The sequence below is a fragment of the Rheinheimera pacifica genome, assembly GCF_024809855.1.
Classification (GTDB): Bacteria; Pseudomonadota; Gammaproteobacteria; order Enterobacterales; family Alteromonadaceae; genus Alishewanella; species Alishewanella pacifica_A.
Genome location: NZ_JANUEM010000015.1, coordinates 1 through 57,671, shown reverse-complemented (window position 1 = coordinate 57,671; position 57,671 = coordinate 1). Strand labels below are relative to the sequence as shown.

58 protein-coding genes (1 of these 58 running past the window's edge) are annotated in these 57,671 nt (G+C 46.7%); 29 read left to right on the top strand and 29 right to left on the bottom strand.

Features of this window, described 5'->3' with window-relative positions:
* Nucleotides 1-694, bottom strand: partial view of a class 1a ribonucleoside-diphosphate reductase subunit alpha gene (gene nrdA, locus M2404_RS16775; protein ID WP_259240911.1) — the beginning only. 1,592 nt of this gene lie to the left of the window's left edge; only the first 694 of its 2,286 coding nucleotides appear in the window; the start codon lies at nt 692-694; its stop codon lies beyond the left edge, outside the window.
* Between the two features lie 340 nt (nt 695-1,034).
* Entirely contained in the window at nt 1,035-1,745 is a 711-nt protein-coding gene (gene ubiG, locus M2404_RS16770) for a bifunctional 2-polyprenyl-6-hydroxyphenol methylase/3-demethylubiquinol 3-O-methyltransferase UbiG (RefSeq protein ID WP_259240910.1), read from the bottom strand.
* A 187-nt stretch (nt 1,746-1,932) separates the two neighbouring features.
* Here ubiG and gyrA point away from each other — a divergent pair, with 187 nt between their 5' ends.
* The 10 genes from gyrA (at nt 1,933) to M2404_RS16720 (ending at nt 13,912) form a co-directional block, all read left to right on the top strand.
* Nucleotides 1,933-4,551, top strand: a complete 2,619-nt coding sequence (gene gyrA, locus M2404_RS16765; RefSeq protein WP_259240909.1) for a DNA topoisomerase (ATP-hydrolyzing) subunit A — start codon at nt 1,933-1,935, stop codon at nt 4,549-4,551.
* A 144-nt stretch (nt 4,552-4,695) separates the two neighbouring features.
* Complete coding sequence (gene serC, locus M2404_RS16760) at nt 4,696-5,778, top strand: 3-phosphoserine/phosphohydroxythreonine transaminase (protein WP_259240908.1); 1,083 nt, start codon at nt 4,696-4,698, stop codon at nt 5,776-5,778.
* Complete coding sequence (gene aroA / locus M2404_RS16755; protein WP_259240907.1) at nt 5,775-7,055, top strand: 3-phosphoshikimate 1-carboxyvinyltransferase; 1,281 nt, start codon at nt 5,775-5,777, stop codon at nt 7,053-7,055. Before serC ends, aroA begins: the two co-directional genes overlap by 4 nt.
* A gap of 145 nt (nt 7,056-7,200) precedes the next feature.
* Nucleotides 7,201-7,890: a (d)CMP kinase gene (gene cmk / locus M2404_RS16750; RefSeq protein WP_092793686.1), complete on the top strand. Its 690-nt coding sequence runs from the start codon at nt 7,201-7,203 to the stop codon at nt 7,888-7,890.
* Nucleotides 7,891-8,001: 111 nt separating this feature from the next.
* Nucleotides 8,002-9,678, top strand: coding sequence for a 30S ribosomal protein S1 (gene rpsA / locus M2404_RS16745; protein ID WP_092793925.1), 1,677 nt, complete (start codon nt 8,002-8,004; stop codon nt 9,676-9,678).
* Between the two features lie 64 nt (nt 9,679-9,742).
* Nucleotides 9,743-10,027, top strand: a complete 285-nt coding sequence (gene ihfB / locus M2404_RS16740) for an integration host factor subunit beta (RefSeq protein WP_068237962.1) — start codon at nt 9,743-9,745, stop codon at nt 10,025-10,027.
* A gap of 41 nt (nt 10,028-10,068) precedes the next feature.
* Nucleotides 10,069-10,311, top strand: coding sequence for a DUF1049 domain-containing protein (locus tag M2404_RS16735; protein ID WP_259240906.1), 243 nt, complete (start codon nt 10,069-10,071; stop codon nt 10,309-10,311).
* A gap of 3 nt (nt 10,312-10,314) precedes the next feature.
* The gene (locus tag M2404_RS16730) at nt 10,315-11,451 is read left to right on the top strand and encodes an N-acetylglucosaminyl transferase (RefSeq protein WP_259240905.1); all 1,137 of its coding nucleotides are present in this window, start codon (nt 10,315-10,317) and stop codon (nt 11,449-11,451) included.
* Between the two features lie 14 nt (nt 11,452-11,465).
* The gene (gene pyrF, locus M2404_RS16725) at nt 11,466-12,170 is read left to right on the top strand and encodes an orotidine-5'-phosphate decarboxylase (RefSeq protein ID WP_259240904.1); all 705 of its coding nucleotides are present in this window, start codon (nt 11,466-11,468) and stop codon (nt 12,168-12,170) included.
* Between the two features lie 17 nt (nt 12,171-12,187).
* On the top strand, nt 12,188-13,912 hold the full coding sequence (locus tag M2404_RS16720) for a potassium/proton antiporter (RefSeq protein ID WP_259240903.1): 1,725 nt from the start codon (nt 12,188-12,190) through the stop codon (nt 13,910-13,912).
* Between the two features lie 5 nt (nt 13,913-13,917).
* Here the strand turns inward: M2404_RS16720 and M2404_RS16715 are convergent, their stop codons facing one another.
* Entirely contained in the window at nt 13,918-14,184 is a 267-nt protein-coding gene (locus tag M2404_RS16715; protein ID WP_259240902.1) for a hypothetical protein, read from the bottom strand.
* A gap of 176 nt (nt 14,185-14,360) precedes the next feature.
* Complete coding sequence (locus M2404_RS16710; protein ID WP_259240901.1) at nt 14,361-14,669, bottom strand: hypothetical protein; 309 nt, start codon at nt 14,667-14,669, stop codon at nt 14,361-14,363.
* A 170-nt stretch (nt 14,670-14,839) separates the two neighbouring features.
* Here M2404_RS16710 and M2404_RS16705 point away from each other — a divergent pair, with 170 nt between their 5' ends.
* The 10 genes from M2404_RS16705 to M2404_RS16660 all read left to right on the top strand — a co-directional run bounded on the left by M2404_RS16705 (nt 14,840) and on the right by M2404_RS16660 (nt 21,795).
* On the top strand, nt 14,840-15,286 hold the full coding sequence (locus tag M2404_RS16705; RefSeq protein WP_259240900.1) for a hypothetical protein: 447 nt from the start codon (nt 14,840-14,842) through the stop codon (nt 15,284-15,286).
* Nucleotides 15,283-15,471, top strand: a complete 189-nt coding sequence (locus tag M2404_RS16700) for a hypothetical protein (RefSeq protein ID WP_259240899.1) — start codon at nt 15,283-15,285, stop codon at nt 15,469-15,471. Before M2404_RS16705 ends, M2404_RS16700 begins: the two co-directional genes overlap by 4 nt.
* Nucleotides 15,471-16,664: a phage/plasmid replication domain-containing protein gene (locus tag M2404_RS16695; protein ID WP_259240898.1), complete on the top strand. Its 1,194-nt coding sequence runs from the start codon at nt 15,471-15,473 to the stop codon at nt 16,662-16,664. The genes M2404_RS16700 and M2404_RS16695 overlap by 1 nt, the downstream gene beginning before the upstream one ends.
* A gap of 9 nt (nt 16,665-16,673) precedes the next feature.
* Nucleotides 16,674-17,015, top strand: a complete 342-nt coding sequence (locus M2404_RS16690) for a hypothetical protein (protein ID WP_259240897.1) — start codon at nt 16,674-16,676, stop codon at nt 17,013-17,015.
* Nucleotides 17,016-17,266: 251 nt separating this feature from the next.
* Nucleotides 17,267-17,413 (top strand): major coat protein, encoded by a 147-nt coding sequence (locus M2404_RS16685; RefSeq protein ID WP_259240896.1) that lies wholly within the window; start codon nt 17,267-17,269, stop codon nt 17,411-17,413.
* 539 nt (nt 17,414-17,952) lie between these two features.
* A complete protein-coding gene (locus tag M2404_RS16680; protein WP_259240895.1) occupies nt 17,953-18,801 on the top strand; it encodes a hypothetical protein in 849 nt (282 codons plus the stop codon).
* Between the two features lies 1 nt (nt 18,802).
* A complete protein-coding gene (locus M2404_RS16675; RefSeq protein WP_259240894.1) occupies nt 18,803-19,171 on the top strand; it encodes a hypothetical protein in 369 nt (122 codons plus the stop codon).
* A 2-nt stretch (nt 19,172-19,173) separates the two neighbouring features.
* The gene (locus M2404_RS16670; protein WP_259240893.1) at nt 19,174-20,415 is read left to right on the top strand and encodes a zonular occludens toxin domain-containing protein; all 1,242 of its coding nucleotides are present in this window, start codon (nt 19,174-19,176) and stop codon (nt 20,413-20,415) included.
* 616 nt (nt 20,416-21,031) lie between these two features.
* Nucleotides 21,032-21,442 (top strand): hypothetical protein, encoded by a 411-nt coding sequence (locus M2404_RS16665; protein WP_259240892.1) that lies wholly within the window; start codon nt 21,032-21,034, stop codon nt 21,440-21,442.
* Between the two features lie 5 nt (nt 21,443-21,447).
* Nucleotides 21,448-21,795 carry a cell envelope integrity TolA family protein gene (locus M2404_RS16660; protein ID WP_259240891.1) on the top strand — a complete coding sequence of 116 codons (348 nt, stop codon included), beginning with the start codon at nt 21,448-21,450 and terminating at the stop codon, nt 21,793-21,795.
* Between the two features lie 688 nt (nt 21,796-22,483).
* Here the strand turns inward: M2404_RS16660 and M2404_RS16655 are convergent.
* On the bottom strand, nt 22,484-23,155 hold the full coding sequence (locus tag M2404_RS16655) for a hypothetical protein (RefSeq protein ID WP_259240890.1): 672 nt from the start codon (nt 23,153-23,155) through the stop codon (nt 22,484-22,486).
* 384 nt (nt 23,156-23,539) lie between these two features.
* Between M2404_RS16655 and M2404_RS16650 the strand changes: the two genes are divergently transcribed.
* Nucleotides 23,540-23,992: a hypothetical protein gene (locus M2404_RS16650; RefSeq protein ID WP_259240889.1), complete on the top strand. Its 453-nt coding sequence runs from the start codon at nt 23,540-23,542 to the stop codon at nt 23,990-23,992.
* Between the two features lie 607 nt (nt 23,993-24,599).
* Here the strand turns inward: M2404_RS16650 and M2404_RS16645 are convergent.
* Entirely contained in the window at nt 24,600-25,247 is a 648-nt protein-coding gene (locus M2404_RS16645; RefSeq protein ID WP_259240888.1) for a hypothetical protein, read from the bottom strand.
* A 145-nt stretch (nt 25,248-25,392) separates the two neighbouring features.
* On the opposite strand from M2404_RS16645, the gene M2404_RS16640 reads away from it, so the two are divergent.
* Both M2404_RS16640 and M2404_RS16635 read left to right on the top strand, forming a co-directional pair.
* A complete protein-coding gene (locus M2404_RS16640) occupies nt 25,393-26,034 on the top strand; it encodes a porin family protein (RefSeq protein WP_259240887.1) in 642 nt (213 codons plus the stop codon).
* A 15-nt stretch (nt 26,035-26,049) separates the two neighbouring features.
* Nucleotides 26,050-26,655 carry a class I SAM-dependent methyltransferase gene (locus tag M2404_RS16635; RefSeq protein WP_259240886.1) on the top strand — a complete coding sequence of 202 codons (606 nt, stop codon included), beginning with the start codon at nt 26,050-26,052 and terminating at the stop codon, nt 26,653-26,655.
* Here M2404_RS16635 and M2404_RS16630 read toward each other — a convergent pair.
* Entirely contained in the window at nt 26,652-27,824 is a 1,173-nt protein-coding gene (locus M2404_RS16630) for a GNAT family N-acetyltransferase (RefSeq protein WP_259240885.1), read from the bottom strand. The two genes, M2404_RS16635 and M2404_RS16630, sit on opposite strands and share 4 nt — an antisense overlap.
* Before the next feature lie 144 nt (nt 27,825-27,968).
* On the opposite strand from M2404_RS16630, the gene yghU reads away from it, so the two are divergent.
* On the top strand, nt 27,969-28,811 hold the full coding sequence (gene yghU / locus M2404_RS16625) for a glutathione-dependent disulfide-bond oxidoreductase (RefSeq protein WP_259240884.1): 843 nt from the start codon (nt 27,969-27,971) through the stop codon (nt 28,809-28,811).
* A gap of 45 nt (nt 28,812-28,856) precedes the next feature.
* Here yghU and M2404_RS16620 read toward each other — a convergent pair whose 3' ends face one another.
* The 14 genes from M2404_RS16620 to zwf form a co-directional block, all read right to left on the bottom strand.
* Nucleotides 28,857-29,678, bottom strand: a complete 822-nt coding sequence (locus tag M2404_RS16620) for a MipA/OmpV family protein (RefSeq protein WP_259240883.1) — start codon at nt 29,676-29,678, stop codon at nt 28,857-28,859.
* A gap of 65 nt (nt 29,679-29,743) precedes the next feature.
* On the bottom strand, nt 29,744-31,042 hold the full coding sequence (locus M2404_RS16615) for a ribonuclease J (RefSeq protein WP_259240882.1): 1,299 nt from the start codon (nt 31,040-31,042) through the stop codon (nt 29,744-29,746).
* A 204-nt stretch (nt 31,043-31,246) separates the two neighbouring features.
* Nucleotides 31,247-31,813, bottom strand: a complete 567-nt coding sequence (locus M2404_RS16610; RefSeq protein WP_259240881.1) for a type 1 glutamine amidotransferase domain-containing protein — start codon at nt 31,811-31,813, stop codon at nt 31,247-31,249.
* A 79-nt stretch (nt 31,814-31,892) separates the two neighbouring features.
* Nucleotides 31,893-32,240: a hypothetical protein gene (locus M2404_RS16605; RefSeq protein ID WP_259240880.1), complete on the bottom strand. Its 348-nt coding sequence runs from the start codon at nt 32,238-32,240 to the stop codon at nt 31,893-31,895.
* A 203-nt stretch (nt 32,241-32,443) separates the two neighbouring features.
* Nucleotides 32,444-34,303: a DUF885 domain-containing protein gene (locus M2404_RS16600; protein ID WP_259240879.1), complete on the bottom strand. Its 1,860-nt coding sequence runs from the start codon at nt 34,301-34,303 to the stop codon at nt 32,444-32,446.
* 95 nt (nt 34,304-34,398) lie between these two features.
* Nucleotides 34,399-36,093 carry an NAD-dependent malic enzyme gene (locus M2404_RS16595; RefSeq protein ID WP_259240878.1) on the bottom strand — a complete coding sequence of 565 codons (1,695 nt, stop codon included), beginning with the start codon at nt 36,091-36,093 and terminating at the stop codon, nt 34,399-34,401.
* 56 nt (nt 36,094-36,149) lie between these two features.
* The gene (locus M2404_RS16590; RefSeq protein ID WP_259240877.1) at nt 36,150-36,995 is read right to left on the bottom strand and encodes an HDOD domain-containing protein; all 846 of its coding nucleotides are present in this window, start codon (nt 36,993-36,995) and stop codon (nt 36,150-36,152) included.
* A 191-nt stretch (nt 36,996-37,186) separates the two neighbouring features.
* Nucleotides 37,187-37,654: a Dps family protein gene (locus tag M2404_RS16585; protein ID WP_259240876.1), complete on the bottom strand. Its 468-nt coding sequence runs from the start codon at nt 37,652-37,654 to the stop codon at nt 37,187-37,189.
* Between the two features lie 197 nt (nt 37,655-37,851).
* Nucleotides 37,852-39,441 carry an ABC-F family ATPase gene (locus tag M2404_RS16580; RefSeq protein ID WP_259240875.1) on the bottom strand — a complete coding sequence of 530 codons (1,590 nt, stop codon included), beginning with the start codon at nt 39,439-39,441 and terminating at the stop codon, nt 37,852-37,854.
* A gap of 157 nt (nt 39,442-39,598) precedes the next feature.
* Nucleotides 39,599-40,246, bottom strand: coding sequence for a bifunctional 4-hydroxy-2-oxoglutarate aldolase/2-dehydro-3-deoxy-phosphogluconate aldolase (locus M2404_RS16575; RefSeq protein ID WP_259240874.1), 648 nt, complete (start codon nt 40,244-40,246; stop codon nt 39,599-39,601).
* Between the two features lies 1 nt (nt 40,247).
* Nucleotides 40,248-41,222, bottom strand: a complete 975-nt coding sequence (locus tag M2404_RS16570) for a glucokinase (RefSeq protein ID WP_259240873.1) — start codon at nt 41,220-41,222, stop codon at nt 40,248-40,250.
* Entirely contained in the window at nt 41,215-43,047 is a 1,833-nt protein-coding gene (edd, locus tag M2404_RS16565; protein WP_259240872.1) for a phosphogluconate dehydratase, read from the bottom strand. Before edd ends, M2404_RS16570 begins: the two co-directional genes overlap by 8 nt.
* 9 nt (nt 43,048-43,056) lie before the next feature.
* Nucleotides 43,057-43,749, bottom strand: coding sequence for a 6-phosphogluconolactonase (pgl, locus tag M2404_RS16560; RefSeq protein ID WP_259240871.1), 693 nt, complete (start codon nt 43,747-43,749; stop codon nt 43,057-43,059).
* Between the two features lie 3 nt (nt 43,750-43,752).
* On the bottom strand, nt 43,753-45,222 hold the full coding sequence (gene zwf, locus M2404_RS16555; protein ID WP_259240870.1) for a glucose-6-phosphate dehydrogenase: 1,470 nt from the start codon (nt 45,220-45,222) through the stop codon (nt 43,753-43,755).
* Nucleotides 45,223-45,476: 254 nt separating this feature from the next.
* Between zwf and M2404_RS16550 the strand changes: the two genes are divergently transcribed.
* Both M2404_RS16550 and pyk read left to right on the top strand, forming a co-directional pair.
* A complete protein-coding gene (locus M2404_RS16550) occupies nt 45,477-46,334 on the top strand; it encodes a MurR/RpiR family transcriptional regulator (protein ID WP_068238042.1) in 858 nt (285 codons plus the stop codon).
* A 134-nt stretch (nt 46,335-46,468) separates the two neighbouring features.
* Nucleotides 46,469-47,905, top strand: coding sequence for a pyruvate kinase (pyk, locus tag M2404_RS16545; protein ID WP_259240869.1), 1,437 nt, complete (start codon nt 46,469-46,471; stop codon nt 47,903-47,905).
* Between the two features lie 63 nt (nt 47,906-47,968).
* Here the strand turns inward: pyk and M2404_RS16540 are convergent, their stop codons facing one another.
* Nucleotides 47,969-48,940 carry a DMT family transporter gene (locus tag M2404_RS16540; RefSeq protein ID WP_259240868.1) on the bottom strand — a complete coding sequence of 324 codons (972 nt, stop codon included), beginning with the start codon at nt 48,938-48,940 and terminating at the stop codon, nt 47,969-47,971.
* Nucleotides 48,941-49,148: 208 nt separating this feature from the next.
* Here M2404_RS16540 and M2404_RS16535 point away from each other — a divergent pair, with 208 nt between their 5' ends.
* The gene (locus tag M2404_RS16535; RefSeq protein WP_259240867.1) at nt 49,149-50,135 is read left to right on the top strand and encodes a 6-phosphofructokinase; all 987 of its coding nucleotides are present in this window, start codon (nt 49,149-49,151) and stop codon (nt 50,133-50,135) included.
* A gap of 9 nt (nt 50,136-50,144) precedes the next feature.
* Here the strand turns inward: M2404_RS16535 and M2404_RS16530 are convergent, their stop codons facing one another.
* The 4 genes from M2404_RS16530 to M2404_RS16515 form a co-directional block, all read right to left on the bottom strand.
* Nucleotides 50,145-50,963, bottom strand: coding sequence for a LytR/AlgR family response regulator transcription factor (locus tag M2404_RS16530; RefSeq protein ID WP_259240866.1), 819 nt, complete (start codon nt 50,961-50,963; stop codon nt 50,145-50,147).
* Nucleotides 50,956-52,038, bottom strand: a complete 1,083-nt coding sequence (locus M2404_RS16525) for a sensor histidine kinase (RefSeq protein ID WP_259240865.1) — start codon at nt 52,036-52,038, stop codon at nt 50,956-50,958. Before M2404_RS16525 ends, M2404_RS16530 begins: the two co-directional genes overlap by 8 nt.
* A gap of 112 nt (nt 52,039-52,150) precedes the next feature.
* Nucleotides 52,151-52,549 carry an acyl-CoA thioesterase gene (locus M2404_RS16520; RefSeq protein WP_215397629.1) on the bottom strand — a complete coding sequence of 133 codons (399 nt, stop codon included), beginning with the start codon at nt 52,547-52,549 and terminating at the stop codon, nt 52,151-52,153.
* A 107-nt stretch (nt 52,550-52,656) separates the two neighbouring features.
* Nucleotides 52,657-53,007, bottom strand: coding sequence for an HIT domain-containing protein (locus M2404_RS16515; protein WP_259240864.1), 351 nt, complete (start codon nt 53,005-53,007; stop codon nt 52,657-52,659).
* Between the two features lie 101 nt (nt 53,008-53,108).
* Between M2404_RS16515 and M2404_RS16510 the strand changes: the two genes are divergently transcribed.
* Nucleotides 53,109-54,887 (top strand): M61 family metallopeptidase, encoded by a 1,779-nt coding sequence (locus tag M2404_RS16510; protein WP_259240863.1) that lies wholly within the window; start codon nt 53,109-53,111, stop codon nt 54,885-54,887.
* On the opposite strand, the gene M2404_RS16505 is transcribed toward M2404_RS16510, so the two are convergent.
* From M2404_RS16505 to M2404_RS16495, 3 genes are all read right to left on the bottom strand, one after another.
* Nucleotides 54,884-55,696: a M23 family metallopeptidase gene (locus tag M2404_RS16505; RefSeq protein WP_259240862.1), complete on the bottom strand. Its 813-nt coding sequence runs from the start codon at nt 55,694-55,696 to the stop codon at nt 54,884-54,886. The two genes, M2404_RS16510 and M2404_RS16505, sit on opposite strands and share 4 nt — an antisense overlap.
* On the bottom strand, nt 55,659-56,516 hold the full coding sequence (locus M2404_RS16500; protein WP_259240860.1) for a 6-carboxytetrahydropterin synthase: 858 nt from the start codon (nt 56,514-56,516) through the stop codon (nt 55,659-55,661). The genes M2404_RS16505 and M2404_RS16500 overlap by 38 nt, the downstream gene beginning before the upstream one ends.
* A gap of 83 nt (nt 56,517-56,599) precedes the next feature.
* Nucleotides 56,600-56,857: a hypothetical protein gene (locus M2404_RS16495; protein WP_068238070.1), complete on the bottom strand. Its 258-nt coding sequence runs from the start codon at nt 56,855-56,857 to the stop codon at nt 56,600-56,602.
* A gap of 145 nt (nt 56,858-57,002) precedes the next feature.
* Here M2404_RS16495 and fabA point away from each other — a divergent pair, with 145 nt between their 5' ends.
* Nucleotides 57,003-57,515 (top strand): bifunctional 3-hydroxydecanoyl-ACP dehydratase/trans-2-decenoyl-ACP isomerase, encoded by a 513-nt coding sequence (gene fabA / locus M2404_RS16490; RefSeq protein WP_215397624.1) that lies wholly within the window; start codon nt 57,003-57,005, stop codon nt 57,513-57,515.
* Nucleotides 57,516-57,671 lie beyond the last annotated feature (156 nt).

The window sequence follows — 57,671 nt, the reverse complement described above, 5'->3', positions numbered from 1 at the left end:
CACCGCACTCGATCAGTACACAAGAGCTAAACTGACGGGTAGGGGTACGCACACCAGACATAATCGGGGTTGGCAGTGATAATTTGAACAAAGAGCAAGCGTCATAGAAACGGCGCACATAGCTTAAACGGGTCGATTTAGGGTACGTTGCAAACAGGCAGGCAGCAACCAGCATATAAAGGAACTGCGCGCTCTCGTATATTTCACCGCTTACCCGGTTTTGCACCAGGTACTTACCTTCCAGTTGCTTGACCGCAGCATAGCTGAAGTTTAAGTCACGGCTGTGGTCGATAAAGCTGTTCATTTGCTCCAGCTCATCACGGCTGTAATCTGCCAGAATATGCTGATCATACCGTTTGGCTTCCACCATTTTGACGACCTGATCGTACAGGTGTGGCGGCTCAAACTGGCCGTAAGCCTTTTTCCGTAAATGAAACACTGCCAGGCGTGCAGCAAGATACTGGTAATCAGGGCTGTCTTTTGAGATCAGATCTGCTGCGGCCTTAATAATAGTTTCGTGGATGTCTTCAGATTTAATACCATCGTAAAACTGAATATGAGACTTTAGCTCAACCTGAGATACCGAGACATTCGACAAACCTTCGGCGGCCCAGGTAATAACGCGGTGAATTTTATCCAGATCTAAGGCTTCACGGCGGCCATCACGTTTAGTGACGAAAAGAGATTGAGTCATTGCTGCAGCTTTCCATTTCAGTTGTAATTAATGGTTATAGTCAGCCATGTAGCGCACGGCTATTTTACCAGCAGCCATTGTTGCTTAATTACACAACATATAGGTGCTTTTTTGAAAGTGATCACAAGATAGTGTGTATTTTGACTTTTTGCAAGGCTTGACACTGAGGAAAAATAGCGCCGTTAAGTTTGGGGTTAGTAGCTGCTAACCGCCTTAGCAGTGTGCAAAGATATACCGGAACAACGCAAGCTTTTTCTCTGGTTAAATTTATTTATTCTATCAATATTTTTTTTATAGCCAGCAGCTATTTAGACGCCGGAAAAATAACCAGCCTGAGGTTTCAGGCTGGCTTACGGGCAACGACGATATAGTTTACGTCTACGCCGGGGCCGGTTTTAAAGCTTTCATTAATCGGGTTAAAGTGCAGTCCGGTTGCATCTGTTACTTCAAGCCCGGCTTGTTCGATAAAGCGCATCAGCTCTGAAGGGCGGATAAATTTACTAAACTCATGCGTACCTTTGGGTACCAGTTTTAACAGCTGCTCTGCGCCAATAATAGCCAGCAAATAGGCTTTCCAGGTTTTGTTCAGCGTAGAGAAAAACAGTGTCGCACCCGGTTTGGCCAGATCAGCACAGGCCTGAATAACCGACATTGGCTGTGGCACATGCTCCAGCATCTCCATGCATGTCACCACATCAAACTGCGCTGCATGGTTTTTAGCATACTGCTCGGCAGTATCTTGCTGGTAGTTTACTTCAACACCGGCTTCCAGCGCATGCAGCCGTGCTACGTTAAGGGAGTCATTGGCCATATCCAGCCCGGTTACTACGGCACCGCAACGCGCCATGCTTTCAGCCAGGATACCGCCGCCACAACCGATATCAATAACCGTTTTACCAAACAAGCCCTGAAGCTCGTCGCTGATATAGCTTAACCGTACCGGGTTAAGTAAATGCAAAGGTTTGAATTCACCCGATGGATCCCACCAGCGCGAGGCAATATCGTTAAATTTGGCGATTTCGCCCGGATCAACATTCATATTTGCAGTCATACCTGATGCTCGTTAGTTTTTGCGCATTATAAAGCCTTGATCCATTTGAGCAATGCCAAAGCTTGCTTTGCCTTGCATTTGGGGCATGGCAAGCGGGATTTTCTGTGTTAGAATCCTGCGTTGTCTCGCGCTTTATAACATCGAAAAAAGCGAGTTATCTATCTGATTTAAGGGAAATTAGCGTTTTATGACAGATCTGGCCAGAGAAATAGTTCCTATAAATATCGAAGACGAATTAAAGAATTCGTACCTCGATTACGCAATGAGCGTCATTGTTGGCCGCGCCTTACCGGACGTAAGGGATGGTTTAAAGCCGGTACACCGCCGCGTGCTGTTCGCGATGAAGGAACTGGGCAATGACTGGAACAAAGCCTATAAAAAATCTGCCCGTGTGGTAGGTGACGTTATCGGTAAATACCACCCGCACGGCGATAGTGCTGTATATGACACTATAGTACGGATGGCGCAGCCATTTTCACTACGCTACATGCTGGTAGACGGCCAGGGTAACTTCGGCTCTATCGATGGCGACTCGGCGGCAGCAATGCGTTATACCGAAGTGCGTATGGCGCGTATTGCACACGAGCTGCTGGCCGATTTAGACAAAGAAACCGTCGATTTTGTCCCTAACTACGACGGCACTGAGCAAATTCCGGCGGTAATGCCGACCAAATTACCGAACTTACTGATTAACGGCTCCAGCGGTATCGCTGTGGGCATGGCTACTAATATTCCGCCGCATAACTTAACCGAAGTTATCGACGGCTGCTTAGCCTTAATTGCTAACCCGGATATCGAACTGCACGAATTAATGCAATATATCCCGGGACCGGATTTCCCGACTGCAGCTATTATTAACGGCCGCAAAGGTATTGAAGAAGCCTACCGCACCGGCCGCGGCAAGGTGTATATCCGCGCTAAAACCGTGGTAGAAACAGACGAGAAAACCGGCCGTGAAGCCATTATCGTCAACGAAATTCCATACCAGGTGAACAAAGCCCGTTTAATTGAAAAAATAGCTGAGCTGGTAAAAGAAAAGCGTATTGAGGGTATTTCAGCGCTACGCGATGAGTCTGACAAAGACGGTATGCGTATCGTTATTGAGCTTAAACGCGGTGAGTCTACCGACGTAATGTTAAACCAGCTGTACACCAACACCCAAATGCAAACTGTGTTTGGTATTAATATGGTTGCTTTGGATCAGGGCCAGCCTAAGCTGCTGAGCTTAATTGAAATGCTCAAGTGCTTCGTGCTGCACCGCCGTGAAGTGGTTACCCGTCGTACCGTGTACGATCTGCGTAAAGCCCGTGACCGTGCGCATATTCTTGAAGGTTTAGCCATAGCACTGGCTAATATCGACGATATTATAGAGCTGATTAAAACCTCGCCCAGCCCATCTGAAGCCAAGTTACGTTTAGTTGACCGTGGCTGGCAGTTAGGCGGTGTTAGTGCCATGTTAGAGCGTGCCGGTCAAGATGCGGCGCGTCCGGAGTGGTTAGAAGAGCACTTCGGTATTCGTGATGGCTTGTACTTCCTGACCGAGCAACAGGCGCAGGCTATTTTGGATCTGCGTTTACACAAACTGACCGGGCTTGAGCACGAAAAAATCCTCGATGAGTACAAGCAACTATTAGAGCTGATTGCCGAGTTGCTGCATATCCTGGCCAGCCCTGAGCGCTTAATGGAAGTGATCTGCGAAGAGCTCGAAGCGGTTAAAGCACAATATGCTGATAAACGCCGCACTGATATCCAGGACAATATGCTGGACATCAATATGGAAGACTTGATCACCGAGGAAGACGTTGTTGTGACCTTGTCGCATCTTGGCTATGCCAAGTATCAGCCATTGTCTGATTACGAAGCGCAGCGCCGCGGTGGTAAAGGTAAAGCTGCCACTACCGTAAAAGATGAAGACTTCGTTGATAAGCTCTTAGTTGCCAGCACCCACGACACTATTTTGTGTTTCTCTAACCGTGGCCGTTTGTACTGGATGAAGGTGTATCAATTACCACTGGCCAGCAGAACTGCCCGTGGTAAGCCAATTGTAAACTTACTGCCGCTGGAAGAAGGCGAGCGTATTAACGCTATTCTGCCGGTACGTGAGTACGAAGCCGACAAGTATGTGTTTATGGCTACTGCCAATGGTACTGTGAAGAAAACCTCGTTGGTGGAATACTCGCGGCCGCGTTCTAACGGTATTATTGCCGTTAACCTGAATGACGGTGACCGCTTAATTGGCGTAGGCATTACCGATGGCAACAGCGAAATTATGCTGTTTTCTGATGATGGTAAAGTCGTGCGCTTTGCCGAAGATCAGGTGCGGGGCATGGGCCGTACGGCTACCGGTGTACGCGGTATTAAACTGCGTGAAGGTGGATCTGTCGTATCGTTAATTATTCCAAATGGTGAAGGCCCGATTCTTACGGTTACAGAAAACGGCTACGGTAAACGTACTGCGTTAACTGAATATCCGGCGAAGAGCCGTGCCACTCAGGGTGTGGTATCCATTAAGGTATCTGAGCGTAATGGCTTGGTGGTAGGAGCGGTACAGGTGAACGAGTTGGATGAAATTATGATGATTTCCAACAAGGGCACTCTGGTACGTACCCGTGTTAATGAAGTATCTGAAGTCGGTCGTAATACGCAGGGCGTGATCCTGATCCGCACCGCCGAAAATGAAAAAGTAGTTGGTGTAGCCAAAGTAGACGAAATTCAGGATGCGGAAGAGTTAGCCGCTGCCGAGGCAGAAAAAGCTGCCAATACTGTGTTGACGGATACCCAGTTAGCGCAGGATGGAGAAGAGTAACCCCCAGATAAAACGGGCGCTTATGCGCTCGTTTTGCTTTTAGCTGGAGCAAAATTAAAACAACAAGATCGGTATTAAGCCGGCAGCAGTAAATACGACCAGGCCAGTTGAATAGACGCGCTAAATCAGGAGTAAGCAGTAAAAATGACAACCTTTAATTTTTGTGCCGGCCCGGCAATGTTGCCGGTAGAAGTAATGCAGCAGGCACAACAGGAATTTATTAACTGGCAACAACATGGCTGTTCCGTAATGGAAATGAGCCACCGCAGCAAACCTTTTATCCGCCTGGCCGCAGAAGCGGAACAGGATTTACGCGATTTGCTCAGTATTCCGCCAAATTATAAAGTGTTGTTTATGCACGGCGGCGGCCGCGGCCAGTTTTCCGCTGTGCCTTTAAATCTGTTAAAGCCGGGTTTATGTGCAGATTATATTGTCTCCGGTGCCTGGTCCAAATCAGCGGTAGAAGAAGCGGTAAAATACGGTGGTATTAATGTACAGGATATCCGGCAAAAAACGGCTAATGGTATTCGTACTGTTACGGCACCGGATAACTGGCAGTTAACCAAAGGTGCTGCCTATGTGCATTGTTGCCCGAATGAAACCGTAGATGGTGTCGAATTTACCGCATTACCGCAAACCGACAGCCCCATCGTTGCTGATTTATCTTCTACTATTTTATCCAGACCAATTGACGTTAGCCGTTACGGCGTAATTTATGCCGGTGCGCAGAAAAATATCGGCCCGTCAGGTTTAACGCTGGCCATAGTACGTGACGACTTGTTACCCGCTAAAGACGCTGTTATTCCATCGGTACTGGATTACCGTTTAGCGGCAGAGAACGACAGTATGTTTAACACTCCGCCTACCTTTGCCTGGTATCTGGCAGCGTTAGTGTTTAAATGGTTAAAACAGCAAGGTGGCGTTACCGCAATGGCTACGCGTAACCAGGTTAAGGCCAGCTTATTATATGATTATATTGATAAAAGTGATTTTTACAGCAATGACGTCGATCCGGCATACCGGTCGTGGATGAACGTACCGTTTTTCTTAAGCGATGAGCGTTTAAACGATATGTTTGTCGATCAGGCAGAAACTCATGGCCTGTTGGCGTTAAAAGGCCACCGTATGGTTGGCGGTATGCGCGCCAGTATCTATAACGCAATGCCACTGGAAGGTGTGCAAACGTTAGTGAGCTTTATGCAGGAATTTGAGCGGGTGCACGGATGAAAACATTAACCTTAAACCCTATCAGCAAAATGAATGGCGAAGTGCATTTGCCCGGTTCAAAAAGTATTTCGAACCGGGTATTACTACTGGCGGCACTGGCAGAAGGCACGACACAGATCACTAATTTACTCGATAGTGATGACATCAGGCATATGCTTAATGCCTTAACAGCCTTGGGTATCAACTATACGCTGTCTTCTTGTCGCACCGAATGCACGGTAGAGGGGATTGGCGGTTTATTCAAGCACCCGCATGCACTAACGATGTTCCTTGGCAACGCGGGTACAGCAATGCGGCCGCTAACTGCAGCTCTGGCAGCATCGGATGTAGATGTCACGCTTACCGGCGAGCCACGTATGTACGAACGGCCAATAGGTCATTTAGTGGAGGCGCTTAATCAGTGGCAGGCCGATATCCGCTATCTTGGCAATGCAGACTTTCCACCGCTGCAGATCAAAGGTAAAGCTTTATCTGGCGGTAAAATGCAGATTGACGGCAGTATCTCCAGTCAGTTTTTAACCGCAGTGCTGATGGTAGCACCGCTGTTAAATGGTGACAGTGAAATAGACATCATCGGCGAGCTGGTATCCAAACCTTACATTGATATTACCCTGGCATTGATGCAGCGTTTTGGCGTTAGCGTACAAAACCATGACTACAAGCGTTTTAGTATCAGTGGTAAGCAGGTGTACCGCTCTCCCGGCCAGTGGCTGATAGAGGGCGATGCGTCATCAGCATCATACTTTTTGGCAGCAGCGGCCATTAAAGGCGGCAGCATAAAAGTGACCGGCATTGGTAAACACGCCGTGCAGGGTGATATTCACTTTGCCGACGCACTGGAAGCAATGGGAGCCAATGTTGAGTGGGGTGATGATTATATCAAGGTAACGCGTAACACATTAAACGGTATAGATCGCGATTATAACGCCATACCCGATGCTGCTATGACCATTGCTACAACAGCATTATTTGCCAAGGGCCCAACTGTGATCCGTAATGTGTATAACTGGCGGGTAAAAGAAACAGATCGCCTGGCCGCGATGGCAACTGAACTTAGAAAAGTGGGTGCAGAGGTAGAAGAAGGCCACGATTATATTAAGGTTACACCACCAGCCACACTTAAGCATGCCAGCATTGCCACCTACAATGATCACCGTATGGCGATGTGTTTTTCGCTGGTTGCTCTGAGCGATACACCGGTAACTATAGAAGATCCGGATTGCACCGCTAAAACCTTCCCGAATTATTTCAATTTATTTGCTCAATTGGCTGGTTAGATAACTAAAAACATCCAGACGCGTAGCCTTCTAACTGCGCGTCTTTCCTCCGCTTTAGCGCAATTAAACACAGATTTTGTCGCAAAAAGCTGTATAATACCGCCGTTTTCAAATCCGATTAACCAGTAGTTTGTAAGGGGGTAGGATGCCACATTCTGCAGCAGTAATTACCATCGATGGCCCCGGCGGTTCCGGCAAAGGCACTATTTGCCGTTTACTGGCTCAGCGTTTAGGCTGGCAATTACTCGACAGTGGCGCTATTTACCGCGTGCTGGCTTTGGCAGCTATGCATCATCAGATTGTGTGTGACGATGAAGAAGCCTTACAGCCGCTGGCTGCGCATCTGGATGTGCAGTTTAGCAGTGATGAGCACGGTAATATCCGTATAACCCTCGAAGGCGAAAATGTGTCGCATACTATACGTACACAAGAAGTCGCTGATCTAGCCTCAAAAATTGCTTCATTGCCACGGGTAAGGGAAGCATTGCTACGCCGGCAGCGTGCCTTTGCTGAGGAACCTGGTTTAGTGGCGGACGGCCGCGATATGGGTACAGTAGTATTTCCACAGGCTGCAGTTAAAATATATTTAACAGCTACCCCGGAAGAGCGCGCCAGACGGCGCTATTTAGAGTTGAAAGAAAAGGGCTTTGATGTTAACATCGGCGACCTTTTGAGCGAAATCCAGGCAAGAGACGAGCGCGATATGAACCGCGCTACAGCGCCGCTAAAACCGGCTGCCGATGCCTATATGCTGGATTCGACCAATAAAACTATTGAACAAGTGTTGGAAGAGGTACTGAACTACGCGGGTATGAAAATACCAGGCTTAGTATGAACCAGGCCAAAGCCACATTTTGGACAGCCTGTTAAATGGATTTAAACAGGTAAATTTAGCAACCCCACAACGCAAGACGCGGCGTGGAGCACTTAACTGAAAAAAGTGACTATGACTGAAAATTTTGCACAACTACTTGAAGAAAGCTTCAAATCTGAAACACGCCTTGGCTCTATCATCAAAGGAACAGTTGTTGCTGTTCTGAAAGATGTTGTTATGGTTGACGCAGGTCTGAAATCAGAAGCCGCAATCCCTGTTGAGCAGTTCAAATCTCTGAACGGCGAAATCGAAGTAAGCGTTGGCGACATCATCGATGTAGCGTTAGACGCTATCGAAGATGGTTTCGGTGAAACTCAGCTGTCTCGTGAAAAAGCTAAACGCCACGAAGCCTGGGTACGTCTGGAAAAAGCCTGTGAAGACAAAGAAACTGTTATCGGTGTGATCACTGGTAAAGTTAAAGGTGGTTTCACAGTTGAAGTTGATAGCATTCGTGCATTCCTGCCTGGTTCATTAGTAGACGTACGTCCGGTGCGTGACACTCTGCACCTGGAAAACAAAGAACTTGAGTTCAAAGTTATCAAACTGGATCAGAAGCGTAACAACGTGGTGGTATCACGTCGTGCCGTTATTGAATCAGAAAGCAGCCATGAACGTGACCAGCTGTTAGAAACGCTGGAAGAAGGCATGGAAGTTAAAGGTATCGTTAAGAACCTGACTGACTACGGTGCATTCGTAGACTTAGGTGGCGTAGACGGCTTACTGCATATCACTGATATGGCATGGAAGCGCGTTAAGCACCCAAGCGAAATCGTTAATGTTGGCGACGAAATTCCGGTAAAAGTACTGAAATTCGACCGTGAGAAGCAACGTGTATCTTTAGGCTTGAAGCAAATGGGTGAAGATCCATGGGCCGCTATCGCATCACGTTACCCAGAAGGTGCCCGCATCACTGGCCGCGTAACTAACCTGACTGATTACGGCTGCTTCGTAGAAATCGAAGAAGGCGTAGAAGGCTTAGTACACGTTTCAGAAATGGACTGGACTAACAAAAACATCCACCCATCTAAAGTGGTTAACTTAGGTGATTCAGTGGAAGTTATGGTTCTGGAAATTGACGAAGAACGTCGTCGTATTTCTTTAGGCCTGAAACAGTGTAAAGCTAACCCATGGGAAGAGTTCGCTAAGGGCTTCAACAAGGGTGATCGCGTAAGCGGTAAGATCAAGTCAATCACTGACTTCGGTATCTTCATCGGTTTAGATGGCGGCATCGACGGTCTGGTTCACTTATCAGACATCAGCTGGAACGCTACTGGCGAAGAAGCGGTACGTGACTTTAAGAAAGGCGACGAAGTACACGCAGTTGTGTTACAAGTTGACCCAGAGCGCGAGCGTATCTCTTTAGGTATCAAGCAACTGGACGAAGACCCGTTCAATGGCTACCTTGCTGACAACAAAAAAGGTGCTATCGTTAAAGGTGAAGTAACTGCCGTTGACGCTAAAGGCGCGACTGTAATGTTAGAAGGTGCAGTAGAAGGTTATGTTCGTGTATCTGATATCGCGCGTGAGCGTATTGAAGATGCCACTACAGTACTGAAAGTTGGCGAAGAAATTGAAGCTCGTTTAATGGGTGTTGACCGCAAGAACCGCGTAATCAGCCTGTCAATCAAAGCGAAATTTGAAGCTGAAGAAAAAGAAGCTATGGATACTGTCAACAGCAAGCAACAAGAAGCTGACTTTGGTGGTAACGCTATGGCCGAAGCATTTAAAGCTGCTCAGAAGCAGGATTAATTGCTAACGAAGCAGGGGGCTTAAGCCTCCTGCTTTATCCAAAATCAGGTTTGCCGGAGGGGCTATGACCAAGTCTGAATTAATTGAAAAATTAGCTACTGATTTCCCGCATATTCAGGTCAAGGATGTTGAAGCTTCAGTTAAAGAAATCCTCGAGCAGATGGCGCAATCATTAGCCGCTAACGAACGCATTGAAATTCGTGGTTTTGGTAGTTTTTCACTGCATTACCGTGCACCGCGTGTAGGGCGTAACCCTAAAACCGGTGACAAGGTTGAACTGGACGGTAAACATGTACCGCACTTCAAACCTGGTAAAGAATTACGTGACCGGGTAAAAGACAACACCTGAGCCTCAATTTATTGAGTTTGCAGGCGTAAACGGAGTTTCCCTTGCGCAGACTACTTTATATCGCAGTAATAGTAGCCCTGATTGTAGTAGGGGTGCTGTTTGGTTCTATTAATCAGCAAATTGCTGATTTAAATCTTCTTATTGTCAGCGCACGCTTAAGAGTTGTTGATATTGCGCTGATTTTCCTGCTGCTGGGCATCTTGCTTGGCCTGATGATAGCCCTGCTGTATTCACTGCAACGTAAAGCAAAGAGTTGGCTGCGTAAATCAACGGAAAACAGCTAGCCTATGTTAGAGCTGCTGTTTTTGTTATTGCCGGTAGCTGCAGCTTATGGCTGGTTTATGGGGCGCAACAGCGTTACACATAAAGAACTTAAAGGCCGTGCCAGCATTACCCGCAATTTATCTTCTGGTTTAAACTTCTTATTAACCGATCAGGAAGATAAAGCTATTGAGCAGTTATTAGAACTGCTTGATATCGAAGCCGCTACTATAGAAACCTATCTGGCATTGGCCAACCTGTTTCGTCGCAAAGGCGATTGGGATAAGGCCATTCGTATTCATGAAAAGCTGCATCAGCTTAAATTACCCAAACCGCAGGCGCAGCAAATTCAGTTTGAACTGGCCAAAGATTATTTTTCTGCCGGCTTGTATGACAGAGCTGAAAAATTGTTGGTTAACCTGGTTAAGTCACCTGTACTTGGTGAAGCAGCACTGAAACAACTGTTTAGTATTTTTATTGCTACTCATGAGTGGCATAAAGCTAAGCAATATAGCACTGTGGTAGATAGTACTGAATCCAGCACTTTGCGTATTGCTCAGGCCAATATGCAAATTGAAGCGCTTAAGCAACACCCCGGACATAACACCGAGCCATTGCTGGAGTTGGCTTCACGTTACCCCGCTGCGGTGCGGCCTAAATATGAACTTGCTAAACAAGCACTGGCAGAGCAGCATACTGCGCTGGCCAAATCAGCCTTGCTATATATTGTTGAACACAGGCCACAATGGAGCGCCGATATTCTGCCGTTGTTACAACAATGCGCGCTTAGCGATGAAGAGTGGTATCAGCTGTTAAGCCAGTTAGCAAACAAACAGCATAATATCAGCGCAGTAGTGCTGCTTGCCAGTTGGCTGGCAGAACATGGTTCGGCTACTGCAGCTGAGCAATTTTTGCTGGATAAACTAAAACAGCAACCCAGTATCCGGTTGTTTCAAAAACTGCTGCAGATCAGGCAACAGCAATCAGCACCGGCTGCTGAAGCGTTGTCGTCCGTAGAAGAGCTTGTAAATGCCTATCTGGATAAGAAATCGTTATACAGTTGTCGTAACTGTGGCTTTAAAACCCGCAAACATTATTGGTTGTGTCCGTCTTGTCAGCAGTGGGAAACTGTAGAGCCTATCAGTGGCATTGACGGTCGTTAGTGAAAGGAAAAAGCATGTCCTGCAAGACCCCTGTGGTGGTAGCTCTTGATTTCGAACAAAAAACAGAAGCACTGAATTTAGTTAGTCAGTTAGACCCAACCCTTTGCCGGTTGAAAATTGGCAAAGAGATGTTTACTCACTTTGGCCCACAGTTTGTACAGCAATTGCAGCAACGCCATTTTGATGTGTTTCTGGATTTAAAATTTCACGATATACCCAACACTGTAGCTAAAGCGGTTAAAGCCGCTGCAGATTTGGGGGTGTGGATGGTAAATGTGCATGCCACTGGTGGCAGTAAAATGATGAATGCGGCGCGCGAAGCGTTGCTGACTTATGGTAATGACAAACCCTATCTTATCGCCGTTACCGTGTTAACCAGCATGGAGCAAAGCGACTTAACAGAACTAGGTATTAATCAAACACCAGAACAGCAGGTACTTAAGCTTGCTACTCTGGCGCATAGTGCAGCGTTAGACGGCGTAGTGTGCTCGGCACAAGAAGCGGTAATACTCAAACAACAATTTGGTAAGCAGTTTTGCCTGGTTACACCTGGTATTCGTCCTGCCAGCAGCAGCCAGGACGACCAGAAACGCGTGATGACACCGGCTCAGGCACTTTTGGCAGGTGTTGATTATATGGTAATCGGGCGCCCGATTACTAAAGCGGCACAACCACTGCAAGCATTGAATGCTATAGTTCAGGAGATATCAAACGCTTAATTTATCAGGAGGTTAGGGTGGATAGCATAAACCTCGCGATATTGGTTGGCGGTTTTCTTTTTGTTATCAGTATCATAGCTACTCTTATTTCTGCGCGCCTTGGCGCGCCGATGCTATTGGTATTCCTTATAATCGGCATGCTGGCAGGCGAGCAAGGCTTGGTTGGCATTAAGTTCGATAACCCGCAGGTTGCGTTTTTAATTGGCTCTATAGCGCTGGTTATTATTCTGTTTGACGGCGGTATGCGTACCCATCCGGAGCGCTTTAGAGTGGCTCTGGCACCGGCATCTATGTTGGCGACTGTTGGCGTAGTGCTTACCTGTGGTATTGCTGGTGTTGCTGCAGCTTATTTGCTTAACCTGACATTGCTGCAAGGTTTACTGCTGGGTGCCATTTTAAGTTCAACCGATGCTGCAGCGGTATTTTCTATTTTTCAGTCACAAGGGCTGCGGATCAAAGATCGCGTTGCATCAACGCTGGAAATAGAGTCGGGGAGTAATGACCCTATGGCAATTATGCTCACACTGACTCTGGTGGGTATTCTGGCACAAGGTGAACCTGTAAGCTGGTCGGTCGCTATTGTATTTTTACAACAAGCAGTAGTAGGCGGGCTTATGGGTTACGGAGCAGGGCGCATATTTGTTTTTTTATGCCGTAAATTACCGCTTAGCTTTGCTTTTTTCCCGTTACTTGCTGTAGCCAGCTGTATCTTCATTTATGCGGTAACCAACTTCTTTGGTGGCAGTGGTTTTTTAGCGGTGTATTTGATGGGTTATCTTGTCGGTAATGCACGCTTGCCACAGATTATCCATATTTTGCGTATGCATGATGGTTTAGCATGGATAAGCCAAATTGGTATGTTTTTGATGTTAGGTTTACTGGTTGTGCCCAGCAATCTGATGAATCATCTGGTTCCGGCGTTACTATTGGCGGCAGTGCTGATTTTTATAGCCCGGCCAATAGCTGTACTTTTGAGTTTAATACCATTCCGTTTTCCGGCACGCGATCAGCTGTTTATCAGCTGGGTTGGGCTACGCGGTGCAGTGCCGATTATTCTGGCATTGTTTCCCTGGTTGGCCGGCATGCCGGATGAACATCTGTATTTTGACGTAGCCTTTGTTGTAGTTATCGTATCGTTAGTAGTGCAAGGCTGGAGCATAGTACCAATAGCCCGCTGGTTAAAACTAGAAGTGCCGGCCGAGCTGACACCAGATCAGGTAATGCCCCTGGATGCAGTGCCAAGCAACGATGTAATGGAAGTGCTGGCATTTAAAGTAACAGACCACTCGCCGGTACTCTCTTCCAGTTGGCCAGATTTACAGTTTAAGCAACCGGTACAGTTTCTGGGTGTAGTACGTAATGGTGAATGGATATTGCCGGAGAAAAAGCCGGTATTTAATGCCAAAGACACCATAATGGTGCTAACCAAACTTAAACATGCCCGGCAAATAAGCGAAACTCTGGCCAAAGATGCAGAAAAAGCAGTACTAAACCAAAGCAGCTTCTTTGGTGATTTTGTGCTTAATGGCAGCATCAGCCTTAGTGATTTAGATGCGTTTTACACGATAAACTTTGAAGATCAGGATCCGCAGCAAACCCTGGCTGGCTATATCACACAACGTTTTCACCGTCGGGTCGTTATTGGTGACCAGGTACAGCTGGACAAATTGCTATTAACCGTTCGGCAGGTAAATGAAGCCGGCGAAGCAACTCAGGTGGGTATTAAACCCGTAGCTGATTAACGCCGTTAATCCTGAGCTTTGGCATCATTTTGCAGCATACGTTCCAGCTTGGTTTTCGACATAACATACATGGTTACGGTGTCTTTTAACTCGGCATGCGCACTTAGCAGTGCGTTATGCTTTTTTTCCAGCTCATCAAAATCTTTTTTTAGCTGTATATATTCAGCAAGGCCTTTAAAGATAGCTTTTGAGTAAGTAAGCTCAGCTGTCATACGCTGTGCTTTAGCTAAGATAGCCAGTTGCTCGTCATTAGGGCGAATGGTAATTGCCATAGATAAACCTGAACAGAAATACAGAACGAAAGCATTCTACAGCGTTGAGTTAAAATAGAAAGCCTATTGGAAGCATACTAGAGGTAATTAGAAGTGACACATGGATTTTATGGTTTCAATAGCTGCTTTACCAACTATAGATTATATCCCATAATGTATATTATGTTAAATAGGCATTAGGACGCAGCAAGGCTGCCGTCGTCACTCGCCGGAGTCGTCATTAGCCCCGCTATCAGAGCTATGGCCGCTACCGCCCCGGCTATCCTCTTTAGGACGCTACCCAGTGCTTCACGTACTGCCGGTGATTTAGCTTTTTCCATATCCAGCTTAACCAGCACTTCACCAATGTCTAAGTTGCACTGTTCAGCAATGAACAAAGCCTGCTCTGGTGTTAAGTGACGTCTACCGGCTTTAATGTGCGCAACATTCCCTTGATTCAGACCATCAATACGTTCTGCTATCTCAGAATCCGTTTTCAGTCCCACTTTTTCCTTTAGCTTCGTTACAAGCCAATAGCTGTAGTTATCTGGCATTTCACTATCCCCTTATTTTTCCGAAATTTTAGCATCTATAAGTATGTCATGCTTGACATATTAAAAGCAGAGGATCATACTTTTTATGTCACGATTGACATACCTTGTTAGAGGCTGGAACCATGAACAAGTTAGAGCAAGTTACTCAAATTCTGTATACCGCAACGGACTATGCCGATGCACTGGCAAAGCTTGCTGCCATCAACGCAAACGTAACCACTTACCAAAGCTACAGCGTCATAGATGAATTTGGCCTGATTTTCTTCGCTTCACGCAATTACCAGTTACCACTGGTTATCACGTTTGACGGTGTTAGCCCTTCAGTCACAGTTGAACAGTACCAAGCCGTTTACGCTCAACAGCAGCTGGAATTATCTAAGTCGGTTCCAGCCCATGATTCTCCGGCCGCTGTTGAGCACCTTGTTATACCTGAACAATCCACAGAATCTGTGGATAAGCCTGTACGCAACTGGCTACAAAAGCACTATGCCAAGCTTGATATGCGTAAAGAGGTTTTACGTACTGATCGCCGGTTACGCTACAGCCGTGTTAAGGGGTTGTCGTCATGAATGATTTACTTAATGACCCTTCTTTACCTTACGGTCTTTTTGCTGGCTGTATGCTTATCGGTGGCTTTATTTGCTGCAATAAGTGGGTTTACTCAGGCAAATCCGCTTACGGCATTTTGGGTATAGCTCTTATTTTTGGCGCAATTTTTGTTGCTTCATTAGCACCTTTAGGCGGTGCAGCGTAATGTCCGCCCTTGGCCACTGGTTCATAGACCGGCTTGTTGTTGAGCAGACACACTTAGGTGATCGTCTGCCAATGATTGGTGACAAGGGCTATGTCACCGTGAACCTGCATACAGGCGAATTTGACCCTGAAAAAATCGTTGCTTCCCGCGCCACCATTCAAAGCAGCTTCTCTACGTCACTACGTGTTAGCTGTGATGGCCACCGCGTTAGAGTTGAGGGCAACCCCTCACGCTTTGGCCGTGTTGAAAACCTGTATGGATTCACCACTTTTGAAGAGTGCATACAGGTTTACAACATAGTGCTGGGCAAGCTTGGCTTACCACCGTTCACCACCGGCAGCTTCTACTTTACGAAAGACTTTCACGACGATGCTGCCAACCGCAAGCACAAAAAGCGTTACACCGGCGCCATAATTCGCCATGTAGACATAACGCGGAATCATATGGTCGGGTATCAAAACGAATTCGCCTTTTTGCGCGCCCTCGCAACGATGTCTATGCCCAATGGTAAGCGTCCTAACCTTTACCCTAACGGCGCTACTGTTGATTACTCCACCAGCCGCAGCATAGGCGGTAGCAGCTGGGATTACAGCAAGTTTTATATCAAATGGCTTGAACTTGTTGAACATGAAAAAAAGAACCTGAAAGACGCCAGCGACGAAGATAAATCCTATTACAAAAAGCTGGTTGAACACTGTCAGGCTGCCGGAATTGTCCGCGAAGAACACAGCTTTAAGGCTAAGAAATTAGACCGCTATGAGCTGTGCTTTTACGGCCATGTCACTATCGAGGATTTAGCAACACACCACACGTTAACCACGTTGGAAAATCTCACTGAAACTCTAGAGGTCGCAACTATGGACTATGTAACCATTGCCGACCAGCTGCTACGCCGCCAAGTTTGTAAGTCACGTCAGGCCGCGAACGCTACCGCTAACTACTGTCATATGTGGCTCAATGGTCAGCCCTTATACAACGAAGATACCGGTAAGTACCCGCGTCAATACTACGTGCATAAACAGCGTCTGCTCCAGCTCGGTCTGGATATCTCCATGCCATTCGATGCAAGCCGTACAGCATTGCCAATGATAAGACACCAGCGCGAAATCACTGTCCAACCGCACCAAATGCCGGACTGGTATCGCAAACCCTCAACCCGCAACTTTGTTGTAATTCATGGCCGCGCGGCCTAAGGAAACACTATGAGCTTAACCACAGTGCAATTTGTCATTACTGAAATTTCAGCCGGTTTAATGGAACAGTCAGACGGCAGTACCACGCCGTATGCCAGCGTTACCGGCGTTCAAAATTTCCCGAATAACGATCAGCGTAAAACAGGGTTCAGCTACGGCTCTCCTACCCTGAAAATCAAGCTGATTGACCAAAGTACCGGCCTGCCAAATATCAAGCTGGCAGAGGAACTACGCAAGGCAAACGTCTTTATGAAAGAGGTGTATCTGAACTGCCGCACCAAAATCACTAAAAGCGGTATGACCTTTGAAGCCTTAACCATAGACGACCCGCAAGTTAAAAAGGCCGTCTAAATGGAAACCATATTCATTGACCCTGACCAACTCGATTACTTAGCCGGCGTCATTATGATGACCGGTTGCTGTATTTGTTTTTGTCTGGGCCTGAATGCGTGGGAGTCGTCAGCAAAATGATTACTTTCGCGATTATCGCCAGCGCCTGCATCGGTTCCTATTTCTTAGGCTGGTGCTTTGCTGCTGGTCTTTATCTGTTCCGGCGTCTTGCCTGGACAGCAACACGTTAACTTTAAATTGAGAGGTATCCAATGGATCCAGTAGAAGCCGCGTTCACAGCAATTGGTACAGAAATTTCAACTATGACAGGTCATGCGTGGCCTATCGCTACCGCTGTAACCGTTGCCATAATCGGCATTGGTTTATTTAAAAAGTTTGCTCAGCGGGCAGCTAAATAACAAAGGCCGCTCCAGACATGAAAACGTTAATGTTATTTATCGCTTTAACTGCTTCTGTCTGGAGCAGTTTTTCTTATTCTCAAGCAATGCGTGTATCTGGCTTTGCTATGTATCAAGGTGCGCAATACATTACAGGCTGGTCACTGTCTCCCTCAGAAGTTTATGTTCCTTGCAATCAGCATGACAGCCCTTGCATTAACGCTTATCTGGCTGATGCTTTGGAGCTTACAACCAGCTCAGGTTTAACTTACGGTTTAACATATTGCTCAGGCTCAAATCCTATTCCCAATAACTACTCGTGTGGCAATGTTCCTGTCCTTAGATATACCACTTTTCCAACACAGGTTGCCGATGAACCTACCCAAACGTGCAGGACTATTGAAGGTAATACAATTGAGGGTTATCACAGCTCTGCTGATAGCTATTGCGTAAACACCAGCCTCACTACAGGCGGCACCAATCCACAGCCATTACTCTGCCGGTCTAAAGATGCCATTGAAGTCCCTACCGGCTCCGGCAATTTTACGCATTTTATTTCTGTGGATTCATGTGATGCCCCTACTGGCCCAGACGGTGGCGCAGACCCTGAGCCATGCACTGAAAACTGTGACCCTGAACCTTGCACTGAAAACTGCGAACCTACAGACCCCGAAACACCACCCGGTGGTGATGATGGTTCAGGTGTTCCTGGCACTGGCGGTGGCCCTAATTCCAGCAATACCAGCGTTACCGGCACCGCCACAGATAGCGAAGGCAAGGTCACCAACATCAACCTAGAAATGGATCAGGATTTCAGCCCCATTACAGACCGCCAGAACGAGACTAACGAGCGCTTAAAAGTAGAAAACCAGAACAGCGCCAACCTCGTTGAAAAGGTTAACGGCCTTGGTCAGGGCCTTATCGAAGCCAACGACAATTTAGAAGGTATTCGCGATGCTATCGACGGCCTTGGCAACCCTGATATGTCTGGCATTGAGGGCAAATTAGACGGTATCAAAGAAGGCATCGACGGCATTAAAGATGGCATGGGAACCGCTGAGGAAGGCGAAGCAGCAGCAGACGGTGTATCGCTGCCAGACTACCAACGCACGATAGACAATGGCTTTGGTGACATTATCGGTGCCATTAACTCTGACGATAACAACCAAAAAGAAGGCCAATTACTGAATTTAGATGAAAACTTACGTGCTTTTTCATCTGTTCCGGCACTGTTTGATTTCGCTGCTGATAACTGTCAGCCGGTATCGTTTGGCAGCAATATCAGCTTAGACCTTTGCCCGTACGCTGCCACCAGCTCGGGTATTTTGTCCTGGGTGCTCACTGTGCTAACGATTATTTTCCTTATCCATTCCATCAGCGCTGATATCAAAAAAATAAGGATGTCTTAACATGCCTATAGTCGCTTTTTTTGGTGCTTTTCTGTCGCGTTACTTCGCCTGGCTGGCTGCAGCTTGGGCCATTGGTGCCTTAAAAACCATTGCTATTTACACCATCATGTTTGCTGCCATTGTCGGCAGCATCCTTGGCTTTTTTGCCTTCGTAAACGGTGCTATCACTGACTATATAAACGGCATGGGCCATATCAGCCAAAACACCCTTATTGGCATAGCATCCTTTTTGCCGACCAACATGCCTGCTCTTGCTGCTACCATCATCGGCTATTACCTCTTAAGCCTCAGTGTTCACCTGATTATTGAAATCGCCAGGATGAAAGCACGCTGGGCAGAAAAAGCGCTTTCGCATTTCAAGGCTAAGTAACCGTGCCGGTCTGGATAGTTACAGGTAAACTGGGTGGCGGCAAAAGCCTGATGTCTGTGTCGCGCATACAGCAATACCTGCTGCAGGGCCGTAAAGTTGCCACAAACCTTGATATCTATCCAGAGCACATGCTTGGCCCTGACAAGAAGCAAACCCAGCTTTACCGGTTACCTGACATACCGACCATAGCAGACCTTGAAGCCCTTCCCCGCGGCTACGACGATGACAAAATTGACGAAAACAAAAACGGTCTGCTTGTCCTGGACGAAACCGGCATTTTTTTAAATTCGCGCAACTGGAACGCCCCTGGGCGTGCCGAAGTGAATGCGCATTTTAAGTTGCTTAGAAAACTGCGCTGGGATGCAATTTTTATCATTCAGGACATAGAGAACCTGGACGCCGATGCCAGGCGAACCATTGCCGAACACGTGGTTTACTGCCGCCGCATGGACAGGATGCGCATTCCTATTATCTCCGCCCTGTTCAAACTGCTAACTACCTTTGATTTACCCATGCCGCAGTTGCACATGGGCATTGTGAAGTACGGCATATCTGAAATGGCCATGACCGTTGACCGATGGCAATACTACGGTAGCCGCCTTTATGAAGCGTACAACACCGAGCAACTTTTCAGCGAATCGGTAAACCATTCCGGTATTACCGGCTTAACGACTATTCTGCCCAGCTGGTACACCCACGGGCGTTACGTAACTAAATGGGAGCGCGCAAAAAATGCAGTTAAAAACTACCAGGTTAAAAGCATTCATTTTTTTTCAATTGGGGCATTAGTTGCAGCGTTTACCGTTAATGCCCTAGTCACCTCAGAGCCAGAAATCCCTAAAAAGGGCGTCTGGTCATGTAATGACGCCTACAAACAGCTGTACGGCAGCTGCAGCGCCAAACCGATAGCACCTTACGACTATTACTACCCCAAACCAGAAGAAAAACAGGCCGATAAATCCGAAACTGCGTCACAGACAACAGAGCCAGGACAATCACAGGTCATTTACATGGCCGGTTGGCAGCTCACTAACAAAGGCTGGCAGGTCAATTTTGTTGACCAGACCGGAGCGCCCTACTACCCGCTAAGCTACCATGTCAGGGAGATGGGCCAGTGTGTGGCGCGTATACAGCTGGAGGGGGTCACGCAACGCCTGACCTGTATGCCGGATTCTCTGGCATATCATGGTAAACCGCCACCGGACACAACTGCCGAAGCTGTGAGCGCTGCCAGCCCCTTTTAGGGGCGGCAAGCGCGAGCAAGCGGCAGTTGTGCTATGGGGTAAAGGGGCAACGCCCCTTTGCAGTGAGCACGCGACGGAGGAGCGCGCGCAACGGGAGCCAACCCAGCTGTGAGCGGCACAGGGCTTTTTCGCGTTCGCAGGACTGGCGGCCAATCCGGCGCCGGTTCGCGCCCTGCCGAACCCCTAGCCAGCGCAGCTGGCATAAAAAGCAGTGCCGCAGGCACGCATTAGATCGCGTTAGCGTCTCGCAGCTTGCTGCGTTTTCTTGGCCGTCTCCGGCCCCGCGCCTAAGCGCGTTTTTTCACATTCTCGGCGCGTCTGCGCGTCTGCGATTTTTGGGGCTAAAAAGGAGTGGATTTTGGCAGTGTTGAGCAGCGGCGAAAGTTCGAGTTCCTGTTACACTCGAACTGAGTGCGGACATCCGCAGTAGAACTACACACTTTACTGTAGCGGAAAACCACTACCACTAAACATATATCATTGTTTCATAAGGACTATTTTGCAAAAGCTAACAATAATTACCCCTTTAAGGTACTGGAACTAGTTCCGGTCGCTTTTCAGGGAGTAATTCAGACGTATGTTGCCTAAAAAAGCATCGTTACCAGACTTCAGGCAGATGTATACATCTGCATTTGGTTTTTGGGAAAAAAAGCACAAGTTAGCTGCAGAATTTTTCGGCGTTACAGAGCAAACCGCCAAACGCTGGTATGAAACAAATACCCCGCACCCGTCAGCCTACCGATACCTTGCCGTACACAACTCTGGTTATCTGCCACTAACGCACGGCTGGCGGCATTGCAGCATAGACAAAGACGGCATATTGCACACACCACACGGTAGCTGTACGGCCGGTGACGTTGCTATGATATGGCGCTACAAGTGGGCAGCAGAACAGTCATCAAAGCAGCTTAAAACCACACGGGAAAAGCTCTCAGACATCACCAGTGGCACCAAATACAAAATGCTGTTGCATACTGCTGATTATCTTAATAGGCTGGTACAGGACTTTACCGATGGAACCGGCTAAACCTTATGATAGAACTAGTTTTTTCTTTGCTGCTTGCTGCACCTGAGTTAGAAAAAAAGTATGAGTATTGCTACAAACCTAACCGCTGTCAGATGGTTAATGCTGTTGTTTACAACACCGTTTTAATTAGGAACCAGATTCAGAAGTTTAAGCCTGTTTTGCCAGCTGGTTTAACTTGTATGGTTAATCTTAAACTTTCTCCTGACGGTGGAATTACCAGTATTTCGGCTTTGAATTGTGATCCTCAGTACAGCGCCATGATCATCAAGGGCATTGTTTCTGCCTCACCATTTGAAATGATTCCTGAAGCATACTCACATGTTTACGATATAAATCTTACTATTTCCCATTAAGACGGGGGCTTAAAGCCCCCTTATGGTTATCTAGTGTGGCATGCCGGACTACAATGTTTACACCCATCCACACTACTGTATTTTCTTTTTGCAGCAGCTACAGCTTCTTTACAGCTGCTAAATTCTCCCAGATAGCTTTTGTTCGTTGCAAGACTTAGCCAACTGCAACCCGCTGTATGTACTTCGTGCTCTTTGCTTGGAGTGTTTTGCGGATTATCATTTACGTAGTAAGTTGTCATGTAATTTCCTTATAAAATAAATTGATAGTTCTTTTCAAGAACACCTAGTACTGTAGTGTCTTTATAGAATACGTCAAATTAGCTATGTAAAATTACTGCATTGAAGAAAAAGGATTTTAATTATGACAAGTGAGGTTGCTAATCTAATTGGCTATGGTTTTGTATTTGTAATAATGGTCGTTGGATTTATTATCTATCACTCCAGCCCCAGACTTAGTAACTGCGGCTCTTGTGGTAGATATTTAACAATGAAACAGAACCGATATTGGTACAAGGTTAATGGTCAAGAAGTTCCTTTCTGTACCAAATGCCATAACAAACGTACAAAAACGGGGCTTTAAGCCCCGCTATGCAAACGTCAATTATGTTAAATTGACAGTTGCAACCAATAAGGCATGCTAGCCTTTTACGTGATTTCTATTTATCTGTGTTACTACCATCGCCATCCACTAATTGAATTGATAAGTTGGCGTATAAACCCCCTTCGTCTTAACTTCTAAATCAGGGTTTGCAAGCTGGTTCTCTGTTTTCAGCCTGCACCAGACAAAGTACAAGGTTTTATACCGCTGAAAGTCTGAACCAACAAACCAGATAAGTGATAGCGCTACGCCAAACATTGTTATAGCAAACAAAGCATGAAGCAAGCTTGGCTCTGCTATTAGCGGCACGATACCACTGAAGCCCAAAATGAATAAAATTATCGACGCCCAAAAAGAATAAAACGTTTGGCTCTTATCAAACCAGCCAAATTCAATGGCAATTTTGCCGTTTATTGGTCTGACGTACTTCGCAATGCGCTTTAACTGTCTACTGGTGAGAAAGTTTTTCAAATATAACTCCCTCAGCATGTCTGCGTTTTCCATTGATGCACGAATGCCAGATGCCAACACAAAAGCTTCTTCTTCAATACGTTTATCAAGATATTCCGCGACCTTTGAATCAACAGAAATATTGGCTTTAACCTCGGCTAGCCGTTTTAGATCACGTTTTAAATACAGTTCGTCGTGAGTATCGATGACGGCTCTGATAACTTTAATCAGCCCTGATACCAATGAAATGCTGATAACTACCGCAGCAATTAACCAATGTGTGTTAACTAAGTCTGATGTTAGATGTTCCAAACTAAATACCTGCTAATGATGAAAACTGAGTTAAACACTTTAATAGCATACAGAAAAACCGACATTGGCACGTCCTTGCAGCTTGTGAGTTGTTGTGAATTCGCGTAGAACATAACTCGCAGTCAGCCAATAGCGCAAGTATTTAACATATTTTAAGCATTAACGGCGGTTCATCGCCCTCACCCATCAATTTGCTGCTGTCTTGCCAGATAACGTAGACTACCTGCCAATTACCCACGGCTGGCGTAAATGGACAGCAGAACAGCTCACAAGGCGGCAAGGGAAAAGGACAGAACCAGCGGCACTAAGTACAAAATGTTGTTGCATACTGCAGATTACCTAAATAGATTGGTTAAAGATTTTAAGGGCTAAATTTAGGTGTTTATGGAATATTTTGCGTTAACTATATCGATTATTAGTCTTATTTTAAGCATAAAAATTTGGCAACGCGACAATATGCTTTCACTTGGAAGCCTTAAAACTCAATTATTACTGAAAATAATCAGAGCTGAAGGCGTATGGTCGATGATAATCCATGATTTTGAAAGCGTTAGAGTTAATATCTCGGTTCTTTCACCTAGCAAGGCATTTGTGATTAAAGCTCAATTAGATGAACTAAATGCTATCGCTCAAGAATTCCGTAGCTATAAAGACCATATAACATCTATCCGTGAAGACCTGGAACTTTCTATAAATAACTATCGTTTTAATGACATCCAACATTTGGATTACCGATTTAGTAAGTATTTGGAAAGGATTCAATCATCTGAAAAGGTAGCAAAAGAAAAATTGAAAAATATGACCGATTTGATTACTTCCAGATTAAGTTCGTTGTGAAACTGCCTCATTGCCATGCTATGGCGCTGTAAGTGGACAGCCGAGCAAGCTTAAAGCAACACGGAAAAAGCTACGAGACATTACCAGGGCGCTAAATACAAAATGCTCCTGCATACTGCTGACTATTTAAATCGTTTAGTTCAGGACTTCTCAGATGGTTTGAGTTAACCCTAAATTAATTTTTATTGGTTAATTAAAGATTAACAAGTAGCTGATTTTAAAGAATTATTTGATCTTTTTGTTTTTGGGTGTCACAATCATCTTGGTTAAATATTGACCGGCAAATTTGAGGTTGACCATGCAAGCATTCAACATCTGTTTTTATAACGGTAGGTCTGAAATTCATGACTTACCTAAACGTCCTGAAATTGGTGACGTTCTTGAGTTTTCTGAAATCGAGTTCATTGTAGATTCCATCTATCCTTCTAATCATGAAAGCGCTGAAATTGATGTTTATGTAAAATCTCATACTTCAATTAAGCCCACTATTCTCGTCGGGAGGCGTAGATCTTAATAATGGTTAGATTAAATGCATTAAAAAACGGGCATAAGTCCGTTTTTCTATTATGTTGAATTGCGTTTACAGTTGATTGTAAGTGCTCATGTGCTATTTCTCTTCCTTCTGCAAGTTCAACGCTAGCTCTATACATTCAGCATTAGACTTCATTACTTCAATGGCCCTTTTACCTAAAAAAGCTGTGGCGTACATCGCTATCGCGGTTCCGTATAGGATGCCCGATAAAATGCCACCTTGTTGTTGGATTGCAAAAATCAGTGCTATTGCTGCCGGTATTAGCCCTGTTTTATCAATGACACCAATCAAAAAGCCTATTCGTTTATCGATCGTTTCATAGTCCTTCTCGATGGTACGCTTAACTTCATTCAATGAATCCTCTGAAAATGACGCAAGGTAATCTATAAAGTCCATTCTATTGTGAGTTCTTATACTGGCCAGTTTGCTGTAACCCGACAATGGTTGATTATAAAAAATGCCAAAACTAAGGATTTGCGCTACAGCGTACGCAAATGCTGCGAGCAAACAAATTGCGCCCGAATAAATCAACCATTCTGGCGCTATTACCAGCGTGACAAGTGAAACGGCCAAAGTAACCAGAAACACACCGCCTATTCTCTGCTCCCAGGCATGGGTGTTTTTAATTATTGGAATTTTTCTTTGATTAGAAAAGCGTTCAATAACGTCAAAGACATCCCTAACTTCGTCAATATTGTCGTCGCATTGTCGGACGCTATTCATAACTCTCCTTTATCAACCGTGCCACATTAAGCCTGCTTGTAGCATGACGCTGATACTACAATACTTTATTGAACATGTTCACTTATTTGCTGCAAAGATGCTACTCTGTTTGCGTTTATTTCCCTTAGATCACAACAGAGGTTTTATGAAGTCAATTATCGCTGGCCTGGCTCTGACTGCTTTAGGCTGCTCTGCTTTTGCTGCACAAGCCAATACGTCAAATATTGGCTGGAAACAGGCTGCTAAGTCTGATATTAACTGGAATTACGTAGGTGCTGGTTATGCCAAAGCAACGATTAAAAATATAGGTAATGATGACGTAGATCTTGATGGTTATCAGCTAAATGCCCGTTATCTGTTGTCTGATAACTTGTACCTGCATGCTTCTTACTATGATGTATCAGGTGATATTGTCCTTGATGATATTGTGGGGCTTGAGCTGGAAGCGTCTGAATTAGTTGTAGGCTTAGGTGTGCGTCAGGCAGTAGCTAAAAACATAGATTCTTTTATTGAAGCTGGCTATGTGCGCTCAGAAATGGGAGTGGTTAATTTTGAAAAACAAACGTTCAATGGCTTCCAGGCCAGTGCTGGTTTTCGTTATCTTGTGATCCAGAGTCTGGAATTGTCAGCAGCGCTGCGTTATAACGACAGCTCAGGCAGTGACAGTAGTACTTTTGGCGATATCTCGGCGCGTTATCGCGTTACGCCAATGATCGATTTATACATTAACTATCAGTTCGATAGTGATGCTTCTTTGCTGGGCACCGGCGTTGCACTGAATTTCTGATAGGTGACCAAATTAATGCAAACCGAACTGCCTTTCTCCCAGGCTTGCGAAAACAACAAAGCGCCCATTTTAGCGGTGTTGCAGCAAGCCTTTTCTAATTGCAGTAAGGTGTTGGAAGTGGGCAGCGGTACCGGCCAGCATGCGGTGCATTTTGCCGCTGCTTTGCCACATTTGCGCTGGCAGGCGTCGGATCAGGCGATGTACTTGCCTGATTTAACCGAAAGGCTGCGCCGTGCAGCCTTGCCTAACCTGCCCTTGCCATTGCAACTGGACATCAGTACCGATGCATTACCAGAGCAGCAGTTTGACGCACTGTTTAGCGCCAATACGCTGCATATTATGCCGTGGCCTGTGGTTAAGCAGTTTTTCAGCCGCTTAACCGCTTTAACTACACAGCAAGCAACGCTTTGTATTTATGGCCCTTTTAACTATAACGGCCGCTTTACCAGTGATAGTAATAAAGCCTTTAATCTGTCACTTAAAAGCCGCAACCCGGCAATGGGTATTCGTGATATTGCTGCGGTTGTTGCTTTGGCCGCTGCCGCCGGTTTTACGCTACAGCACGATCACAGTATGCCGGCAAATAACCGTTTGCTGCAGTTTTTCCGAACTGGCGCTTAGCTAGACTTTTTATAGGGCAAAGCCTGCATCGCCTGCGTACTATAGGCTTTAAGGTGTTCAGTTTCCTGCTGAAAATATGCTGTTATTGCACCACTTAGCGGCGTATCAGCAAACAGGTAGCTACCATAGCGCATTACCGGTTCAAAGCCGCGTTTAAGTTTATGCTCGCCCTGGGCACCGGCATCAAAGTAGCGCAGACCATGTTTAATGCAATACTCAATACCCTGGTAATAACACAGCTCGAAATGCAAATGCTCGGCATCAATAAGTGTGCCCCAATATCGGCCGTACAAAGTATCAGCGCTTTTAAAACACAGGGCAGCAGCAACAATGTCTTGTTCTGTTTCGCCGCTAAAAGCCGCAAATACCACGATGCTATCGGCCATGGTTTCAGCCAAAGCAATAAAGCTTTGCGGGCTGATATAGCCATGATGGCCGGAGCGTTTTAAATAGGTAGCCTGATAACAACGGATAACTGCCTGCCAATGCACAGCACTAAGCTCATTGCCATGCAGCGTTTTGATGCTAAAACCGTTGGTTTGGCGCTCATGACGGATTTGTTTACGCTTACGGGCATTAAGCTGCTGCAAGAAATCATCAAATTGCTTATAACCGCTGTTTTGCCATAAAAACTGCACATCATGCCGCGCTAAAAAGCCCTGCTCTGTCAGGTTGTGTTGCAATGGTGCTGTTGTATATAACCATTGCGCGCTGCAAAAATCGTTCGCTGCTACTCGCTGCTTTATTGCTGCACAAACAAGTGGCAACAGGCTATCGGCAAGATCAGCACTTAGCAGGCCAAGCCTGGGCCCGGTTGCCGGTGTAAAGGGAATAGCGGCTATCCATTTCGGATAATAAGCCAGTTTGTGCTGCTGATACGCCTCAGCAATTAGCCAGTCGAACAGGTATTCGCCATAGGAGTGGCTTTTAATATAGCCAGGTACTGCAGCCAGCAAAATGTTGTCCTGCCATAATGTCAAATGTTGGCTATACCAGCCGCGGTTGTGCTTGCTGGTGCGGTGGACACTATCTACACTGCCGCCCTGCTCCAGCGCCAGTAAAAAAGCATGCCGGCAAAAAGGGTAAGCGTGTGGCGTATTATTGATAAACAACATATCCCACTGCTGTGCGGTCACCTGAGTTAATGAGCTAAGCCATTTAAGCTGCATAACAATTAGTCGGTTTGGTTATCAGGTAGAATAAAGTGGTATGCATGTTGTTGATCAGCCCCTTGAGATGTTTTACCTGCGTAACTATATCTTGTGTAAGCCTGTTCCTTGTAAAACTATTTTACCCACCCAGCTTAAGGAGACATGATGAGCCAACAGTATACCCCACCCAAAGTCTGGCAGTGGAACGCCGAAAATGGCGGCCAGTTTGCCAGTATTAACCGCCCTGTTTCCGGTGCTACCCACGATAAAGTGCTGCCCAAAGGTAAACAGCCTTTGCAACTCTACTCACTGGCCACCCCCAACGGTGTTAAAGTAAACATTATGCTCGAAGAGCTGCTGGCTGCTGGCCACAGCGGTGCTGAATATGATGCCTGGCTTATCAGCATTAAAGATGGCGACCAGTTTGGCAGCGGTTTTGTCGGCGTAAATCCTAATTCAAAAATTCCGGCATTACTGGATACCACTAACGGTGTGCGGGTGTTTGAATCAGGTTCTATTTTGCTTTACCTGGCAGAAAAATTTGGTGCATTTTTACCGAAAGATATCGCCAAACGCACTGAGGTACTGAACTGGCTATTCTGGCAAATGGGCAGTGCGCCTTTTGTCGGTGGCGGTTTTGGCCATTTTTATGCGTACGCACCGGAAAAATATGAGTACCCGATAAATCGCTATGCCATGGAAACCAAGCGGCAATTAGATGTGCTGGACAAACAGCTGGCAAAACATGAGTTTGTCGCGGGCGATGAGTACAGCATTGCTGACATGGCAATATGGCCCTGGTACGGCGGTATAGCGCTAAACCGGGCTTACAACGCCGCAGAGTTTTTAGATACCCAAAGTTATAAGCACCTGATGCGCTGGGCAAAACAGATTGATCAGCGCCCGGCGGTTAAACGCGGTTATATTGTTAACCGTAACTTTGGCGATGGCCCGCTGTTGCCAGAGCGCCACAGCAGCGACGATTTTGCTCAGTTTAATCTCTGACTACGTAGCGGCCTGTTGAACACCAGCAAGCCGCTTAATATCAGGTTAGTCCGTTACTTTACGTGCCGATTCTGCCCAGATATAGGTAACACCAACACCAAACGACCAGCCTCCCGTCTGTACCAGCAACGGGCTGTTGGCATTTTTAGCGCCTTGCGTCCATTCATAGCGGGCAAAACCGAAACCGCGCCATTTATCAGAGAACTTTTTACCCACACTGGCCGATCCTCTAAGGGCAATTAAACCGGCTTGTGCATCGTAAAATGGCCGCTGCGCAGTAACATCGTCTTCTGATACCTGATAAAAATAATCGTTTAATCTTTCATTGCCAAACAGTGCGCTTACGCCAAAAGAGTAAAACGTTTGTGCTGCGGTGATAAGATCTGCATTTAGCCCTGGCTCAAAGCTCACGCCGCTATATCGCAGACTGTCGTCCAGATCAAACACTGCCCGCAGCGGAAAATCTGCCCGCACAGTGGTACCAAAGAAATCTTCGCTTAACGTCCAGCGCAGCCGTGGCCCGGCTTCTACTAAAATACCTAAGTCGTCCATACCTTCACGTACGGTAATATCATCATCGGACGACCCCAGAGAGCCGGCAAAGCCCATATCCAGCTCCAGAGAGTCGGTTTTAAATGCACGCAAACCTACATTGTTACGGTCAGCGCGTAGTATATCGCCGCGATAAATCAAATACGGTAATACAAAGTTGCGCCGTACCAACTGATCTGAACCCGGATATGCCAACTGATTGACATTAATACCAATTAAACCGGCTTCCCACAGCGGTAACGCGGGTTGATCTGCCAGCACCGGGCTGGCTAACAGCAGGCTGTATAACAAAATAGGAGAAAACTTAACTGTCATTTATACCTCAAGGCTTTTCTGGTAGCCCAGCTACGCTGGCTTTATTTAAATTACTGTGCCCAATTTCAACGTACCAAAGCAATGCGCCCTGCTTTAACAAAACCCGGCCATAAACGCGGTACGGGGGCTAGCACAAACAAATCACCGTTTAATCCGGTAAGTTGTTGTGGCACACCGGCGGCTTTGGCAACATCGGCATTAGCGGCTAAGTGCGCGGCTTCGCCATGCACCGGCACGGCTATTTGCGGCTGTACCCAACGGTAGAGTAAATCCAGCTCGCCCCTGTTTGGATGACCGGACACGTGAATTGGCAGCTCAGTATCATGGCTTTGCAATGTTTGGATATTCCGGGCGTTAAATTTCTCCACCAGGCGGCTAATCAGCATTTCATTACCGGGAATAATGATAGAGCTGAAAACCACCAGATCGCCCTGCTCCAGCAGCAACAGCGGATGGTTATCATCGGCAAGACGGCTAAGGGCTGCACGCGGCTCTCCCTGTGAACCGGTAGCAATAACCAACACCTCTTCCTTTGGTAAATAACCAATATGACTGGCGTCCACTACTGTTAACTCATCAGGCCAATAACCGGTAGCCCGGGCTACCCCTACCATATTGTCCAGCGAACGGCCCAGCAGTGCCAGATACCGGCCGGTTTGGGCGGCTATACGGGCCAGTGAAATCAGCCGGCCTACGTTAGAGCTAAACCCCGTTACTACTACCCTGCCTGATGCGGCTTTAACAACCTGTAATAAGGCGTTATGGCAGTCAGCTTCAGACAGAGAAAACCCCTCACGCAAGGCATTGGTAGAATCGCACACCATCGCCGTAATATTGTGCTGCGCCAGGCGCTTAAATATCGTGCTTTTAAATGCGCGGCCAGTGATCGGGCTGGCGTCAATTTTCCAGTCTGCGGTATGAAATACAGTACCGGCAAGGGTTTTGATCACCAAAGCATGGGGGTCAGGAATAGAATGGGTAATAGCCAGCCAGTGCAGACAAAAAGGCCCAATATTTATAGTGGCACCGCTTAATACTTCAATAACCGGTACTTTGTCAGCTAAGCCAAGACCACTTAACTTACGCCGCAGTACTTCAGCGGTAAATGGCGTGGTGTATACCGGGCAATTAAAACGCTGCCACAATTGTGGCAAAGCACCAATATGGTCTTCGTGCGCGTGGGTAATAACTATGCCGCACAAATTTTCTTTTTGCTGGCTGATAAAAGTAGGATCTGCTGCCAGTACTTCGGCATTTGGGGTGCCATCAACAGTGCTATATTGCGCAGACAAAGGGCTGTTAAAGGTTACACCACAATCTACCATCAACCACTGGCCGGCATGGCCATACAGGTTAAGGTTCATGCCAATTTCACCGGTGCCCCCCAGTGGTAGAAACCACAGATCGTTAATACCCGGTGTGGCCGCCGCATGTTGCTTACTTATAACCCACTCCTTCTACCTGCCTTTAAAACGTAATTGCCAAGCAGTTTGACAGCATCCTTGCTGGTTTGCCAGCCCTGGTACTACTGCGTGTGGCTCATGGCTGGGTTAGGGTTAACTGCAAAGTTATGCGGCGTGGCGCCCTTCACGTATTTCTTCCAGTAGTTTTTTATTAAACGCCTCTAAATCGTCAGGAGTCCGGCTGGTTACCAGGCCATTGTCTACTACTACCTGTTCGTCCACCCAAATGGCGCCGGCATTTTTCAAATCAGTCTTGATACTGTTATATGACGTAACTTTGCGCCCTTTTAGTACGCCAGCTTCTGCCAACAACCAGGGGCCGTGGCAAATGGCTGCCACCGGCTTATTGGCGCTATCACTGAAAAAGGCCTGAATAAAGTGGACCGCTCGTTCGTCCTGGCGCAAGGTGTCGGGGTTTATCAAGCCGCCTGGCAACACTAAAGCATCATAGTCTGTTGCTTTGGCATGTTGCAGGGTTTTATCTACTGCTACGGTGTCAGCCCAATCTTTACCCGACCAGCCTCTGATGTTGCCATCTTGCTGTGAAATAATATGTACTGTAGCACCTGCAGCAATCAGAGTATTTCGGGGAGAGGTAAGCTCACTGAACTCAAAACCATCAGTGGCAAGAATTGCAATTTTTTTACCTGTTAAAACCGGTTGAACGTTCATAATGTGCCTCCAATATTATTCAATGTTACATGGTGTAGTGTAAAGATTACCTGGTATACCAAAGTAGCCGGGTAACCAGCTAAATATCTTCCAGCCTGTTAGCACCTTGCATTATTTGCTGTGCCTCATTTTTTTCCAAATCGTGGATCTCCGCCAAAAGTCGCTGCATTTGCGGCGGATGAGAGCGTCCTTGAAGGTTTTGATAGAGCAAGATTATCTGCTGATGCAGATTTTCTACTTCAGTAATAATTTCAGCATTGGTCATTGCAGCAAATGCTTTGCCATCCACGGTATTATCAAGCAGCGGATGTTGCTCCAAATGCTCAATGCACCAGGTACTTAACGTGTTGTCAGCAGCAATTTCTTTAAAACCAGCCACGGTGTCGGCCAGCTGAATTTCCTTATCAGCAAGATGATCAAGCAACATCCTACTGCGTTCGTCTGAATGGCGTTTGGCACTTTGAGCAAAACAATGGGATAAATGTTGATGGTAACCGGATGTCCAGGTTAGTAGATCACGGAAAGATTCAACTCGCATAAGCCCTCCTGTCATATTAGGTAATTAATAACAGGCAAAAAACAGGCCGCAATTGCGGCCTGTTGACTTTATATAGCTTAACGCTAAGCTGATTACCCCGCTTTTACCGTGTTAATCCAGTTATTAACCCGTTTTTCAAGCACGCTAAGTGGCAAGGCGCCACCGCCAAGCACGGTATCGTGAAAAGCGCGGATATCAAATTTATCCCCAAGCTCTTTCTGTGCGTTGCTGCGCAGTTCAAGAATTTTGATCATGCCGATTTTATATGCTGTCGCCTGGCCGGGCCAAACGATGTAACGACGTACTTCAGAGATCACGGCTCCCTGGGCGATCGGTGTTTTTTCCAGGAAGTAATCTATCGCCTGTTGCTCATTCCAACCTTTACTGTGCAGGCCGGTGTCTACCACTAAGCGCACTGCGCGCCACATTTCGGTGATCAGGCGGCCAAAATCTGAATATGGGTTCTGATAGGCGCCCATTTCTTTTGCCAACAGCTCTGAATACAATGCCCAACCTTCTGAATAGGCAGTAAACCCGGCCTGAGTACGGAATGTGGGTACTGTGGTTAGCTCTTGTGCGATAGAAATTTGCATATGATGGCCAGGATTACCTTCGTGATAGGCAATGGCTTCCATCTCATTTTTCGGCATAGAACGCATGTCAGATAAATGCGCATAATAAATACCCGGTCTTGCACCATCCGGGGTACCAGGGAAATAATGCTGTGCCGCACCAGGCTGTTCACGAAATGGCTCTACCCGTTTAACTGTCAGTTCAGCTTTGGGTAAAATGCCAAAGTATTCTGGCAGTTTTTCATTAATAAACGCCAGATACTGTCTTGAATCTTCCAGATAGCCTTCACGGCCTTCATCGGTATCCGGGTAATAAAACTGATCATCATCTTTGATAAACTTAAAGAACGCCTGTAAATCGCCCTGAAAGCCAACCTTGTCTTTAATTGCGATCATCTCTTTGGTTAAGCGCTCAACTTCATCCAGACCAATCTGATGGATCTGATCTGCGGTTAAGTCGGTAGTAGTAGAGGCTTTTAACCGGTAGTTATAAAAGGCTGTACCATTTGGTTGCTTGCCTACGCCGGTAGCAATTTCATCAGTAAACTGAATATCTTTTTCTAACCATTGTTTCAACGCAGTGTACGCCGGCAAGAAGTGTGTTTGCAGGGCGGTTTTTGTATCGTCAGCTAACTTTTTGGCCTGCTCATCGGTAAGTTTATCGGCTGCAACCAAAGCATCAATTTTGCCTTTAGCATCGCTCCACAACGGTATGTCCTGTTCTGCGTCGGTAAACGGAGCGCCGCTGATCAGATTATTAATCTGCTCTATAACGCCATCATAGGCAAAGCGTGGCGGGCGTACATCATGCTCTGCATTCGCCTGAGCCCGTTCCAGCAGCTGTGTCAAAGCCCGGCTAATACCTTCAATACGCTTGATATAGGCTTGCATATCTTCTGCGGTATCAACTTTATGAAAGTTGATCATAATTTGCGGCAACATAGCGTGAATGCCATGCATCTGGGTAAACACATAGCCATTTTTACGAAACGCTACGCCCTCTTTGGCCTGTTCATACTGATAAACCCAGATGTCATAAGATGTTTGGGCTTCAAGATCAAGCTTGCTGTAATCGAAGCTGGTTTTAAGCTCTTCTACCGTTGCGGCCAACCAGGCCAGTTGCTCATCTTCTGCTGCTATTGAGGTGTCGTCTACTTGATCATACTTATCTTTGCGACCAAGAAAAGTCATTTGCAGCGGGCTTTGTTGTAGTTGTTGCTCGTACTTAACTTCAAACCACTGGTTTAACCGCTCAGTTTCTGACTGCTGCTTTTGCTCTACAACAACTTCAGGTGTGGAACTGGGGGTATTGTTTTGTGGTGCCGGGCCGCAGCCGGCAAGAATACCGGCCACGGCAAGGGCAATAACAGACTTATGCATTAGAGGGTTCCTTTATAGTTTTGGTTATACCAAAACATAGCCTACCCTCTGGCTGATAATTAGTCTAAAAACTAATTGTAAGCAGCTTTGTCAACTCAGGCACTTACCCGCTTATACTGGCGGTATTGCGGCAGCCAGAAATTATCGTCAATTTTTTGCAGCAACATAGCGTCATCCAGCTCAAGCGCCAGGCCCTGCTGCATTGCTACTTTGGCTACGTTAAAGGCTATTTGCTTACTCAGCGCTGACAATTCGGTAAAGGCCGGTAGTAAACCACCCTCGCCGCTATTTGCTTTTGGCGATGCAGAGGCCAGAGTTTTGCTGGCTTCGCGCAACATTTCATCGCTGATAAGCCGGGCTTTACTGGCAATAACGCCAAGGCCTATACCAGGGAAAATGTAGCTGTTATTACATTGGGCTATCGGGTAAAACCTGCCATTATATGCCACTGGTGCAAAAGGGCTGCCGGTGGCGATAATAACGTCGCCTTCGGTCCAGTTGATTACCTGTTCTGGTGTAGCTTCTACCTGACGTGACGGGTTGCTAAGCGGGAAAATAATCGGCGTTGCACAGCCTTTTTTCATCGCCCGCACTACCGGCTCGGTAAATAAACCAGCCTGGCCTGATACGCCAATTAAAATCCCCGGTTGGGCACAGTTCATTACATCCAGTAAGCTTGGAAATTCACTGCTGTAGCTCCAGTCTGCAATTGCCGCTGAAGACTGCGCCAAAGCCTGTTGAAAATCACGCAGGCCAGGTGTGCTGTCGGTAAGTAAGCCAAAGCGGTCAATCATATAAACCTGGCTGCGTGCCTGTGCTTCGTTTATGCCTTCCGCTACCATCTGGCTTATCACCTGTTCAGCAATACCGCAACCTGCTGACCCTGCACCAACAAACACCACTTTTTGCTCAGACAACTTTGCATTTTTACTACGGCATGCCGCCAGTAAAGTCCCCACTGTTACTGCAGCTGTACCCTGAATATCGTCGTTAAAGCAGCATATTTTGTCGCGGTAACGCTGTAATAAAGGCATGGCGTTGGGTTGGGCAAAATCTTCAAACTGAATAATAGCATCTGGCCAACGCCGTTTTACTGCCTGAATAAACAGGTCTACAAACTCATCGTACTCTGCCTGGCCAACCCGCTTTTGCCGCAGGCCCATATACATTGGGTCGTTCAGCAGCTTTTCGTTGTTGGTGCCTACATCCAGCATTACCGGCAATGCATAAGCCGGGCTGATACCACCGCAGGCGGTATACAACGACAACTTGCCGATAGAAATACCCATACCGCCAATACCCTGATCGCCAAGCCCCAATACCCGCTCGCCGTCAGTAACAACAATGACTTTAACCTTACGCTTGGTGGCGTTACGCAATACATCATCCAACTGATGGCGGTCCTGGTAACTGATAAATAAGCCACGGGCACTGCGGTAAATATCAGAAAATTGCTCACAGGCATCACCTACTGTTGGCGTATAGATGATTGGGATCATTTCCTCCAGATGTTGTTGCAACAGCCGGTAAAATAATGTTTCGTTGTTGTCCTGAATTGCACGCAGATAGATATGCTTGTTAATCGCAGTATCAAAACTTTTATACTGCATATAAGCCCGGCTTACCTGTTCTTCTATCGTTTCATAACGTGGTGGTAATAAACCGGCAAGGTTAAACGCTAAACGCTCGTCTGCAGTGAAAGCACTGCCTTTATTAAGTAATGGTGTTTCCAGTAATGCAGAGCCTGAATAGGCGGTATACAACGGAGATTTCTTGCTTGAACTGCTCATGAACGGCTTCCAGATAACTGTTCCGGCAAACCTGAGGTTGTACCGGACAGAAAATATTAATAAATAGTGCTGATCCTGGGGTTTAATACGGACAAAATAAACAGGCCCTCGGTGTTACAAAAGTCGATGGCGCGAATAATGTCTGGCTGAGTTAAGTTTAATAACTCCAGTACAAAAGGGTCAACAAGTCGCTTCGTGGAGTACATCTCGGGATGTTGATTCGCCAGAGCTAAACGCACGGCGAGATAAATAATCAGCTGAGCTTTGTTTTTTTGGTCAAAGCGGGTGCTGTGTTGCAGTGCTACCGGTTCGACAATACTGTCGGGTAAATGCCACAAATGCAGCAATTCTGCGCCACAATCGGCATAAGTAAAACCCAGTTTACTTTGCTGAAGCTGCCATGGGCGCTGTTCTGCGTTATATGCCTGACAGCTGTATGCCTGCGCTGCATCATTCTGTAATACCGCCAACTCACCAATATTATGCAGTAAACCTGCAACATAGAAACGATCTGTTGGTTTAATTCCGCAGCACTGGGCCAGATATTTGGCAATAAGCGCAGCATTAATGCTTTGCTCCCAAAAGCGCTCAAGATCTATGGCTGAGGTGTCAACTTTACTGCAGGCTGATGCAATGCCGATACTCAACACCAGATTATATACCTGCGTTTTACCCAGCACTAACAGAGCTTTACTGACACTTTCTACCTGATAAGGCAAACTGTAAATTGCGCTATTAGCCAGTTTCAGCAATTTTGAAGTGAGCACCGGGTCCAGTAAAATAACTTCTGCAACTTCGTCCAAACTGGCGGTGTCAGAGTCCATTAACTCTTTAACCCTGAGATAGCCTTCAGGCAGGGCAAACAGATCGGATACATTCTGGGCATACTGCAACGCTTTCATTGGGCGACTCTCCTCCAGCTGACACCAACGTACTACAGCCAGCTATAAGTGTTACTGCTGTCAGCGATTTTACAAGCTTTGGCCAGAAAATCTTAGTCTTTTTTACCAGGAGGATTAGTTTCTGTACCAGATAGTGCAGAAATCAGCCAAATAAAGCACTGGCCCGATCAGCTCGGGCCAATACACCTGTATCAGGCAACCAGACTACGCAGCATCCAGGCAGTTTTTTCATGTACTGTCATGCGTTGAGTCAACAGATCAAGGGTTACTTCGTCAGAAGCTTCATCAGCGACCGGTACGATAGAACGTGCCGTTTTAGCTATAGCTTCCTGCCCTTTCACCAGATCTTTAATCATCTCTTCTGCAGTTGGAATACCATCCGCTTCTTTAATGCTGGTTAGTTTGGCATATTCTTTGTAAGAACCCGGCGCAAATTCGCCAAGGGCACGAATGCGTTCAGCAATGTCATCCACTGCCAGTGCCAACTCATTATATTGCGTTTCAAACAGCGTATGCAGTGTCTGAAACATTGGCCCGGTTACGTTCCAGTGGTAGTTGTGCGTTTTTAAGTAGAGAGTGTAAGTGTCGGCCAGCAGCACAGATAAACCACCAGCAATCGCTTTACGTTGTTCTTCATTAATACCAATATTAATTTTCATAGCGCTTCCTCTTAAATGAGCACGGAGACTGCCTTAACATAGCATAAAAATACTGGCTTAGTCTTAAGCCCTACCAGTTAAAACAGTATCTTACCGGGCGTGAATAAACTGAGTTTAAAACAACATGGGGACAAAAGGCAGGAAAATCAAGCTATAAAGTAGAAGCCGGTCAGCACTGACCGGCTTTCGCGGTATTACTATGCAGTTTGTGCCGCAAGATACTCTTCATAGGTGCCCACAAAGTTACGGATGTCTTTGTCGGTAATTTCGATAATACGGCTGGCTAGGCTGGAGACAAACTCGCGATCGTGGCTGACAAACAGCAAGGTGCCTTTGTAATGCTCCAATGCCAGATTAAGCGACTCGATAGACTCCATATCCAGGTGGTTTGTCGGCTCATCCATTACCAGAATATTTGGCCGTTGTAGCATTAATTTGCCAAACAGCATGCGCCCTTTTTCACCACCGGAAAGCACTTTAACCGATTTTTTTATCTCGTCTTGTGAAAACAGCAAACGCCCCAGAATACCGCGTATTGCCTGCTCGTCATCTGATGGCTGCTTCCACTGGCTCATCCAGTCAAACAATGTCATCGCTTCATTAAATTCGTGGGCATGATCTTGCGCATAATAGCCAATTTTGGCATTTTCAGACCACTTCACCATGCCGGATTCTGGTGTTAAATCACCCACCAGACATTTAAGCAAAGTGGTTTTACCAATACCGTTAGCGCCTAAAATGGCAACTTTCTCGCCTACTTCAATGGTCAGGCCTAAGTTTTTCAGCAAAGACAGCTCGCCAAAACTCTTGTTCAGCCCCTCAACTTCTAATGCCAGCCGGTATAACTGCTTTTGTTGCTCGAAACGGATAAAAGGATTGACCCGGCTGGAGGCTTTAACTTCTTCCAGTTGAATTTTATCTATCTGCTTAGCACGCGATGTTGCCTGCTTGGCTTTTGATGCATTGGCAGAAAAACGGCTAACGAAGGTTTGCAGCTCAGCTATCTGGGCTTTCTTTTTCGCGTTATCTGATAATAAACGTTCGCGGGCCTGAGTGGCGGCAAACATGTACTCATCGTAATTACCGGGATATAAGCGCAGCTCGCCGTAATCTAAGTCGGCCATGTGGGTACAAACGCTGTTTAAAAAGTGACGGTCGTGCGAAATAATAACCATGGTGCTGTTACGCTCAGCCAGAATATTTTCCAGCCAGCGAATAGTATTAATATCCAGGTTGTTGGTTGGCTCATCCAGCAGCATTATTTCCGGATCGGCAAACAGCACCTGTGCCAGTAATACCCGTAATTTAAAGCCCGGCGCGATTGCTGACATTGGGCCAAAATGCTGTTCAACCGGAATGCCCACACCAATTAACAACTCACCGGCGCGTGATTCCGCGGTGTAACCGTCCATTTCGCCAAAAGCGACTTCCAGATCGGCCACTTTCATGCCGTCTTCTTCGCTCATTTCAGCACTGCTGTATATACGATCGCGCTCTTCCTTTACCGCCCACAGCTCAGCATGCCCCATAATAACGGTATCAATAACCGAATATTGTTCAAAAGCAAACTGATCCTGATGCAACTTGGCTACACGGTGGTTTGGTTCAACAAATACATTACCGGCGCTGGGTTCCAGCTCCCGGCTTAAAATCTTCATAAATGTTGATTTACCGCAACCGTTGGCACCAATTAAACCATAGCGATTACCTTCGCCAAACTTAATCGATATATTTTCAAACAACGGCTTAGCGCCAAATTGCATTGTAATGTTAGCAGTTGATATCACAGTGTGTTCCAGAACAAGTTAAGACAAATAGCCCAAAGCAGCTAAGGGTAACAGACGACTAAGAATAAAAGTGCGCCACTATACGCGCTTTTACCGTTAAACTCAAAAACAAACGCCCGGTATTTACCAGGCGTAAGCGAAGCCTCACATCACCTTCTTAGCGGCGTGCTTGTTCTACTGCGGCTTTACACAGCTGTGTAATGCGCGGCCAGTCTTTAGCAGCAACTGCATCATCGGGTACTATCCAGGAACCACCAACACATTTTACATTTGGCAGTGCCAGATATTCGAGAAAGTTTTTCTCGTTAATACCACCGGTTGGGCAAAAGCGGATGTCAGCAAAAGGGCCGTAAATCGACTTTAAGGTCTTAACTCCACCAGCGGCTTCAGCCGGGAAAAACTTAAAGTGGCTGTAACCTAAACCGGTACCTTCCATCAACTCAGAAATACTGGCGATGCCTGGGATCAGCGGAATTGCAGCATCTTTACCGGCTTGCAGCAGTTCACGCGTTAAACCCGGACTAATGGCAAACTTAGCACCGGCATCCACCACCTGTTGTAGTTGTGCTGCAGTTGTAACGGTTCCGGCGCCAACAATAGCATCGGGCACTTCTGCTGCCAGCAAACGAATAGCATCAAGTGCTACCGGTGTGCGCAAAGTGACTTCAAGCACCTTAATGCCACCTGCCAGCAAGGCTTTTGCCATCGGCACAGCATCAGAGAGATCTTTAATCACAATTACAGGTACCACAGGCCCCTGATCAAACAAAACCCCAGGTTGTAACTGCCAGTTTTCAAATGCCATATTAATTACTCGCCAAAAATTGTTTCAGGTACACTGCGGCGCCAACCAATCCAGGTTGTTCTGCAGTAACGACATAGGTGGCGATCTGGCGATTAAAAGCGCTAAACCGGCCTTTTGCTTCAAAACGTACTCTAAACTCGCTATCTGCAAGCAGAGGTAATAATTTCGGGGCTATACCACCAGCGATATAAACACCACCAAAGGTACTGAGTGTCAGCGACAGATCGCCGGCAACGCTGCCAAGGCTGGCAAAAAATTGCAGCACGGTATCGCGGGCTAACGTACATTCGCCTGTCAGAGCCTGTTTGGCAATCTTAGCGGCACTAAGTGGCGCAGCAACCTGTTGGCGATACAGAGCCAGTGCTTTGTAAATGGCTTCAAGCCCGGGGCCTGATAACAACCGTTCAGGTGACACATGGCCATATTCTTTGGTCAGCATTTGCTGAATAAACCATTCCTGCTCAGTTTGCGCAGCCCAATCTACATGGCCACCTTCGCCGGGCAACGGAATAAACTGATCATTAACCGGCAGCAAATGCGCAACGCCCAGGCCAGTGCCTGCACCAAGCACAGCCATAGGCTTACCATGCTGAACTTCGCCGGAGCCAACTTTCACTTTTTGTTCTGCTGTTAACGCCGGCAAACACATAGCAACAGCGGTAAAGTCATTCATTACCTGCAGTGCTTCGAGGCCCAGTTGCTGCTGCATGGCTTTAACCGAAAAACGCCAGTGAAAATTGGTCATGCTGATCTGATCACTGGTTACCGGGCAAGCTATAGCAATAGCAACATGTTTAATATCAGTTAATCCTTGTTGCTGCTGATAATGGACTAATGCGTCAGCTAAAGTGGCAAATTCGGCACAGGGATAAACCGCAACGTTGTCCAGAGCCAGGCTGGCCAGCTCAACCCGGCTAAAACGGGCGTTGGTGCCACCGATATCGGCTACAATAGCGTAGGCAGGCAACTTAACCATGCAGATGCTCCTCTGTAGTAAATAAGCTGCAAGCACCCTGCTCTGCGCCGGTTAACTGACTGCGCAGTGCGCCAAACATTTCCCGCCCCATGCCGTAGTAACTTTCTGCCATATCTGTAGTGGCAATATCACGGGCGGCCAGCTCAGCATCGGATACCAGCACTTCAAGCCGGCCGGTGTTGCCGTCTACCAACATCATATCGCCGGTTTTAATCCGGGCAATATTGCCGCCATCAATAGCCTCTGGCGTAACATGAATAGCTGCAGGCACTTTACCTGACGCGCCTGACATACGGCCATCAGTTACCAACGCCACTTTATAACCGCGATCCTGTAACACGCCCAGTGGCGGTGTAAGTTTATGCAGCTCTGGCATACCGCAAGCCTTAGGCCCCTGAAACCGTACAACGACTATACAATCTTTGTTTAGCTCACCGGCTTTAAAGGCTGCATCCAGCTCATGCTGGCTGGAAAATACCACCGCAGGGGCTTTAACAACTTCGGTGCCTTCGCGCAGTGCCGAGGTTTTAATCACACCACGGCCAACATTGCCAGACAACACTTCAAGGCCACCATGGGCTTTAAAGGGTTTTTTCACCGTTGCCAGTACATCCGGGTCGAGTGATGTTTGCGGTGCATCAACCCAAACCAGTTTACCGTCTTGCATTACCGGTTGCTGCGTATAACGGCGTAAACCAGGGCCTGCAACAGTTTGCACATCTTCATGTAATAAACCGGCGTCCAGCAACTCACGGATCAGCAGCGCCATACCACCGGCATGCTGGAAATGGTTAATATCGGCCTGGCCATTCGGGTAAATACGGGTCAGCAGTGGTGTTGCCGCAGACAGCTCGGCAAAATCGTCCCAGTTAACGATAAAACCGGCCGCACGGGCCATAGCAATTAAATGCATCGTGTGATTAGTTGAACCGCCGGTAGCCAGCAAGCCAACAATACCGTTTACTATAGCTTTGGCATCGATCATTTTACCTACCGGCAGGTAATCTGTGCCTAAGTCTGTTAACCGGGTAACCTGGCGTGCAGCAGCTTTGGTTAACTCATCGCGCAGTTCTGTACCGGGGTTGACAAAAGACGCACCCGGTAGGTGCAAGCCCATAATTTCCACCACTAACTGATTAGAATTAGCGGTGCCGTAAAAAGTACAGGTACCAGCAGAGTGATAAGAGGCCGATTCAGCCGCCAGTAACTCTTCTTTACCCACTTTACCTTCAGCATATAACTGGCGTATGCGGGCTTTTTCTTTATTCGGAATGCCAGAAGGCATAGGGCCGGCCGGTACAAATACAAATGGCAGATGGCCAAAACTCAGGGCGGCCATAAATAGACCCGGCACAATTTTATCGCAAATGCCCAGCATTAAACCGCCGTCGAACATATTGTGCGATAAGCCTACCGCTGCTGACATTGCAATAATGTCGCGGCTTAGCAGGCTAAGCTCCATACCCGGCTGGCCCTGGGTTACGCCATCACACATTGCCGGCACACCACCGGCAAATTGCGCTACGCTGCCAACATCTTTTACTGCTTGTTTAATAATTGTCGGATAGTGTTCATACGGCTGATGTGCCGACAGCATGTCGTTATAAGATGATACGATGCCAATGTTTGCTTTGGTCAGGCTACGCAAGTCGCCTTTTTCTTGCTGGTTACAGGCTGCAAAACCATGCGCGAGGTTACCACAGCTTAATACGCCCCGATGCGGGCCCTTTAAGCGGGCTTTTTCCAGCCGTTGCAGATAAATATCGCGGCTGCGTGTACTGCGGGCAATAATTCTGTCCGTTACTTTCTGAATCACAGGATCCATGACTATCCCCTAGTTTTCGGTGTACATCACCGTAACTTGCGCTACAGGATGGTGTAAAAAGGCACGGATTGGCATGGCAAGCACATCCGGCTCACCCATCGCCTTGTTCAGTACCGCGAGTTTATTGCTGCCAACCAGATGCAAAAAGATATTGCGGCTGTTTAACAGCCGGGGCAGACTTAACGACATGCGCTGATAAGGTGCAGTTTGTGGCTGTACTGCTAATACCACAGGGGCGTTATCAGCCAGGCCATCTTTAATTTGCGCACTGCATGGAAATAACGATGCCGTGTGGCCATCTTCACCCATGCCAAGGATAACGGCATCAAAAGTTGGTAACGGCGTAATACGCGGCAGCACTTGAGCTACGCCTTCAAAAGCTGATTCTACATTGGCATACAGGCTGATAAAACGGGCTGCCTTAGCATTATTTTGCAACAATGTGGCTTTAACCAAACGCTCGTTAGAATCTGGCTGACTGTCATCCAGCCAGCGATCGTCGGCCAGCAATATCGTAACTTTGTCCCAGGCTAAATCAACCTGACTTAAGGTACTAAACAGCGCCTGAGGTGTTTTCCCCCCAGACACCACCATATACGCTGCACCGCGTTCATCTATAGCCTGTTGCAGAATACTGACTAAGCGGCTGGCAAAATCGTCATTCAGAGCACTGGTATTGTTAAATTGCTTCAGTTGCATCATGGCTTATTCTTCCCAGTTGCGCTCATCACGGGCCAGCATAGAAATAGCCGCTACCGGCCCCCAACTACCTGCCTGATACGTTTTTGGTGGCTCGTTGCTGGCTTTCCACGCATTCAGAATACCGTCTACCCATTTCCAGGCATGTTCAACTTCATCACGGCGCACAAACAAATACTGGTTACCCAGCATAGCTTCCAGTAACAGGCGCTCGTATGCATCGGCAATACGCTGCGATTTAAAGGTTTCGTCAAAGCTTAAATCAAGCTTACTTTCCTGCAGTCGCATATTTTCGCCAAGGCCAGGTATCTTATTCAGCACCTGAATTTCCACACCTTCGTCTGGCTGTAAACGAATAATTAGTTTGTTAGCGGGCAACTGGTTATAGGTAGCGCGAAAAATATTGTGAGGTTGCGGTTTAAAGCAAATCACCACTTCACTTAACTTAGATGCCATACGTTTACCGGTACGCAGGTAAAACGGCACCCCAGCCCAACGCCAGTTATCAATATCAACCTTAATAGCAACAAAGGTTTCGGTTTTACTATTTGGCCTGGCGCCCTCTTCTTCCAGATAACCAGGCGCGGATTTACCGGCAACAAAGCCGCTGCCGTACTGACCCCGCACAGTTTTTTCCTGAATATTGCTGATATCAATGCGGCGCAGAGCTTTAAGCACTTTTAGTTTTTCGTCGCGAATACTGTCTGCATCCAAACGTGCCGGCGGCTCCATCGCAATTAATGTCAGTACCTGCAACAGGTGGTTTTGCACCATATCGCGCATTTGCCCGGCATCGTCGTAATAGCTCCAGCGCCCTTCTACACCAACTTCTTCTGCAACTGTTATTTGCACATGATCAATAGAGTTATGGTCCCAGTTACCGGCAAAAATAGCGTTAGCAAAACGCAGCGCCAACAGGTTTAGTACTGTTTCTTTACCTAAATAGTGGTCTATACGGTAAATTTGGCTTTCTTTATAAAACTCAGCAACCTGATCATTGATCACTTTAGATGAAGCTAAATCATGGCCGATGGGTTTTTCCAGTACCACGCGCGCAGGTTCTTCTGCCAGCCCGGCTAATGCTAAACCTTTACAGATAGAGCCGAATAACGAAGGTGGTGTGGCGAAGTAGCTAACCGGTACCCGCTTATTGATATCAGTCACTGCGGTGAGCTTTTTATAGTCTTGCTCATTTGCCAGATCCAGCTGCACGTATACCAGCTTTTGCTGCAAACGCTGCCATATCTCATTGTCCAGCGGTTCTTTAAGGAACTTGTTCAGATTGGTTAACACCAGCTCAGCATAAGCTTCTGTTGACATTTCATCACGGGCAACGCCGATAATACGCGATTCAGGGCAAAGCAAATCTGCTTTTTCCAGCTGATACATTGCCGGTAACAGCTTGCGCCGTGCCAAATCACCTTTGGTGCCAAACAGAATTAAATCACATGCTGAATTTTGTGCTGTTGTCGTCATAGCTGACCCTTGATTTAGATGTAATTTTACAACACTTCGGCCATACTAGCGCAGCATAACAGGGTTGTAAACCAGATATCTTGTAATTAAATTACAGATTGCGTAATGTTTTGACTATTCTTATATAATAAGGCAGCCTTAGCAACGGATCTGTGGTTTTGTAGTAAATTTAGTACTATTTTGACCACCGCCCTGACGGGCTACACCCTGTATTACAACCTGTATCAGCCTAATTATAAGCCAGGAATTGCCGGATGAACGTGCTGGAAAAAATCGTCAATAGCGTAAACAGTTTTAGTAAATCGGAGCGTAAAGTAGCCGATGTCATTCTGGCTAACCCGCAGACCACTATACATAGTAGTATAGCGGCATTAGCTAAAATGGCCGACGTAAGCGAACCTACAGTCAACCGCTTTTGTCGCAGACTGGACACTAAAGGTTTTCCTGATTTTAAGCTGCATTTAGCACAAAGCCTTGCTAATGGCACACCTTATGTTAACCGGCATGTAGAAGAAGAAGACGGCCCGGAAGCCTATACCGCTAAAATCTTTGAATCTACGATGGCTGCACTGGATACCGCAAGGCAACGTGTTGATATTAACACAATAAACCGTGCAGTTGATGTGCTGACTCAGGCCAAGAAAATTTCTTTTTTCGGCTTGGGTGCTTCTGCTTCTGTGGCGCATGACGCGCAGAATAAATTCTTCCGCTTTAATGTGCCGGTGGTGTGTTTTGATGACATCGTGATGCAGCGAATGAGCGCAATAAACAGTGCCGAAGGCGATGTTGTGGTATGCATCAGCCATACCGGCCGTACAAAAAACCTGTGTGATATTGCCGCTATAGCGCGTGAAAATGATGCTACTGTTATAGGTGTTACCGCTTATGACAGCCCACTGGCAAAAGAATGCACACTGGTATTGTCGCTGGACGTGCCGGAAGATACCGACATGTACATGCCTATGGCGTCACGCGTAGCACAATTGGTACTTATTGATATTCTTGCCACTGGTTTTACACTGCGCCGTGGCAGTAAGTTTCGGGAAAACCTGAAAAAAGTGAAAGACAGCCTGCGCGGCTCCCGCTTCGATAAAAAAGATTTCAACAACTGATAAGCCGGTGCAGTTGTGCCGGCAACTGCACCAACCTGTAATTTTTCTTCATCGCTTTGCTGTATTCTGTAATTAAATTACATTAAACTAACAGCCAGATACTACACCCTCTTTGCAACAAGCAGGAAATAACCATGCACAGAAGAACTAAAATCGTCGCGACGCTAGGCCCCGCCACTAATACCCAAATTTCCATTGAAAAACTGATCAAGGCTGGTGCAACCGTATTCCGTCTGAACTTCTCGCATGGCAGTGCTGATGATCACCGTGAGCGTGCCGCTATGGTACGAGGTGCTGCTGCAGCACTGGGCGCACACGTTGCTATTTTAGGTGATTTACAAGGGCCAAAAATTCGCGTATCTACCTTTAAAAATGGTTCTGTGATACTGGAAGAAGGCGTGCCCTATGTCCTGGATGCAGAGCTGCCAAAAGGCGAAGGTGATGAACATCAGGTGGGTATCGACTACAAAGAATTACCACAGGACGTAGAAGCCGGCGATTTATTACTGCTGGACGATGGCCGTATTCAGTTAACGGTAGACCGTGTTGAAGGTGCCAGAGTTTATACTACCGTGACCGTTGGTGGTAAATTAAGTAACAATAAAGGTATTAACCGCCAGGGAGGTGGTTTAACGGCCCCTGCCCTGACTGACAAAGACAAGCGCGATATTATTACCGCAGCAGAAATTGACGTTGATTATCTGGCGGTATCTTTCCCACGCTGCGGCGATGACTTACGCCTGGCCCGCGATTTAGCACTGGCGGCAGGCTCTGAAGCCCGCATTATGGCAAAAATTGAACGTGCTGAAGCAGTAGCAGATAATGAAACGCTGGATGATATTATCCGCGCTTCTGATGCCGTAATGGTTGCCCGTGGTGATTTAGGCGTTGAAATTGGTGATGCCGAGCTGGTTGGCCAGCAAAAGCGCATTATTGCCCGCTCACGTCAGTTAAACCGGGTGGTGATTACTGCAACCCAGATGATGGAAAGCATGATTGAAAGCCCGATGCCAACCCGTGCCGAAGTAATGGACGTAGCCAATGCCGTGCTCGATGGTACAGATGCGGTTATGTTGTCGGCTGAAACGGCTGCCGGTAAATACCCGACTGAAACTGTACGGGCGATGGCCCGGGTATGTGACGGTGCGGAAAAACACCCCAGTGTGCAAATCTCCAAACACCGTATGGATGTGACCTTTACCGAAATAAGCGAAACGATCGCATTATCCGCAATGTATGCCGCCAACCATCTGGAAGGTATCAAAGCCATTATTACGCTGACAGAATCTGGTTATACCGCCAAGCTGATGTCACGTATTACTTCGCCACAACCTATTTACGCTTTGTCGCGCCATACTAAGACGCTGAACAAAATGGCATTGTATCGCGGCGTTTATCCGGCGTTCTTTGACAGCACAGCGTTACAGGGACAATCGCTGGCCGATGCTGCTATTGAAGCGGTAAAAGCCAAAGCGGGTTTAAAAAGTGGTGATCTGGTTATTATGACGCACGGTGATGTTATGGAAACTATCGGTGCCTCTAACACCTGCAGAATTGTGCAGGTAAAGTAAGCCACCGATAATCAATACTGAGGGCTCATAAGAGCCCTTTTTACTGCCTGCTATTTACAGCTTTTAAAACACATCGCGTTGCAGCTTACGTGTTTTGCGTGCGTTGTGATATTGCACAAACTGTGGAGCCAGAGCGGTTAACGCTGATCCTACTACCACTAGCGTGGCACCCACCCAGGACCAAAGATTAAGTTGTTGCGCAACCAAATAAGCCGGAAACAGCCAGCCTACGATATTGGCAAATAAAATAGTAAACAGCGGTGTTATAGCCAGTACCGCACTGACTTTAGATGCTTCCCAATGATGCAGTGCCTCTGCAAAAGCGCCATAAGCCACCACGGTATTTAAACAGCAAAATATAAGTAGCAGCCAGTGTAAACCCGTCATAGTTAACAGCGGCGTGAAATCAGATACTGGCATAAACGCAATGGTGCCCGCTGCATACAGCACATACATAATTTGTTTGGATGTGTAATGCACCAGTAATTGCTTTTGTGCCAAAGCATAGGCCGCCCAGGTTATCGCGGCAGCAATCACCAGCAACACGCCCAGTGTTTCGCTGCCAGCTTGTAAAACCAGCTGTACCAGACGCTCATTAAAAAACAGCAATAAACCTGCAACCAGAATAACTGCACCGGCTTTTTGCCACAGTAACAAACGTTCTTTAAATATAAAAACACCGCCTATCATCATTAAAAATGGTGCGAGCTGAATAACCACCTGTGCGGTTTCTGCACTGAGGTAATTTAGCCCGCTTAAATACATGATGTAGTTAGACAGTAAGCCCGCTATGGCAATCAACATCAGTTTTGCTATGTTGGGGCTAAGAAGCAAAGCAGCTTTGGGTAATTTACCCCGGGCTCCCAGCCAGATACCAACGATAACCGCAGCCGCCAGAAAACGAATTGCCGTTATGGTGTTAGCTGTTAGCACATCAAGCACAATTTTCAAAGCTATGGGTAAAATACCCCATAAAACAGCAGTGGTTAAGGCTAACAGCAAGCCAACAAGGCTTTTACCTGTAATTTGATGCATGGTGCGGATCCAGTGTAATAAACAAGTGGCAGGTGTTGCAGAGAATCTCTGCAAATAGCGGTGCTATTTTCGCTTATTTTACCTGCCACTGTCTTTAACAAATACAGTTATATCGACTAACACACTAACTATTGCGCCATATCAAACACGGCCTGTGCTTTAACCCCCTATACTGAGCAAGATATCCGTTTTTAAGCAGAGATAAAGAATGAAACGTGTTGGTGTACTAACCTCAGGTGGCGACGCGCCGGGCATGAACGCAGCTATCCGCGCTATTGTTCTTACCGGCGCAGCATACAATATCGATATTATTGGTTTTCGCCATGGGTTCAATGGCTTGCTCGACGATGACTACCAAACATTGCTGCCGCAGCATGTACAGAATATTATTCAGCATGGCGGTACAATTTTAAAAAGCGCCCGCTGCAAAGCATTACATACCCCGGAAGGCGCAAAACAAGCCGCAGAGGCACTGCAGCGTTTACAATTGGATGCGCTGGTGGTGATCGGTGGTGATGGCAGTTTTCGCGGCGCCCTGGCAATAGCCGACTATTATCAGGGGCAGATCATAGGTGTGCCAGGCACAATTGATAATGATGTAGATGGTACTGACTATACCATTGGCTTTGCTACTGCAATAGACACAGCGTTAGATGCAGTAGACAAAATCCGCGACACCGCCGACGCATTTGAACGGATATTTCTGGTTGAACTGATGGGCCGTCACTCTGGTTATATTACTCTGTCTGCGGGGATCGCCGCAGGAGCTGAACAGATCATTTGTCCGGAATTTGGTGCACTGCAACGTGATGATTTAAAAACATTGATCGCGCCGGTGCAACGCGCACAATTATTACGCGGCAAGAGCAGTTACATTATTGTCGTCGCAGAAAACAGCTATCCTGGTGGTACCACCGCACTGGCAGAAGCGCTTAGCAGTGCTTTGGGCATTGAATGCCGCGCTTGTATTCTTGGCCATATCCAGCGTGGGGGATCTCCTGTCGGGGCTGACAGGATACTGGCAACAAAGCTGGGAGCTTATGCCATAGAGCAACTGATGCAGGGGGCCCACTTAATGATGGCTGGTGAAATAAACCAGCAAGCGGTGCTATACCCGCTTGCACAAACCAGTGCAAAGAAAAAGCAGATAGACCCTTATCTGGCACGCTGGCAACAAACTATTGCCAGCGATTAACGCTGCGCCCTATTGATTAAAAACTTGTTTTACCCGGTCTTTATAGCTGCGGCTTACTTTAACTGCCTGGCCGTTGGTTAACATTAACTGATGCTCACCATTGGCGAGCATTTGTAATTTGGCAATGGTATGCACATTTACAATAGCGGAACGATGTACCCTGACAAACAGCTTGGGATCCAGCTCCTGCTCCAACTCTTTCATAGTCCGGCGCAGAATATGTGTTTGGCCATCACGGGTATGAATACACATATAGTCGCCAGCAGCATCAACCCACTCAATAGCGGCTACAGGTACCCGGGTAATTTCGCCACTGTCTTTAATGCTTATTGCATCCGGAAAACGATCATTTACCACAGGCTGGGCGTTATCCAGCCGCTGCAGTATATTACCGGTGTCGTCTCCGGTTAGTTTTGCAACGGCCTCTGCCAACTGGCCTTTATGTTTTTGTGTATCCTGTGCCTGATATATTCTCAGCACTTTTTCTACTGCCTGTTTTAACCGCTCAGGTTCAACCGGCTTTAAAACATAATCCAGGGCACTGACTTCAAACGCGCTGTAAGCATAATGGTCATAGGCAGTAACAAAAATAATGTAAGGTAATACCGCATTTTGGGCCTGCAATTGCTTTAACACCGCAAAGCCATCTATGCCCGGCATTTCAACGTCCATAAAAACCAGATCCGGTGTTAGCTGGCTAATACTGTCAATAGCCTGTTGGCCATTGCTGCATTCAGCAATAACGTCCAGCTCAGGGAACTCCCGTAAGCGCACCATCATTCCCTTGCGGGCTAAAGGCTCATCATCAACTACTATTACCTTAAGCATGTTCCTGTTCCGTTTTTTCTAGTTGTAATGGAATTCTGATATTTACTTTTAAGCCCTGTGGCTGATTATGCGTTAAAACCAGAGCAAAGTTATTGTCATACAGTGCGGATAAACGCTCTTTAGTGTTAACCAGCCCAACCCCACTGTCACTACTTTTGGGCAAACCATTAGTAATGGTCATGCCCGGCCCGTTATCAGCTATTTCCAGCAATAAATCATGGCCAAACTTTTTCGCCGTAATAGCTATTTCACCGCCATTAATCTGGCTGGCTACCGCATACTTAATAGCATTTTCAATTAGCGGCTGCAAAATTAAACTGGGTACCAGTGCTTTTTCTGTTCCAGGCTCAAGATCGAATATAACAGACAAACGCTCGGAGAAGCGCACCTTTTCAATCTCAAGATACAAACGGGCAGCATACACCTCTTGCTCAAGCGGTACCTTGTTGATGGGATCTTTGTACAATGAATAGCGCAAAAAGTCACTAAGCCTGGTTACCATTTTATTGGCAGTATCGGCTTCATTAATTAACACCAGTGTTGAAATGGCATTAAGCGTATTAAACAAAAAATGCGGATTAAGCTGATAACGCAGCATTTTCAGCTGCGCTTCATGCGCTTTGTTGGTTGCAGTCAGCGATTTTTGTTTTTCTTGCTGTAATGTTTGATAGTACTTAATACCAAAATACAAACCACTCCAGCTTAACATGACATAAAATGCTACTGGCGTGTCACGGATGTACTTCAGCCAGTCGTCTGGCCGCGCACCATGGCGATATATTTCCCAATAATTAAAGTTACGCACTGCCGTCCATATTGCGGCGACAAAAAATGCCAACAGCAATACTGTTATGACCATTTTCCAGGGCGTCCAATACCAGGCACGCTGATAGGCGTAGCGCAGAGGTATAGTAATTAACCAGCCAATATAGGAATCCAGCGCAACAATTATCAGATAAGCGTCCCGCGTTTCCTGGATCAGAGAGCCAAGATAATTGACTATGGCAAAACCCAACCAGCCTAAGGTATGCAGGATCCAAAACTGGCGGGTCCGGTCTTCAAATAACTTATACAAAACAGTAACCCGCAGGCCATAAAGGTAATTGCCCGATTATAACCAAATAGCAGTCAAAAACCCTGTTAACTGGCCGTGTTTGCATATGTATTAATCGCATTAACCTGACACTTTAGCCCAATACCGGTGTCGGTTTTCTGTCTGGCCCCAAGGCCACAAAGGTAAAGTTGCCTGAAATCGCTTTATGCTGATCATCGTCGTACATATGTTCAACAAAAATATCGACATGCACACGAATACTGGTACGGCCAACATGCTCAACTCTGGCGACCAGTTCAATAATGGTGCCTGCAGGTATAGACTCTTTAAAATCAACCCGATCGGAACTAACGGTAACCAGAGGCTTACGGCAAAAGCGCGTGGCGGCAATAAAAGCAGCTTCATCCATCCAGGCCAGGGCTTCGCCACCAAATAAAGTATTATGATGATTAGTCCGGCCGGGAAACACCGTTTTTGTGACCCGTGTTACCGCATGTTCCATCCGTTTGGCAATCAACGCTTCGTTACTCATAGCAATACCCGGTTATAGTGAAAGACGCGGCGATTCTATAAGAGCCACTCTCAATTGCAACAGTATCGCACATAAATACCTGTCTTGTGGCCCGGTTACGGCTTCCGTTACCTGCTTAACATTGGGCCAAGTGCCCTGCCGCCAACCAGGTGCAAATGAATATGATAAACCTCCTGTCCGCCATGTGCGTTGCAATTCATAATGAGGCGGTAGCCTTTATCTGCAATACCATGCTCTGCAGCCAATTTGCGTGCTACGGTAAAAAGCCTGCCAAGCGCGGCCTCATGTTTTGGTTCAACATCATTCACCGTTGGAATAAGCTGATTAGGCACCAATAAAATATGCACCGGCGCACGCGGACGGATATCGCGAAATGCAGTAACCAGGTCGTCCTGATATAAAATATCAGCCAGCGCCTCACGGCGGATAATTTTACTAAATACCGTTTCTGTTGCCATGTCATTTTCCTTATTCGGTTTTGGCGGCATAATAGCCAGCTTAATACGGCCTAACGCTGCAGGTAAAGGGTAAACCCTTTAGCGGCTAAAAGAGTAACACTATGAAATCTGTAAAGTACCAGTTTGAGATAAGCGATGTCAGTGCCCATCTTATATCCGTAACGCTTAATTTCACTCCCAGCTCCCCGGTGCATGACCTGATGCTACCGGCGTGGATCCCCGGCAGCTATATGATCCGTGATTTTGCCAGAAACATTGTTGCCATAAGCGCCAGTGATAAATCAGGCATACTTGAACTACAACAGCTGGATAAACAACGCTGGCAAATACAGTGTAACGACAGCCCGGTAACGGTTAAATATCAGTTATATGCTTATGACTTATCAGTGCGGGCGGCTTACATTGATGATGAGGTAGCAGTATTAAACCCAGCCTGCCTGTGCCTGAGTGTCAGTACGCAGGAAACCTTGCCTCATTATATTAATATCAGCAAGCCCCAGTCACGCGTTACGGACAGCTGGCGAGTCGCTACCGGTTTAACTCGTAGTCAAAACACTGATTTTCTTAGCTTTGGTGAATACAGTGCAACAAATTATCAGCTACTGATTGATTGTCCTATCTTATTAGGTAAATTTGCCCTGACTGAGTTTGTTATTAATAGTATCAGCCATTATTTGGTTGTTACCGGTGATAATTTGACTGATCTTAGCCGTTTTACCGACGATTTGACCCAAATTTGCCAGCAGCAGGTTAACGTGTTTGGTAATTTACCGGTAGATTTAACCAGCTACTGGTTTCTGCTGTGGGTAACAGAGGATGGCTATGGCGGCCTGGAGCATCTTAATTCTACTTTACTGTTGTGCAGCCGTTTTGATTTGCCTGCACCGGAGCATATTCAGGTAGACGAAAACTATCAGAATCTACTGGCACTGTGCAGCCACGAGTACTTTCATACCTGGTGGGTTAAACGCTTAAAACCCGCGGTATTCCAGCAGTATCAGCTAACCGCCGAACAGTACACCCGCCAGCTTTGGCTATATGAAGGCTTTACCTCTTATTATGATGATTTAGCCTTGGTGCGGGCAGGCTTAATTGACAGCAAAACCTATATTAAAACTCTGGAAAAAACCATCTCAAGAGTTATGCGTAACCCAAGCGATATGCAGCAAAGCCTTACAGACAGCAGCTTTACCGCCTGGACCAAATTTTACAAGCAAGATGAAAACGCCGTAAACGCTGTAGTAAGTTATTACGCTAAAGGCGCCTTACTGGCTTTATGTCTGGATGCCAGTCTGCGAAGCCGCAATGGCTCACTGGATGACGTTGTGCGCCGGTTATGGCAACGATACCTGAAATCTGGTACGCCAGACAATGCACTACATAGTGTTTTGACAGAGCTTGGCTTTGCTGAACTTGCTACGCAAACTGGTAATTGGTTGACTCAAGCTGCCCCCCTGCCACTGGCTGAATTATTGCCGGCACTTGGCCTGACTTTAACACTCAGGCCAATGCAGCATAGTGAGGATTTCGGTGGTGAAGCCGGTGCTGAAAATCCCCCCTTTATTGGCGCCCAAACTAAACAGCTAAATGGTCTGTTACAGCTAACACAGGTTTATCATGGCGGTAGCGCACATCAGGCTGGTTTAATGAGCGGGGATCAGTTATTAGCTCTGGATAACCGTAAAATCAGCGCAGCCAGCCTGCCTCAGCTGTTAAGGCGTTATCCTGCTGGTTGTACGTTAACGGTGCATTTCTACCGTAAAGATCGCCTGCTGCAACGTCAACTGACATTAAACACAGCAGTACAACAGGTTGCAATACTTGCTATAGATGAACAAGAACCGTGCGATAGCTGGCTGCAGCAGGTTGTGCCAGCCTAAGGCAGCTGCAATCCTGGTAGCAGTGCTGGGTCCAACCGTTCCTGCTGCCAGTTAATCCGCCAATCCAGGTGCGGGCCGGTTACTCTTCCGGTCGCTCCTACTTCGGCAATTTTCTGCCCTTGCTTAATATTATCGCCAACAGCAACATCAAAGCGGCTTAAATGCATAAAGGTAGAGCTGATACCAAAACCATGGTCAATGATCAGTGTTAAACCGGAATAATATAAGTCTTGTGCTAACAATACTTTACCACTTAACGGCGCTACAACTGGAGCCCCAACCGGTGCAGCAACATCAAGGCCATAATGTGGGTTTCTTGGCTCGCCGTTAAATACCCGCTGGCTGCCATAAACACCTGAAATGCGGCCTTTTGCCGGCATGATGGGAGTATCAAAAATAAACGGCAGGCCGGAAACAGTATTACGTACCACACGCACCTGCTGGTTGTCACGGCGGATACGTTCAGTTACCTCAGCAGGTGGGGTAACGTACTTTTGTGCCACACCATTAACGTGCTGAATATCATACTGGCGCGCAGTAAAGGTTAACGGTTTAGTATATTTTTCACCGTTAAAGTGCACGCTAAGCTGATGCTTAAGTGGTGCATCCCGGCCAATACCAAATACAAAACGGCCATCGCTGCTTAATGGCAGTTCAATGCCATTAAAAAACACCTTACTGCCAGGTGTAGTCTTACCACGCAGCAAGCTGCCCTGGGTTAACTGCCCTTCCAGCTCTATAGCGGGTTGGGCAACTAGTGAAAAGCTGACACTAGCTAACAGCGATAGCGCCTTTACCCACGCCTTCATAAGCTACTACCTTATATTGTCTGGTGTTATCCAGTTGTTTTAACTCTGCTGCGATATACTCTGCCAGACATTCTACAGTGGTATCGCAGGGTACAATTTCACAATGGGTTTTGGGCATGGTCAGCTCAAACCAGCCCTGCGCTGCCTGATAGCGAAAGCTGTAATCATCTGCGCCGGCAGTAAGATGCTGTAAAGCAGCGGCGGCGCATAAGTCTTCAGCAGAGCCCAGATAAATATCCTGCCAGCGCTCACACCAGTATTTGTTTAAGCGTGGCGTTAACATACCGTCGGTATATATTTGAATGGTTGAGCGATGCCCGTGCGCAATGCGCTGGCAATTGCCATCGTGCTTTTTTAAACCATGGCTGTAGTGATAATAAAAGCTGTTGCTGGCTTCAGGGCGCAGATTAAAAACCAGCTGTTGCACATTATCCGGTAGCAAAGGTGTAATGTGCTGCTGCAAAAATGCCGTGATACTGCGTTCATTAATTTCATCGCTGGAAACAGCTGCAATGGCCTGCGCCGGTGCAGCCATACTGATGCGGCCACGTGCTGACTGGAAGTTTATGCGCTGTAAACCGGCACTGCTATCCATCGTCAGGGCCGAAGATAAGGCCGGTACCGCCAGCTTATGATCCACCAGTTGATCTATGGCTTGCTTAATCACTTTTTTAACTTTGGCAAAATCCAGCACCATTGAGGTTTGATCCAAACCACCGTGCAGCTCTACGTCAACAATATAGCTTTCACCCAGCATACCGCGTTTGGCACACAGATAAGAAAAATCAATAACGGTAAGATCCCGTACGAACAAAATCATTAAAAGCTCTCTGGTTACTCAGGTATATTCTGCAGGCATTATACCGTTGAACAGGCGTCAGCAACACCGCCGATACCGATAAATCAGCGCTTATGCTCGGTTAACCAGCTGTTTAAAATACCCACCTGGCCACATTTATGTGCAGCGTACATCAGCCGGATAGCATTACTGAGCAAAACACTGTCGCTCCACTCCGTTTTTTTCTGGATTTCTTCATAGCAACTTAGCGCTTCAGGCGTTAAATAACCGCGTAGCTCTTTTTTGCCGGATTGCTTTTGCCGCTCACGATAACGCAGTTGCTTTTCTGCATTGGTCAGCGCTTTTCCACTCGAATTTGTCATGATGTCACTCTTTGGCAATAACACTGTCATACACTCAGGCAGTTAACTGCCTGACGCACAAAATTGAGACTTAATACAAATCGGACTTGTTTGGCGTACAAGTGTTCGCTAAAGTGGCCCGGTATTTTCAACGGATTAAACATACATGACTAAGAATAGCTTTACAAAAGAAGATTTAATCGCCTGTGCCAATGGTGAACTGTTTGGTGAAGGCAATAGCCAGCTACCCTCTGACAATATGCTGATGATGGACCGAATTATCCATATTTCAGAAGAAGGCGGTCTGTATGGTAAAGGCCAGATTATTGCTGAGCTGGATATTACACCAGACCTGTGGTTTTTTGCCTGCCATTTTAAAGGTGACCCGGTAATGCCCGGTTGCCTCGGTCTTGATGCTATGTGGCAACTGGTAGGGTTTTTCTTGGGCTGGTGTGGCGGCCCGGGGAAAGGCCGTGCATTGGGGGTGGGCGAAGTAAAATTTACCGGCCAGGTGCTGCCGACAGCAAAAAAAGTGACTTACACTATTAATATGAAACGCGTAATAAAACGCAAACTCTATATGGGTATTGGCGATGGCGTGGTAAGTGTAGATGGCCGCGATATTTATGCAGCTACCGATCTTAAAGTCGGTTTGTTTCAGGATACATCCAGTTTTTAACAGGCAGTATTATTAAATGCTAAAAGCCCCGCAAGTTATCCTCACGGGGCTTTTTTAATACCTGTGACCCGTCCTAAATAAAGTTGACACTTTCCAGCTTCTTTTTGGAGAGTGTAATGAAAACAAGTAATAAACGAACTCAGCGGGATTACTCAC

Bases quoted from the DNA above. Each gene is read 5' to 3' on its own strand.
- ubiG (WP_259240910.1), bottom strand. From the start codon at position 1,745: ATGACTGCAAATATGAATGTTGATCCGGGCGAAATCGCCAAATTTAAC.
- gyrA (WP_259240909.1), top strand. From the start codon at position 1,933: ATGACAGATCTGGCCAGAGAAATAGTTCCTATAAATATCGAAGACGAA.
- serC (WP_259240908.1), top strand. From the start codon at position 4,696: ATGACAACCTTTAATTTTTGTGCCGGCCCGGCAATGTTGCCGGTAGAA.
- aroA (WP_259240907.1), top strand. From the start codon at position 5,775: ATGAAAACATTAACCTTAAACCCTATCAGCAAAATGAATGGCGAAGTG.
- cmk (WP_092793686.1), top strand. From the start codon at position 7,201: ATGCCACATTCTGCAGCAGTAATTACCATCGATGGCCCCGGCGGTTCC.
- rpsA (WP_092793925.1), top strand. From the start codon at position 8,002: ATGACTGAAAATTTTGCACAACTACTTGAAGAAAGCTTCAAATCTGAA.
- ihfB (WP_068237962.1), top strand. From the start codon at position 9,743: ATGACCAAGTCTGAATTAATTGAAAAATTAGCTACTGATTTCCCGCAT.
- M2404_RS16730 (WP_259240905.1), top strand. From the start codon at position 10,315: ATGTTAGAGCTGCTGTTTTTGTTATTGCCGGTAGCTGCAGCTTATGGC.
- pyrF (WP_259240904.1), top strand. From the start codon at position 11,466: ATGTCCTGCAAGACCCCTGTGGTGGTAGCTCTTGATTTCGAACAAAAA.
- M2404_RS16715 (WP_259240902.1), bottom strand. From the start codon at position 14,184: ATGGCAATTACCATTCGCCCTAATGACGAGCAACTGGCTATCTTAGCT.
- M2404_RS16705 (WP_259240900.1), top strand. From the start codon at position 14,840: ATGAACAAGTTAGAGCAAGTTACTCAAATTCTGTATACCGCAACGGAC.
- M2404_RS16700 (WP_259240899.1), top strand. From the start codon at position 15,283: ATGAATGATTTACTTAATGACCCTTCTTTACCTTACGGTCTTTTTGCT.
- M2404_RS16695 (WP_259240898.1), top strand. From the start codon at position 15,471: ATGTCCGCCCTTGGCCACTGGTTCATAGACCGGCTTGTTGTTGAGCAG.
- M2404_RS16690 (WP_259240897.1), top strand. From the start codon at position 16,674: ATGAGCTTAACCACAGTGCAATTTGTCATTACTGAAATTTCAGCCGGT.
- M2404_RS16685 (WP_259240896.1), top strand. From the start codon at position 17,267: ATGGATCCAGTAGAAGCCGCGTTCACAGCAATTGGTACAGAAATTTCA.
- M2404_RS16675 (WP_259240894.1), top strand. From the start codon at position 18,803: ATGCCTATAGTCGCTTTTTTTGGTGCTTTTCTGTCGCGTTACTTCGCC.
- M2404_RS16665 (WP_259240892.1), top strand. From the start codon at position 21,032: ATGTATACATCTGCATTTGGTTTTTGGGAAAAAAAGCACAAGTTAGCT.
- M2404_RS16660 (WP_259240891.1), top strand. From the start codon at position 21,448: ATGATAGAACTAGTTTTTTCTTTGCTGCTTGCTGCACCTGAGTTAGAA.
- M2404_RS16650 (WP_259240889.1), top strand. From the start codon at position 23,540: ATGGAATATTTTGCGTTAACTATATCGATTATTAGTCTTATTTTAAGC.
- M2404_RS16645 (WP_259240888.1), bottom strand. From the start codon at position 25,247: ATGAATAGCGTCCGACAATGCGACGACAATATTGACGAAGTTAGGGAT.
- M2404_RS16640 (WP_259240887.1), top strand. From the start codon at position 25,393: ATGAAGTCAATTATCGCTGGCCTGGCTCTGACTGCTTTAGGCTGCTCT.
- M2404_RS16635 (WP_259240886.1), top strand. From the start codon at position 26,050: ATGCAAACCGAACTGCCTTTCTCCCAGGCTTGCGAAAACAACAAAGCG.
- M2404_RS16630 (WP_259240885.1), bottom strand. From the start codon at position 27,824: ATGCAGCTTAAATGGCTTAGCTCATTAACTCAGGTGACCGCACAGCAG.
- yghU (WP_259240884.1), top strand. From the start codon at position 27,969: ATGATGAGCCAACAGTATACCCCACCCAAAGTCTGGCAGTGGAACGCC.
- M2404_RS16620 (WP_259240883.1), bottom strand. From the start codon at position 29,678: ATGACAGTTAAGTTTTCTCCTATTTTGTTATACAGCCTGCTGTTAGCC.
- M2404_RS16615 (WP_259240882.1), bottom strand. From the start codon at position 31,042: ATGAACCTTAACCTGTATGGCCATGCCGGCCAGTGGTTGATGGTAGAT.
- M2404_RS16610 (WP_259240881.1), bottom strand. From the start codon at position 31,813: ATGAACGTTCAACCGGTTTTAACAGGTAAAAAAATTGCAATTCTTGCC.
- M2404_RS16605 (WP_259240880.1), bottom strand. From the start codon at position 32,240: ATGTTGCTTGATCATCTTGCTGATAAGGAAATTCAGCTGGCCGACACC.
- M2404_RS16600 (WP_259240879.1), bottom strand. From the start codon at position 34,303: ATGCATAAGTCTGTTATTGCCCTTGCCGTGGCCGGTATTCTTGCCGGC.
- M2404_RS16595 (WP_259240878.1), bottom strand. From the start codon at position 36,093: ATGAGCAGTTCAAGCAAGAAATCTCCGTTGTATACCGCCTATTCAGGC.
- M2404_RS16590 (WP_259240877.1), bottom strand. From the start codon at position 36,995: ATGAAAGCGTTGCAGTATGCCCAGAATGTATCCGATCTGTTTGCCCTG.
- M2404_RS16585 (WP_259240876.1), bottom strand. From the start codon at position 37,654: ATGAAAATTAATATTGGTATTAATGAAGAACAACGTAAAGCGATTGCT.
- M2404_RS16575 (WP_259240874.1), bottom strand. From the start codon at position 40,246: ATGGCATTTGAAAACTGGCAGTTACAACCTGGGGTTTTGTTTGATCAG.
- M2404_RS16570 (WP_259240873.1), bottom strand. From the start codon at position 41,222: ATGGTTAAGTTGCCTGCCTACGCTATTGTAGCCGATATCGGTGGCACC.
- edd (WP_259240872.1), bottom strand. From the start codon at position 43,047: ATGGATCCTGTGATTCAGAAAGTAACGGACAGAATTATTGCCCGCAGT.
- pgl (WP_259240871.1), bottom strand. From the start codon at position 43,749: ATGATGCAACTGAAGCAATTTAACAATACCAGTGCTCTGAATGACGAT.
- zwf (WP_259240870.1), bottom strand. From the start codon at position 45,222: ATGACGACAACAGCACAAAATTCAGCATGTGATTTAATTCTGTTTGGC.
- M2404_RS16550 (WP_068238042.1), top strand. From the start codon at position 45,477: ATGAACGTGCTGGAAAAAATCGTCAATAGCGTAAACAGTTTTAGTAAA.
- pyk (WP_259240869.1), top strand. From the start codon at position 46,469: ATGCACAGAAGAACTAAAATCGTCGCGACGCTAGGCCCCGCCACTAAT.
- M2404_RS16540 (WP_259240868.1), bottom strand. From the start codon at position 48,940: ATGCATCAAATTACAGGTAAAAGCCTTGTTGGCTTGCTGTTAGCCTTA.
- M2404_RS16535 (WP_259240867.1), top strand. From the start codon at position 49,149: ATGAAACGTGTTGGTGTACTAACCTCAGGTGGCGACGCGCCGGGCATG.
- M2404_RS16530 (WP_259240866.1), bottom strand. From the start codon at position 50,963: ATGCTTAAGGTAATAGTAGTTGATGATGAGCCTTTAGCCCGCAAGGGA.
- M2404_RS16520 (WP_215397629.1), bottom strand. From the start codon at position 52,549: ATGAGTAACGAAGCGTTGATTGCCAAACGGATGGAACATGCGGTAACA.
- M2404_RS16515 (WP_259240864.1), bottom strand. From the start codon at position 53,007: ATGGCAACAGAAACGGTATTTAGTAAAATTATCCGCCGTGAGGCGCTG.
- M2404_RS16510 (WP_259240863.1), top strand. From the start codon at position 53,109: ATGAAATCTGTAAAGTACCAGTTTGAGATAAGCGATGTCAGTGCCCAT.
- M2404_RS16505 (WP_259240862.1), bottom strand. From the start codon at position 55,696: ATGAAGGCGTGGGTAAAGGCGCTATCGCTGTTAGCTAGTGTCAGCTTT.
- M2404_RS16500 (WP_259240860.1), bottom strand. From the start codon at position 56,516: ATGATTTTGTTCGTACGGGATCTTACCGTTATTGATTTTTCTTATCTG.
- M2404_RS16495 (WP_068238070.1), bottom strand. From the start codon at position 56,857: ATGACAAATTCGAGTGGAAAAGCGCTGACCAATGCAGAAAAGCAACTG.
- fabA (WP_215397624.1), top strand. From the start codon at position 57,003: ATGACTAAGAATAGCTTTACAAAAGAAGATTTAATCGCCTGTGCCAAT.